64 protein-coding genes and 1 pseudogene (1 of these 65 only partly in view) are annotated in these 55,692 nt (G+C 64.4%); 14 read left to right on the top strand and 51 right to left on the bottom strand.

The window, feature by feature from the left end; all coding sequences use genetic code 11:
• The 4 genes from IIB36_06465 to IIB36_06450 all read right to left on the bottom strand — a co-directional run.
• Window positions 1–55, bottom strand: the beginning of a protein-coding gene (locus tag IIB36_06465; GenBank protein MCH7531396.1) for a peptidase M14 family protein. It extends 2,567 nt beyond the left edge of the window; the window shows 55 of its 2,622 coding nt (coding positions 1–55); it begins with the start codon at window positions 53–55; its stop codon lies beyond the left edge, outside the window.
• A 133-nt stretch (window positions 56–188) separates the two neighbouring features.
• Entirely contained in the window at window positions 189–1,193 is a 1,005-nt protein-coding gene (gene mmuM, locus IIB36_06460; GenBank protein MCH7531395.1) for a homocysteine S-methyltransferase, read from the bottom strand.
• Between the two features lie 100 nt (window positions 1,194–1,293).
• On the bottom strand, window positions 1,294–1,707 hold the full coding sequence (locus IIB36_06455) for an SRPBCC domain-containing protein (protein MCH7531394.1): 414 nt from the start codon (window positions 1,705–1,707) through the stop codon (window positions 1,294–1,296).
• The gene (locus IIB36_06450) at window positions 1,688–2,023 is read right to left on the bottom strand and encodes a helix-turn-helix transcriptional regulator (GenBank protein MCH7531393.1); all 336 of its coding nucleotides are present in this window, start codon (window positions 2,021–2,023) and stop codon (window positions 1,688–1,690) included. Before IIB36_06450 ends, IIB36_06455 begins: the two co-directional genes overlap by 20 nt.
• A 124-nt stretch (window positions 2,024–2,147) precedes the next feature.
• On the opposite strand from IIB36_06450, the gene IIB36_06445 reads away from it, so the two are divergent.
• On the top strand, window positions 2,148–3,083 hold the full coding sequence (locus IIB36_06445; GenBank protein ID MCH7531392.1) for a DUF1684 domain-containing protein: 936 nt from the start codon (window positions 2,148–2,150) through the stop codon (window positions 3,081–3,083).
• A 104-nt stretch (window positions 3,084–3,187) separates the two neighbouring features.
• Here the strand turns inward: IIB36_06445 and IIB36_06440 are convergent, their stop codons facing one another.
• The 8 genes from IIB36_06440 to IIB36_06405 form a co-directional block, all read right to left on the bottom strand.
• Window positions 3,188–3,814 carry a hypothetical protein gene (locus IIB36_06440; protein MCH7531391.1) on the bottom strand — a complete coding sequence of 209 codons (627 nt, stop codon included), beginning with the start codon at window positions 3,812–3,814 and terminating at the stop codon, window positions 3,188–3,190.
• Between the two features lie 116 nt (window positions 3,815–3,930).
• Window positions 3,931–4,137, bottom strand: a complete 207-nt coding sequence (locus tag IIB36_06435) for a hypothetical protein (protein MCH7531390.1) — start codon at window positions 4,135–4,137, stop codon at window positions 3,931–3,933.
• A gap of 63 nt (window positions 4,138–4,200) precedes the next feature.
• Window positions 4,201–4,668: a hypothetical protein gene (locus tag IIB36_06430; protein ID MCH7531389.1), complete on the bottom strand. Its 468-nt coding sequence runs from the start codon at window positions 4,666–4,668 to the stop codon at window positions 4,201–4,203.
• Window positions 4,669–4,767: 99 nt separating this feature from the next.
• Window positions 4,768–5,163, bottom strand: a complete 396-nt coding sequence (locus tag IIB36_06425) for a hypothetical protein (GenBank protein ID MCH7531388.1) — start codon at window positions 5,161–5,163, stop codon at window positions 4,768–4,770.
• Entirely contained in the window at window positions 5,160–5,498 is a 339-nt protein-coding gene (locus tag IIB36_06420) for a hypothetical protein (protein MCH7531387.1), read from the bottom strand. Before IIB36_06420 ends, IIB36_06425 begins: the two co-directional genes overlap by 4 nt.
• 123 nt (window positions 5,499–5,621) lie before the next feature.
• Window positions 5,622–6,263, bottom strand: a complete 642-nt coding sequence (locus IIB36_06415) for a hypothetical protein (GenBank protein ID MCH7531386.1) — start codon at window positions 6,261–6,263, stop codon at window positions 5,622–5,624.
• Window positions 6,260–6,706, bottom strand: a complete 447-nt coding sequence (locus IIB36_06410) for a carboxypeptidase-like regulatory domain-containing protein (GenBank protein MCH7531385.1) — start codon at window positions 6,704–6,706, stop codon at window positions 6,260–6,262. The genes IIB36_06415 and IIB36_06410 overlap by 4 nt, the downstream gene beginning before the upstream one ends.
• A gap of 35 nt (window positions 6,707–6,741) precedes the next feature.
• Entirely contained in the window at window positions 6,742–7,881 is a 1,140-nt protein-coding gene (locus IIB36_06405) for a hypothetical protein (protein ID MCH7531384.1), read from the bottom strand.
• A 177-nt stretch (window positions 7,882–8,058) separates the two neighbouring features.
• On the opposite strand from IIB36_06405, the gene IIB36_06400 reads away from it, so the two are divergent.
• Window positions 8,059–9,087, top strand: a complete 1,029-nt coding sequence (locus tag IIB36_06400; protein MCH7531383.1) for a lytic transglycosylase domain-containing protein — start codon at window positions 8,059–8,061, stop codon at window positions 9,085–9,087.
• A gap of 84 nt (window positions 9,088–9,171) precedes the next feature.
• On the opposite strand, the gene IIB36_06395 is transcribed toward IIB36_06400, so the two are convergent.
• From IIB36_06395 to IIB36_06380, 4 genes are all read right to left on the bottom strand, one after another.
• Complete coding sequence (locus IIB36_06395) at window positions 9,172–10,077, bottom strand: hypothetical protein (GenBank protein MCH7531382.1); 906 nt, start codon at window positions 10,075–10,077, stop codon at window positions 9,172–9,174.
• Window positions 10,078–10,108: 31 nt separating this feature from the next.
• Window positions 10,109–10,408, bottom strand: coding sequence for an isoprenylcysteine carboxylmethyltransferase family protein (locus IIB36_06390; GenBank protein ID MCH7531381.1), 300 nt, complete (start codon window positions 10,406–10,408; stop codon window positions 10,109–10,111).
• A gap of 11 nt (window positions 10,409–10,419) precedes the next feature.
• Window positions 10,420–11,346, bottom strand: a complete 927-nt coding sequence (gene speB, locus IIB36_06385; GenBank protein MCH7531380.1) for an agmatinase — start codon at window positions 11,344–11,346, stop codon at window positions 10,420–10,422.
• Window positions 11,347–11,489: 143 nt separating this feature from the next.
• Window positions 11,490–11,918, bottom strand: coding sequence for a GNAT family acetyltransferase (locus IIB36_06380; protein MCH7531379.1), 429 nt, complete (start codon window positions 11,916–11,918; stop codon window positions 11,490–11,492).
• Window positions 11,919–12,170: 252 nt separating this feature from the next.
• Here IIB36_06380 and IIB36_06375 point away from each other — a divergent pair, with 252 nt between their 5' ends.
• Window positions 12,171–13,001, top strand: a complete 831-nt coding sequence (locus IIB36_06375) for an SDR family oxidoreductase (protein MCH7531378.1) — start codon at window positions 12,171–12,173, stop codon at window positions 12,999–13,001.
• Window positions 13,002–13,037: 36 nt separating this feature from the next.
• Here the strand turns inward: IIB36_06375 and IIB36_06370 are convergent, their stop codons facing one another.
• The 3 genes and pseudogenes from IIB36_06370 to IIB36_06360 form a co-directional block, all read right to left on the bottom strand.
• Complete coding sequence (locus tag IIB36_06370; GenBank protein MCH7531377.1) at window positions 13,038–13,784, bottom strand: haloacid dehalogenase type II; 747 nt, start codon at window positions 13,782–13,784, stop codon at window positions 13,038–13,040.
• Window positions 13,785–13,900: 116 nt separating this feature from the next.
• Entirely contained in the window at window positions 13,901–14,245 is a 345-nt protein-coding gene (locus tag IIB36_06365; GenBank protein MCH7531376.1) for a redoxin domain-containing protein, read from the bottom strand.
• A gap of 335 nt (window positions 14,246–14,580) precedes the next feature.
• Window positions 14,581–15,118, bottom strand: a pseudogene (locus IIB36_06360) (PH domain-containing protein).
• A gap of 207 nt (window positions 15,119–15,325) precedes the next feature.
• Between IIB36_06360 and IIB36_06355 the strand changes: the two are divergent.
• Window positions 15,326–16,150, top strand: a complete 825-nt coding sequence (locus IIB36_06355) for a flap endonuclease (protein MCH7531375.1) — start codon at window positions 15,326–15,328, stop codon at window positions 16,148–16,150.
• 13 nt (window positions 16,151–16,163) lie between these two features.
• On the opposite strand, the gene IIB36_06350 is transcribed toward IIB36_06355, so the two are convergent.
• The 5 genes from IIB36_06350 to IIB36_06330 all read right to left on the bottom strand — a co-directional run bounded on the left by IIB36_06350 (window position 16,164) and on the right by IIB36_06330 (window position 19,158).
• Window positions 16,164–16,595 carry a GNAT family N-acetyltransferase gene (locus IIB36_06350; protein MCH7531374.1) on the bottom strand — a complete coding sequence of 144 codons (432 nt, stop codon included), beginning with the start codon at window positions 16,593–16,595 and terminating at the stop codon, window positions 16,164–16,166.
• 208 nt (window positions 16,596–16,803) lie between these two features.
• Window positions 16,804–17,751 (bottom strand): alpha/beta hydrolase, encoded by a 948-nt coding sequence (locus IIB36_06345; GenBank protein MCH7531373.1) that lies wholly within the window; start codon window positions 17,749–17,751, stop codon window positions 16,804–16,806.
• 45 nt (window positions 17,752–17,796) lie between these two features.
• Complete coding sequence (locus IIB36_06340; protein MCH7531372.1) at window positions 17,797–18,210, bottom strand: VOC family protein; 414 nt, start codon at window positions 18,208–18,210, stop codon at window positions 17,797–17,799.
• 4 nt (window positions 18,211–18,214) lie between these two features.
• Window positions 18,215–18,568: a hypothetical protein gene (locus IIB36_06335; protein MCH7531371.1), complete on the bottom strand. Its 354-nt coding sequence runs from the start codon at window positions 18,566–18,568 to the stop codon at window positions 18,215–18,217.
• 17 nt (window positions 18,569–18,585) lie between these two features.
• Complete coding sequence (locus IIB36_06330; protein MCH7531370.1) at window positions 18,586–19,158, bottom strand: rRNA methyltransferase; 573 nt, start codon at window positions 19,156–19,158, stop codon at window positions 18,586–18,588.
• Between the two features lie 418 nt (window positions 19,159–19,576).
• On the opposite strand from IIB36_06330, the gene IIB36_06325 reads away from it, so the two are divergent.
• A complete protein-coding gene (locus IIB36_06325) occupies window positions 19,577–21,109 on the top strand; it encodes an FAD-dependent oxidoreductase (protein MCH7531369.1) in 1,533 nt (510 codons plus the stop codon).
• Window positions 21,110–21,112: 3 nt separating this feature from the next.
• Here IIB36_06325 and IIB36_06320 read toward each other — a convergent pair whose 3' ends face one another.
• Complete coding sequence (locus IIB36_06320) at window positions 21,113–21,727, bottom strand: GNAT family N-acetyltransferase (protein MCH7531368.1); 615 nt, start codon at window positions 21,725–21,727, stop codon at window positions 21,113–21,115.
• 11 nt (window positions 21,728–21,738) lie between these two features.
• Window positions 21,739–23,985, bottom strand: coding sequence for a glutamine synthetase III (locus IIB36_06315; GenBank protein ID MCH7531367.1), 2,247 nt, complete (start codon window positions 23,983–23,985; stop codon window positions 21,739–21,741).
• 97 nt (window positions 23,986–24,082) lie between these two features.
• Here IIB36_06315 and IIB36_06310 point away from each other — a divergent pair, with 97 nt between their 5' ends.
• Window positions 24,083–25,486, top strand: coding sequence for an ATP-binding protein (locus tag IIB36_06310; GenBank protein ID MCH7531366.1), 1,404 nt, complete (start codon window positions 24,083–24,085; stop codon window positions 25,484–25,486).
• Window positions 25,487–25,805: 319 nt separating this feature from the next.
• On the opposite strand, the gene gyrB is transcribed toward IIB36_06310, so the two are convergent.
• From gyrB to IIB36_06290, 4 genes are all read right to left on the bottom strand, one after another.
• Window positions 25,806–27,737: a DNA topoisomerase (ATP-hydrolyzing) subunit B gene (gene gyrB / locus IIB36_06305; protein MCH7531365.1), complete on the bottom strand. Its 1,932-nt coding sequence runs from the start codon at window positions 27,735–27,737 to the stop codon at window positions 25,806–25,808.
• Between the two features lie 37 nt (window positions 27,738–27,774).
• Window positions 27,775–28,077 (bottom strand): DUF721 domain-containing protein, encoded by a 303-nt coding sequence (locus IIB36_06300; protein MCH7531364.1) that lies wholly within the window; start codon window positions 28,075–28,077, stop codon window positions 27,775–27,777.
• Complete coding sequence (locus tag IIB36_06295) at window positions 28,077–29,237, bottom strand: DNA replication/repair protein RecF (GenBank protein ID MCH7531363.1); 1,161 nt, start codon at window positions 29,235–29,237, stop codon at window positions 28,077–28,079. Before IIB36_06295 ends, IIB36_06300 begins: the two co-directional genes overlap by 1 nt.
• Window positions 29,238–29,376: 139 nt before the next feature.
• The gene (locus tag IIB36_06290; protein MCH7531362.1) at window positions 29,377–30,162 is read right to left on the bottom strand and encodes an enoyl-CoA hydratase/isomerase family protein; all 786 of its coding nucleotides are present in this window, start codon (window positions 30,160–30,162) and stop codon (window positions 29,377–29,379) included.
• A 195-nt stretch (window positions 30,163–30,357) separates the two neighbouring features.
• On the opposite strand from IIB36_06290, the gene IIB36_06285 reads away from it, so the two are divergent.
• Complete coding sequence (locus tag IIB36_06285) at window positions 30,358–30,828, top strand: single-stranded DNA-binding protein (protein MCH7531361.1); 471 nt, start codon at window positions 30,358–30,360, stop codon at window positions 30,826–30,828.
• Window positions 30,829–30,838: 10 nt separating this feature from the next.
• On the opposite strand, the gene IIB36_06280 is transcribed toward IIB36_06285, so the two are convergent.
• The 3 genes from IIB36_06280 to IIB36_06270 all read right to left on the bottom strand — a co-directional run bounded on the left by IIB36_06280 (window position 30,839) and on the right by IIB36_06270 (window position 33,032).
• Window positions 30,839–31,171, bottom strand: a complete 333-nt coding sequence (locus IIB36_06280) for a hypothetical protein (GenBank protein MCH7531360.1) — start codon at window positions 31,169–31,171, stop codon at window positions 30,839–30,841.
• A 111-nt stretch (window positions 31,172–31,282) separates the two neighbouring features.
• Window positions 31,283–31,474: a hypothetical protein gene (locus tag IIB36_06275; protein ID MCH7531359.1), complete on the bottom strand. Its 192-nt coding sequence runs from the start codon at window positions 31,472–31,474 to the stop codon at window positions 31,283–31,285.
• A gap of 670 nt (window positions 31,475–32,144) precedes the next feature.
• Complete coding sequence (locus tag IIB36_06270) at window positions 32,145–33,032, bottom strand: hypothetical protein (GenBank protein MCH7531358.1); 888 nt, start codon at window positions 33,030–33,032, stop codon at window positions 32,145–32,147.
• 298 nt (window positions 33,033–33,330) lie between these two features.
• On the opposite strand from IIB36_06270, the gene IIB36_06265 reads away from it, so the two are divergent.
• Window positions 33,331–34,014 carry a hypothetical protein gene (locus tag IIB36_06265; GenBank protein ID MCH7531357.1) on the top strand — a complete coding sequence of 228 codons (684 nt, stop codon included), beginning with the start codon at window positions 33,331–33,333 and terminating at the stop codon, window positions 34,012–34,014.
• 104 nt (window positions 34,015–34,118) lie between these two features.
• Window positions 34,119–34,319: a 30S ribosomal protein S21 gene (locus IIB36_06260; protein MCH7531356.1), complete on the top strand. Its 201-nt coding sequence runs from the start codon at window positions 34,119–34,121 to the stop codon at window positions 34,317–34,319.
• Window positions 34,320–34,349: 30 nt separating this feature from the next.
• On the opposite strand, the gene IIB36_06255 is transcribed toward IIB36_06260, so the two are convergent.
• The 11 genes from IIB36_06255 to IIB36_06205 all read right to left on the bottom strand — a co-directional run bounded on the left by IIB36_06255 (window position 34,350) and on the right by IIB36_06205 (window position 44,079).
• Entirely contained in the window at window positions 34,350–35,138 is a 789-nt protein-coding gene (locus IIB36_06255; protein MCH7531355.1) for a helix-turn-helix transcriptional regulator, read from the bottom strand.
• 146 nt (window positions 35,139–35,284) lie between these two features.
• Window positions 35,285–36,169: a 3-hydroxybutyryl-CoA dehydrogenase gene (locus IIB36_06250; GenBank protein MCH7531354.1), complete on the bottom strand. Its 885-nt coding sequence runs from the start codon at window positions 36,167–36,169 to the stop codon at window positions 35,285–35,287.
• A gap of 28 nt (window positions 36,170–36,197) precedes the next feature.
• Window positions 36,198–37,055, bottom strand: a complete 858-nt coding sequence (locus tag IIB36_06245; protein MCH7531353.1) for a hypothetical protein — start codon at window positions 37,053–37,055, stop codon at window positions 36,198–36,200.
• Window positions 37,056–37,070: 15 nt separating this feature from the next.
• Window positions 37,071–38,276: an acetyl-CoA C-acetyltransferase gene (locus IIB36_06240; protein MCH7531352.1), complete on the bottom strand. Its 1,206-nt coding sequence runs from the start codon at window positions 38,274–38,276 to the stop codon at window positions 37,071–37,073.
• A gap of 101 nt (window positions 38,277–38,377) precedes the next feature.
• Window positions 38,378–39,442 carry an isocitrate/isopropylmalate dehydrogenase family protein gene (locus IIB36_06235; GenBank protein MCH7531351.1) on the bottom strand — a complete coding sequence of 355 codons (1,065 nt, stop codon included), beginning with the start codon at window positions 39,440–39,442 and terminating at the stop codon, window positions 38,378–38,380.
• A 353-nt stretch (window positions 39,443–39,795) separates the two neighbouring features.
• On the bottom strand, window positions 39,796–40,263 hold the full coding sequence (locus tag IIB36_06230; GenBank protein ID MCH7531350.1) for a hypothetical protein: 468 nt from the start codon (window positions 40,261–40,263) through the stop codon (window positions 39,796–39,798).
• Complete coding sequence (locus IIB36_06225; protein ID MCH7531349.1) at window positions 40,260–40,913, bottom strand: zinc ribbon domain-containing protein; 654 nt, start codon at window positions 40,911–40,913, stop codon at window positions 40,260–40,262. The genes IIB36_06230 and IIB36_06225 overlap by 4 nt, the downstream gene beginning before the upstream one ends.
• Entirely contained in the window at window positions 40,913–42,025 is a 1,113-nt protein-coding gene (locus IIB36_06220) for a tetratricopeptide repeat protein (GenBank protein ID MCH7531348.1), read from the bottom strand. Before IIB36_06220 ends, IIB36_06225 begins: the two co-directional genes overlap by 1 nt.
• Window positions 42,026–42,148: 123 nt before the next feature.
• Window positions 42,149–42,487: a hypothetical protein gene (locus tag IIB36_06215; protein ID MCH7531347.1), complete on the bottom strand. Its 339-nt coding sequence runs from the start codon at window positions 42,485–42,487 to the stop codon at window positions 42,149–42,151.
• Window positions 42,484–43,581 (bottom strand): isoaspartyl peptidase/L-asparaginase, encoded by a 1,098-nt coding sequence (locus IIB36_06210; protein ID MCH7531346.1) that lies wholly within the window; start codon window positions 43,579–43,581, stop codon window positions 42,484–42,486. The genes IIB36_06215 and IIB36_06210 overlap by 4 nt, the downstream gene beginning before the upstream one ends.
• A 237-nt stretch (window positions 43,582–43,818) precedes the next feature.
• Entirely contained in the window at window positions 43,819–44,079 is a 261-nt protein-coding gene (locus IIB36_06205; protein MCH7531345.1) for a hypothetical protein, read from the bottom strand.
• Window positions 44,080–44,208: 129 nt separating this feature from the next.
• On the opposite strand from IIB36_06205, the gene IIB36_06200 reads away from it, so the two are divergent.
• From IIB36_06200 to IIB36_06180, 5 genes are all read left to right on the top strand, one after another.
• Complete coding sequence (locus tag IIB36_06200; protein MCH7531344.1) at window positions 44,209–45,825, top strand: hydantoinase B/oxoprolinase family protein; 1,617 nt, start codon at window positions 44,209–44,211, stop codon at window positions 45,823–45,825.
• Entirely contained in the window at window positions 45,822–46,241 is a 420-nt protein-coding gene (locus tag IIB36_06195; GenBank protein MCH7531343.1) for a hypothetical protein, read from the top strand. Before IIB36_06200 ends, IIB36_06195 begins: the two co-directional genes overlap by 4 nt.
• On the top strand, window positions 46,238–47,017 hold the full coding sequence (locus IIB36_06190; protein ID MCH7531342.1) for a hypothetical protein: 780 nt from the start codon (window positions 46,238–46,240) through the stop codon (window positions 47,015–47,017). Before IIB36_06195 ends, IIB36_06190 begins: the two co-directional genes overlap by 4 nt.
• A 61-nt stretch (window positions 47,018–47,078) precedes the next feature.
• Window positions 47,079–48,089 (top strand): glycosyltransferase family 9 protein, encoded by a 1,011-nt coding sequence (locus IIB36_06185; protein ID MCH7531341.1) that lies wholly within the window; start codon window positions 47,079–47,081, stop codon window positions 48,087–48,089.
• Between the two features lie 33 nt (window positions 48,090–48,122).
• The gene (locus tag IIB36_06180; GenBank protein MCH7531340.1) at window positions 48,123–48,671 is read left to right on the top strand and encodes a hypothetical protein; all 549 of its coding nucleotides are present in this window, start codon (window positions 48,123–48,125) and stop codon (window positions 48,669–48,671) included.
• A gap of 6 nt (window positions 48,672–48,677) precedes the next feature.
• On the opposite strand, the gene IIB36_06175 is transcribed toward IIB36_06180, so the two are convergent.
• From IIB36_06175 to IIB36_06145, 7 genes are all read right to left on the bottom strand, one after another.
• Window positions 48,678–49,214 carry an isoprenylcysteine carboxylmethyltransferase family protein gene (locus IIB36_06175; GenBank protein MCH7531339.1) on the bottom strand — a complete coding sequence of 179 codons (537 nt, stop codon included), beginning with the start codon at window positions 49,212–49,214 and terminating at the stop codon, window positions 48,678–48,680.
• A 70-nt stretch (window positions 49,215–49,284) separates the two neighbouring features.
• Window positions 49,285–50,214: a DUF3108 domain-containing protein gene (locus tag IIB36_06170; protein MCH7531338.1), complete on the bottom strand. Its 930-nt coding sequence runs from the start codon at window positions 50,212–50,214 to the stop codon at window positions 49,285–49,287.
• A complete protein-coding gene (locus tag IIB36_06165) occupies window positions 50,211–50,966 on the bottom strand; it encodes a glycosyltransferase family 2 protein (GenBank protein ID MCH7531337.1) in 756 nt (251 codons plus the stop codon). The genes IIB36_06170 and IIB36_06165 overlap by 4 nt, the downstream gene beginning before the upstream one ends.
• Window positions 50,967–51,090: 124 nt before the next feature.
• Window positions 51,091–52,014: a lysophospholipid acyltransferase family protein gene (locus tag IIB36_06160; protein ID MCH7531336.1), complete on the bottom strand. Its 924-nt coding sequence runs from the start codon at window positions 52,012–52,014 to the stop codon at window positions 51,091–51,093.
• On the bottom strand, window positions 52,011–53,867 hold the full coding sequence (locus tag IIB36_06155) for an ABC transporter ATP-binding protein (protein ID MCH7531335.1): 1,857 nt from the start codon (window positions 53,865–53,867) through the stop codon (window positions 52,011–52,013). Before IIB36_06155 ends, IIB36_06160 begins: the two co-directional genes overlap by 4 nt.
• A complete protein-coding gene (locus IIB36_06150; protein MCH7531334.1) occupies window positions 53,864–55,441 on the bottom strand; it encodes a response regulator in 1,578 nt (525 codons plus the stop codon). The genes IIB36_06155 and IIB36_06150 overlap by 4 nt, the downstream gene beginning before the upstream one ends.
• A 9-nt stretch (window positions 55,442–55,450) precedes the next feature.
• Window positions 55,451–55,692, bottom strand: a 242-nt coding sequence (locus IIB36_06145; GenBank protein MCH7531333.1) for a GNAT family N-acetyltransferase, incomplete at its 5' end; no start/stop codon positions are given.

Here is a 55,692-nt window from a genome sequence, read left to right as displayed (position 1 = left end):
ACGTCAGCGTGAGCAGGACCAGGAAGAGACGACGGAAGGGGAGGTACGCTTTCATGGGATTCTCTCAGGGCACGGCGATGGCCGTGATGACCGGTTTTACAGGTGTCAACGTGGAGGGCGAGACGCCCCCTCCCACTCACACTAGACCGGGGGCTTTGAGCCGGGCAAGGGTTCAGCCAACTATCTCATCATCCGAGCGATACCACTCGGCTGCGCACACCGGAGATGTCCGAGGCGGTCACACGGCAGCAGCCTCCCACGAGGCTGGCGCCTGCTTCGACCCACTCGGCTGCGGCTTCGCCCCAAGCGTCACGGGTCCCACCATCCTTCCCGCCACCGAACTCGGTACCGACGAGCCCCGTGCCGCCTGAGCCGCGGCTCCAACTCTTCGACGACGCGTCGTACGCTTCGCCCGAATTCGGATAGACGGCCACCGGCAGGCCCGTTTCGGCGCGGATCTCGGAGATCAGCTCGGCCATGAAGCGCGGTGGCGTACAGTTCACTCCGACCGCAGCGATTCGGTCTGTTTCCGCACACACCGCCACGACGTCCCGGATCGGGGTCCCGTCGTTGAGGTGCTCTCCGTCTCGGCAGCTGAAGCTGAGCCACGCCCACACGTCGGGGGTCTCATCGAGGAGCTGCAAAATCACCTCGGCCTCGGCAAACGAAGGAATCGTCTCGAAAGCGATCAGGTCCGCCGCGGACGAAGCCATGACGCGAAAACGGTCCCGATGGAAGCGTTCGAGCACGTCGCGCCCCACGCCGTAGCGCCCATCATACTCCGACCCGTCCGCGAGAAACGCCCCGTAGGGTCCGAGGCTCGCTGCGACCAGCGGCCGAAGTCGATCCGCTCGGTTCTCGCCAATTGCCCAAAAGTCGTCAACCGCCCGGGTGGCCAGCGCCACGGAGCCGAGCATGAGCCGCTCCGCCTCGCCACGGCGCACTCCCACGGCCTCGAAGGCCTCGAAGCTCGCCTGGTACGTCGCAGTCGCGATGCAGTCGGCGCCGGCCTCCAAAAAGGAGCGGTGGACTTCCACCAGCGCGCCTGGATCGTCCAGGAGCAGTTGGGCCGACCAGAGCGCGGAGTCGAGCACCGCGCCTCGGCGTTCCAACTCGGTCGCGAAACCACCGTCCAGGACCACCACCCGCTGGTGATCGAGGAACCGCTGAAGGGGGTTCGGAGCGGGAATCACGCTACCTCACCCGCATTCGTTTTCCATCTCGATTCTCCCGGCCCGTAGGCCCGCTCGGAGCACGAGACCCGGAATCCAAGAAGGCCTCGGCACTCGAGTATCAGGACGCGAGCAGCTCCACCAGCTCCCCGAGCTCCTGGTCCCACCCGCCGTCGTTCTCCTGACGGCTCGAATCCGTAAGGAATCCCGACTCACGAAGATACAACGTGGTACCGCCGTCCTCGCGCTCGGTGAGTTCCCACTCCACCCGCGTCGTCTGGGCGTCATCGAACGCGACTCCCCCCTCGCCCACCCAGCTCCACACTATGCGGCGTGGAGCCTCTACCTCCTCGACGCGCATCTCGTATCGCCCATGGCTCTCCCACGTCATCGCTCCGTTCCCACCCACCCTGAGATCGAGCTCGGCTTCGTCGCCGAACCACATGGCCAACTCGGTCGGGTCCTTGATCGCCTTCCACACTCGCTCCCTGGACGCCTGAAAGTGCAGCGTCTTTTCAACTACCCGCTCGGTCATCGACTCCATCTCCGTCTCCGTCGAGGTGGATCCGCAGCCGCTCGAGGCGCTCGTCCCACACCGCTGCATACGGCGCAAGCCAGTCGTCAACCTCGCGTAGAGGTTCAGCCTCGAGCTCATGGAGCCGCTCCCGGCCCTGTACCCGCTTCCGGATGAGACCCGCCCTCTCGAGCACGTCGAGATGCTTGGTCACCGCCTGTCGGCTAATCGGGAGGACGTGGGCCAAGGAGGACACCGAGAGCGCCCCCTCGCCACGCAGACGCCCGAGGATCGAGCGCCGCGTGGGATCGGCTACGGCTGCGAATACGTCTAACATGCCCCCATTATATGCAACCGTATGGTTGCGTGTCAAAGTTGCGACTGACACCCGCTGGTGACCTGGCAGGCGGACGCGGACGCGGCGGATTGCCCGAGACTCGTGGACCTCTCAGATTGCGTGCATGTCCTCACGAGTCGTGACAGCAGCGCTCTCGACGCTGCTTTCGAGTTGTATCGCAGAAGAGTGGCCGGCTCCACCACCCGTAGACGTCGCAGTCTTCGCAGCGGAGCACGCGGAGTGGCGCGAGTACCGTAGGGGGCGGTTGGTAACACCGCCCTCGGGCCCTCTACTCTGGATCGGGCTTTGGGAGCTGGAGCAGGGGGCCAACCCGTTCGGTTCCGATACGAGCTTGGCCCTCGTGCTTCCGCCCGCCGACTCCCCGCCGCTGGCCGGTACTCTGCACCGCTCGGGACAGGAGATCCGGCTCGAGCCAGCTCCGGGCGCCGACATGAACATCCTGGACGGCGATCCGATCACGGATCCCATCCTGCTGGGCAGTGATCGCTCGGACGATCCCACCACGGTGGAGCTCGGGTCGCTGGGCATGCGCATCCACGGCGAGCCGGGGACGGACCGACTCTGGCTCCGGGTCTGGGACACGGACCTCCCGGTGCGAGACACCTTCGCGTTGCCCGAATCGTTCCCGGTCGACACCGCTTGGCGGGTAGCCGCTCGCTTCGAGCCGTACGCGGAGCCGATCACACTCACGGTGGCGGACGTAACCGCCGGAACGATCGAGTATCGCGTTCCCGGGGAACTCGTCTTTCAGCTCGACGGCCGGGAGCACTCACTCATTGCGACCGCAGGCGAGACCAGCACGTCGTTCTTCGTCCTGATGTGGGATTCCACGGCCACGACCGAGACCTATCAGGCTGGACGGTACCTGAGAGTCGACTTCCCGGACGAAGAAGGGTGGACCACCATCGACTTCAACAGGGCCTACAATGCGCCGTGCGTATTCACCCCGTTTTCCGTCTGTGGCCTGCCACCCAGGGAGAACTGGTTGCAGCTGGCGGTGACAGCGGGCGAGAAGAGACCGGCAGTACCGGTCTATTGAGGGGACGGCGAGTTCCCTCGCCTCACTGCCTGCGTGGAGAGGGCCCGACCGGGCCGCAGGCATCCGCCGCCTGCGACCCGATCCCGAGAGTTCTCCCGTGCCTTCTAGTTCGAGACGGCGAGTCCCGCAACGGTAACGCCAGGGATCACATGGTTGATGCGCACGCCGAAGATCCCATCCGTACGTGCCGCCATGCCGGTCCGCGGCTGGGTGAGGACCACGGTGCCGTTCACGAGAAAAGTGAGCTCGTCGGCTCCGACCTGCACTTCGAGCTCGTTGACCGAGGTGCCGTCATCGCCGGGCGTGGTCACCGCGTCGTGCGGGGTGCCGCTTACGATGGTGTGGACCGCGTCGTCGTCCGCGCGATGCTTCAGGATGAACGATCCGTTTTGTGCAACGAGGAAATACAGGTAGTTCTGGCTCGAGTTGTCGAGATCGCCACCACCGAATATCAGACCGTAGTAGTTGACGTGGCTACTCGGCTCGAGAAGCGTGAACGTGCCCTTCAAGTTGTACTCACCGCTGACCGTGTTGCCAGGATCCCAAACCACCGCCGCGGGGCCGGTGCCCACCGTGAACGAGCTTTCCATCTCCGTGATGGAGACGTCGGGCACATCGTCCGGATCGTTCGCTTCGGTGCTTCCCTGAGAACGTACTTGGAGCTGGGCGCTCAGGCCGAGCGGCACAGCGAGCATGAGCGCAAAAAGCGCAACAGAGATTCGGCGGGACATGGGAACTCCTATCCATTGAGGGTCGGTGATCGGTAGCAAGACTCGCCTGCCCAGGGATAAGCGATTCGTACGGGTGACGCCAGCCCACCCCGTACCGAGCGGCGCCGGTTTCCGCCCTATCCGGCCGCCGTGTCCCCCGCCGTGTCCCCGGCCACGATCCGCCGCACGATCAGGCCCTGGAGCGTGCCCACCAGCGCGGTCGCGGCCGAGTACAGTCCGAAGCCAGCGGAGAACATAAGCGCCATGGCTCCGGCGCTGATCACCGGCACCGCGAGTATCCAACTGGGTTGGGTTTGCAAGAGCCCCGCATCCATCGGTTTCACGAGCAGCATCTAACGTGGTTTGGGGGGGCAGCTGCGCGTGACTTCGGGCCCGAGCGGGCGGTCCTAGCGTTGCCTGTCGTAAATCGCGTGCGTGACCCGCGTGATCTTCCCGTTCTCGTCGAGGCGCACATACTCGTTGCTGATGCTATTGCCGTCTTCAGAGAGCGTATTGATGATCACCTGATAGACGCGGCCGTCCCGGCGATTGGAGATTCGGGTGGTCAGGTCGTCGACGATCTCGACCGCCGTCTCCGAGTTCTCCTGACCCGCGACCGGCAGAAACGTGCCGTCGAACATCGTGGTGTAGCCCCACTCGTTGCTCTGACCGCGAGAGTTCGTGGACGCAACAGTGATGCGCATGCCGCCGTCCATGTACGGCTCGTAGGTCATGATGTTGACCTGCGGCGGCGGGGCGTCGGACCTGAGCTTCCACACGCCGAAACGTGGGTTGTCCTGAGCGGATGCGTCGGCAGAAGCGACCAGTACGGCCGCGAACGCCGCGAGACTCAGCGTGAGGGTCCGTTTGAGCATCGTTGAGACTCCTGTCAGTGATGTGCCGGCGCGCAAGGCGCCCGGGAGCACGAATCCAGGTCGACCATCATGCGCGTCCGAGGCCGCGTACGCGAGCCCCTATAGCCCGGAGGCAGGGTCATCCATCAGAAGTCCCAGCTCCTCGCCAGGCTTCAGTTGAGCCCGCCGGGCGATCGCGATCGAGCCGGGAGCGAATGTCCCGCCGAGAAATCCCGTCACGAACATCGCCTGAATGATTTCCACAACCGGAGTCCCTGAGGGAAGTAGACCCAGCGTTCCCATGAGAGCCGGAACCGCGGCGGAGCCCAGGAGGCCCCAGAGCGCGACGCGCCCAAGCGAGAGCTCGAACAGCCGTTTCCGTCCCTCCTTCAGCGAGAGCAGCGTGCCGAACCCGACGCCGGAAACGAATCCGTACACACCCATCCCGAACGCCCACTCGAGAATCGGGTTAGTCCAACGCCACGCAGCAGCTTTCCCATGCCCACCCCATGTCATGGCGCGGGATCCACGAATCTCGATCCGCACGCACTCATCCACCCCCTCTCGCACGCCATCGCGTACAGAGCTGCCGGGTCTTGCTCCCGGACCGGTCCCTTGCTACCCCGCAACACGATCGGCAGATCGCTCGGCGTCAGGGCAGCGCTTGCGAATGTCGTCGAACCCGCCTCCATCCGTGCCGCGTTGTCGCACGCAGCCGAGAAACCCAATGAGCAGCCGTAGCTCCACACGCTCAGGGCTTCCTGCTCATCCTGCATCTGTACGACCAGCAGAATCCCCAGTTCGTTGCACGACCAGCCGGAACCCCGCTCACACAGATTCTGCTGCTGCACCGCGAGGTAGTTACACGCTCGCTCCGACCCCTCGGCGTATGTCGTCTGCCAGAACGGGACCCACTGCCCCCGGTGATCGTCGCCGACACCGTCGGCGGCGGCGATGGCCGCGAAAATCAGGATTCATATTCCGACGGTCGCCACCCTCCGTTGGGTTCCACTGAGCGCCGTGGCCACCTTGGACAGACTCAGCACCCTGAACGGCCCCGTGGTAACCGATCGATCGATGATCTGAATCAGCATGTTCAGGATCGGGACGGGCAACAGCTTGTCGTAGAACGTCGGGGCGTCGATGAGCCTCAGGATACCGAACAGACCGATCGTGCCCATCCCGTACAGCACCCCGAAGAAGACGCGTCCCGACTCCGTCCTCGGCGAGGTCGACGGGTCGGTGAACAGCAGCGTCATCCCTACAAAAACCGCGATGGGGATGTAGGAGTCGAAGAAGAGGTACGTGCCCGTCACCCCAAAATAGACCAGACCGAACAGGTACGTCGTCACGGCCGCGGAAAGCGTCATCGTCGTAACGCCGAAGAGCAGCATCGCCGGCAGCGCCACGAGGAAGATCAACAAATGCATGTGCGGCGGATTGAACAGCGTCGTCGCGATTTCGATGCCGAGCGTCGTGTCCGTCGTGCCGGTAAGGATCAGCACGAGTGAGAAGACGGCGAGCGGGAACGAGGACGGGTTGAAGATGTGCGACGAACGTCCGCCCTTGTCCCAGCGGATGAGCTCCTTGGCGAGGTAGCCGAGCGCGATGATCACGAACTGCCAGTGGAACCACTCCGGCCGGAACAGCAGGAACAGGTTGATGCTGAGAATGATGGGTGATCGAGAACCCTGACCTCGCGAGCGGACGCGGTTCGCCTCTGTTCGAACTGGCTCGCGACGCTGACCTCGAGGCCCTGCAGTTCGATCGGCTTCGGCTGTATCGAGATCGTCGTGAACTCGATGGGCGCGGTGGAAGGCAGCACCGCTTGAGAGTCCTCGTAGCCGAGTTGCTCCACCCGGAGCACGTACACACCGATGGTTTCCACTTCGAGAGAAAAGCGCCCCTCGTTGTCGGCGACGGCCGTGGCCGATGAAGACAGGTGCCGGATCACGGCTCCGGGAACAGGGGTGAGCGCGACCGCGTCGATCACGCGGCCTTCGATCGAGACGGTCGGAGTGGCTTGGGCACTCGCGCTCGCTCCATGCGCCTCAGGCACGCAAGTGGCGCCCGTTCGTGAGATACCGACTCAGATCAGCCGCCCGAGACAGTGAACTTCTGCACACGCCGACCCGTGGACGCCTCACCCACGTAGATGTTGCCTTGCGAATCCACGCTCATGCCATGCGGACGCAGGAACTGGCCGACCTGGCGACCACCTCGTCCGAAGTCGCCGACGACTTCCAGGTCGGAGCGGCGCAGGATCCAAACCTTGTGGTTCGTTCCGTCCGCGAGGTAGAGCCACTCTTGCTCGGCATCGGGCGACAGGCCAACGACGAACGCGGAGCCCGATGCCCGGGTCTCAGGAGCAATGATCTTCTCCGTGACGAACTCTCCGCTTTGCCGAAACACCTGGATGCGGTTGCCGCGACGATCGGCCACGTAGATGAGTCCATCGTTCGAGCCCATGAGACCGTGAACGGTAGAGAACTGACGCGGGGGTGGGCCGGCCGGATCGCGATCGCCGTACTCGTACGCGTCGTCAGGCCGGTCCCCGTACGCACCCCAGTGACGTAGGTAGGCCCCCGTTTCGCCGTCGAACACGATCACGCGGCGATTCCTGTACCCGTCCGCGATGAAGACCTCGTTCGTCGAAGGATCGACCCAGATCCCCGCCGGCCCCCCGAGAAGGCTCTCGTCGTTGCTGCCCGCGTTCACCTCGTATTCCCCGATCTGCATCACCAGCTCTCCGCTACGCGTGAACTTCATCACGCGGTGATGCCGAAACGTACCGATCCACACGAAGTCATTGTGGTCGATGAACAGCCCGTGCGCGTTCCTCGGGAACTCGGAGATATCCTGCGTAGCGGGGTCACCCCATCCCTGGATCACGTTGCCCTGCGCGTCGAACTCGATCACGATGGGAGCGGGCACGCAGCACGTTCCGAGCGGCGGATCCTGTACGACCGAGATCTCCTCGGGCGTGAGCGTCTCGGGGAGGTGGGTGACCCAGACGTGATCCTGCGCGTCCACGAAGACTGCGGTCACGGCGCCCATGATCCACCTGTTGGGCATCTCGAGCGGCCACGACGGATCGACGGTGAACGTCGGTACGCCACCGCCGGTACCGGTGGCACCAGGGGTGCCACCCTCGTCAGATCCCAAGCGCCATCTCAGGCCGAGCCCTAGGATCACTAGCAGGATGACCGCCCCCACTCTAATCGATCTCTGCATTCTTCACTTCTCCGTCAGCGACTTCGTGGATCGAGAAGGAGGAAAGTGCCGCCGAGCTCAGCGCCTCGCAATCGCGGCCCGGACGGCTCTGGCAGGGCAACCCATCGCAACCCGAACGCGGTAAGGGGCATCCAACTGGAGAGACCAAGCGCACGACTACACGCGTGGGGCGAATCGATGGATCACAGGCAGGCAACGGACGAGGCGTGGAACGGAAGGGGCAGTCCCGGCCTTACGCTCCTGCTGTTCGCATCCATCGTGTGTGCCGTCACGGTCGGGCTCTACGGCGCTCACCCGGACGAGGTCACCGCGGTTGCCGCGGCGGAGCCGATCGTGGCGCCACCTCAGAGTTCCATCGTGGCGGCGAGCCTCACGGAAATGGCGGACGAGCTACTCGCTTCGCCGATGTTCCGGGACCCCGAGTTCCTGGCCGAAGTCGGGCGGTGGGTGCGCTTCTGGGAGACCACGCACTCCAAGTGGCTCCCGACCTATCTGGAACGGATGACGTGGTTCGAAGACAACGTCGATGCGGTGCTCGCTGCGCACGAGCTCCCTTGGTCCCTCCGATTCCTGCCGATCCTGGAAAGCGGGTATAACCCCTCCGCAGTCAGCACAGCGAGCGCAGTGGGGCTCTGGCAATTCATGGAACCGACCGCCCGCGACTTCGACATGGAGGTCAGCCGGCTCGTCGACGAGCGCCGCGATCCATTCAAGTCCACCGAAGCCGCCGCCAGTTTCCTCGGTCGGCTGCGCACCGACTTCGGATCATGGTTCCTCGCGCTAGCGGCGTACAACGCGGGGCCGGACCGTATTCGTGGCATCCTCGAGCGGCGAGCGCCCGGGGCGGTTCTCTCGGACAGCCTCTACTGGGCCATCCGCCATCATCTGCCAGCCGAGACCCGCGACTTCGTGCCGAAGTTTCTCGGAGCCGTGGTCGTCGCGGCCGACCCAGAGGCGCACGGATACGAGAAGCCCCAGCCCGATCCGTTTGTGTTCGATCGCGTGCTCGTTGCGGCCAGCACCTCCTTGGCAGCGGTTGCACGCGCTGCGGGCACGAGCCAGGAGGAGATCACGCGCCTGAACCCCGAGTTCATCAGCGGCGTGACCCCACCGAGCCGAAACACGTACGTGCGGGTGCCGGTCGGCAGCGCTCAGGTGGTGCGGGAGAACGCCTTGAGGCGGCTGGGAGACGGACCGGGAAGCTAGCGCTAGCAGCCTCTCGCCGGAGCACGGCGCTATCGCTGAGGCTTCGTGATTCCGTACACGTGCAGACGGCCTGCCACTGAGTCCTCATGTCTTCAGAAAGCGGACCGCGCCGCACCTGAGAGTAGCGACTGCGGGCAAGATGCCTACAGGCTCCCCGTCGAGGTGAAACGGCACCTCTCCCTCCGATCTCAGAGTGACTCGGGTAGCCGTCCGATGTCGGACGCCCTCCGCCCCGGCGAGGCTCGACGTAAGCATCCGCGCAACGAGGCGAACCAGGCCGGGGACGCCTGCCTGCGGAATCCCCACGACATCGAACTGTCCGTCGAACGGGTCCGCGTCCTGTGCGAGAACGCCTCCGAAGGCGATCTCCTTGACGTTGGTAACGACGACACTGGACCAAATACCAAAGGACGATCCCTCCACCTCCGCGTCGATTCGCGGCGCACCGTACCCCGCCAGTGCGGACACAACCCTGGGCGCCTTGCCCAACAGGCCGGACATGCCCATGAGGCCCGTACGCGTCTCGTTGAGGGCTCGAATCACCACGGCATCGTAGCCTGCTCCGAACCACAAGAGGAAGGCCCGCTCGCCACCGGCGTGGCTTACGACGCCCACGTCGACCGGCCGAGACACCGCCCGCGCGAGCGACCTCCCGACGACGGCCGGATCGGATGCCAGCCCGAAGGCTCGGGCGGCCGCGTTCGCCGTACCGGAAGGCAGGAAGCCGAGCTCGGGTAGATCATGCGCCTCGCGCCCCGTACGCATCAGCCCGCAGAGAACCTCGTTCAGCGTCCCGTCACCACCAACGGCGATCAAGCGATCCACCTCGTGGGCGTGCTTGGCAGCGAGCTCCGTGGCGGCGCCGCGGTGAGTGGTCTCGACGACCTCGACACGGCCCGCATCGGGCAGGGCGGACCGCAGCGCCTCTGCCCGGCGCCGGCCCTGGCCCCGACCGGACGAGGGGTTCGCGATTAGTAGATAGCTCGGCATGACGTCCTTCTGCGACTGCGGCGGGGCTGCCCTAGATCCAGCGCCGCACTCGCTTCTTGTACTCCTCGTACTCCGCTCCGAACGCCTCACTCATGGCGGCCTCCTCCACAGAGATGAATCGCCTCGAGAGGACCAGGACGAACGGCGGAAGAATGAGGAACGGTGACATGGTGCCCCAAGCGATCGCCGCCCCGAGCAAGATGAGAACCATGCACAGGTACATGGGATTCCGGCTCGCCGAGAATGGTCCAGTGGCGACCAACGCCGACGGCTTCTCGAAGGGATTGATGCCGGTCTGAGCGGTCCTGAACTGCCGGCTCGCGACCACCATGACGACGAGGCCTATTCCCTCCGGCCACTCATCGCCTCGGTGATCAGACAGAGCAACTCATACAAGACGGTAGCGGCGATCAGGGAGGTCCCGCCCGTCGGATCGAAGGGCGGTGCCACCTCGACCACGTCGGCCCCCATCAGCTGGACACCGCGCAGGGTCCGAAGAAGAGTGAGGGCTTCGACCGACGTGAGGCCACCGATCTCCGGCGTCCCCGTCCCAGGCGCAAACGCTGGATCGATACTATCGATGTCGAACGACAGGTAGGTGGGCCCCGTCCCCACGATACGAAGAGCCTCCCGGCCCACTGCTTCCACGCCCATGCGGGTTACTTCATCCATGGAGACCACCCGCATCCCGGTCGCCGCCGAGTAGTCCCATCCCTCCGTCGAGTCCTGCGCTCCGCGGATGCCGATCTGAATCGTTCGGCCAGGGTCGACGAGTCCCTCCTCAACCGCCCGACGGAACGGCGCGCCGTGCGAGTAGCGAGACCCCATGAACTCGTCCCAGGTGTCGGTGTGCGCGTCGATGTGAATCAGGCCCACCGGTCCGTCAGAGACCAATGCTCTGAGCACCGGCAGAGTGACCGAATGGTCACCCCCAACGACCAGGGTGAGGACTCCGTCGCTCTTGAAGCCGGAGATGAAGCGCTCGATGTCCTCATGAGCCGCCTCGGGCTCGAACACTCGCGTGAACGGTACGTCGCCACCGTCGCCGACCCTGCACAGTTCGTAGGGGTTCACTCGAGTGGTGGGGTGAATGGCGCGCATCATGCTCGAGGCGTTGCGTACTTCTCGAGGCCCGTGCCGCGCACCGGGACGGTTGGTCACGGCTCCATCATACGGCACACCAACGAGCGCGATATCGAACTCGGACGCGTCCGCGATCAGCGGGGTCCGCATGAACGTCGCGATATGCATATACCGTGGCCCCGACATCGGGCCACGGCGACGGCCGACCTGGGCGTCACTCACTCGATCACCTCCGGGTCCTGGGCTTGGCTGACGCTCGACCACCACTGCGTTCGTTCTCGCCGCCAAGATGGTCATCCTAGCTGCCCAGTGGCAATCACGAGTGGCGATCACCTAGCGTCGGTCGGCTCGGTCCCCAGCACTTTCCCCATGCTCACCCGCCGCTCCGCGCTATAGCCCAGGGCGCGATAGAACGCGACGACACCGTCGTCCTCAGCGCGCACCTGCAGATTGACCTTCGGACATCCGAGCCGCTGCAGCCCATCTTCCGCCGCTCTTAGGAGTGCAGTGGCGATACCCTTCAGGCGGTATCGGGGAGCGACCGCCAGATGATGAATCCATCCTCTCGTCCCATCGAACCCCGCCATCACAGCACCAACCAACCGGTTGTCGACGTCGGCGACCATGAGCAGGTCGCTTTGGACTCGGAGCTTGTTGTCGATCATCGATTCCGGCGCGTTCCGAGGCGGATCCTCGGGAAAGACCTCGGACCAAAGCTCGACCAGCGCCGCACGATCTGCGGATCGGAACGACCGTATGGTGGGTGAGCTCACGGACCGCACCCCTCGAGCGCCTCATTCAGCTGCTGGATCCGCTCAGACATGACTCTCCCTCAGGTGGCGATGTGGGCCAATGTACCCAAGGGGACCATTCCGGGGACAGCCGAGCGATCACAGGGAGGAAGCCCATCCAAACATTGGCCAGTCCCCTTCCCATCCAGAAGAAAGCGCCCCAGGCTTACCTTCTAAGCCGTTGCTAGCCGTTGAGGCGCGGCACATGTGGGGAAGAGAATGAGCGAACAACCGAAGACCGTCGTCATCACCGGAGCCTCCACCGGAATCGGCCGCGCAACGGCCGAGCGCTTCGCCAGCGAAGGCTGGAGGGTCGCTGCTACCATGCGCCGCCCAGAGGATCATGAGGAGCTTGGGAGCGTCGAGGGCGTCAACTTGTACCCTCTCGACGTCACCGATCGAGATGAGGTCGCCGCCGCCTCAAAGTCGATCGTGGCTGATCTCGGTGTCCCGCACGCTGTGATCAACAACGCCGGCTACGGCGCCGCCGGACCACTCGAGACCTCCCCGCAGGAGAAGATCGATCGGCAGATCGCGACCAACCTGACGGGCCTCATCGATGTGACCCGGGCCTTTCTCCCGGGCATGCGTGAGGCAGGGCGTGGCGTGTTCGTCAACATCACATCCGTCGGGGGTTTTACGACCTTCCCGTTCTTCTCGCTCTACCACGCGACCAAGTGGGCCGTGGAAGGCCTGACCGAGTCGCTCCGGTACGAGCTCGGCTTCTTCGGCCTGCAGGCCAAAATCGTCGAACCGGGTGGCGTGCATACGGACTTCGGCGGTAGGTCTCTGGATGCGTCCGACGACGGCTCGACCGACGCGTACACGGCGAAGGTGCTGAAGATGATGGAAGGCGCACGATCGCGTACGCAGGGCTATTCCACTCCCGAGCAAATCGCCGACGTCATCTTTGGCGCGGCAACGGATGGCACCCCGCGACTTCGCTACGTCGCGGGCCAGGACGCTGAAGTCATGCGGGCCGCGCGCAGTGCTGTGCCGTTCGAGGAATACGCCGAAGGTCTGTTAACGCAGCTCGGTCTCGCAGACTGAGGAGAGCAGTCCCAGAACCGATCGAAGCACCCGCTGCTAAAGCTGCTCGGCCAGGTCCAGGAAATCGGTCGCCGAAATATCGAACTCGGGATCGGGCGTAGTATCAATGGTCCGACCTGGACCATACTCGAGCGGCCGCGGCACCCAAGCCGCCTTGAATCCGACGGCCTGAGCGGCCCGCAGGTCGCCCTTATGCGCAGCCACCATCATGATCCGGTGGGGCGGAAGATCCAGAAGATCCGCCGCCTTTTCGTACACTTCCGCGTCAGGCTTGTAGTGTCCGGATAGCTCGGCGGACAGCACACAGTCCCACGGCAGGCCGGCGTTCTTCGCCATGTTGGTCAACAGCGACACGTTGCCGTTGGACAGAGTGGCCAGCACGAACTTCGACTTCAGACGGCCGAGGCCCAGCACCGTATCGGGCCAAGGTATGAGGCGATGCCATACCCGGTTCAGATCGTCGATCTCGCCTTCGGAGAGATCTGATAGCTTGAACTCGATCACGAGGTCATCGAGGATTCTGCGATGGAGCTGATCGATCTTCATCCACGGCAACTCGCCGGTACGGACCTGGTTCATGGCCGGGCCGTAACCAGCTCGCCACCGATCGGCGAACCTCTCCCAGTCCACTTCGAGTCCCTTCGCCTGCGACAACATCCTCCCCTCACGGATGATCGACGTCCGCCAGTCGACCACTGTCCCGAATACGTCGAAGGTGAGGGCCACGACGTCGGACACCTCCTGAGGGCGGACCGCCCGAGGTGGATGCTCCTCAGGTAGCATCCCGCTCCCGCCCCCGAAGGCGGTCGCCGCGATGGCCACCGCGCCGGCCGAAAAGAACTCTCGGCGCTGCAAAGTGCTGAGGTCCGCGGTGCTAGAGATCATGAGTCTCCCTCGATCTAAGGGATTGCAGCCAGAATATCGGCCGGCTCGGCTCTCACCGTATAGTCCGGATCGGCAGATGCGAAGACGATGGTCCCACCTTGGTCGACGACGAACGTAGCCGGGATGGGAAGCTGCCACGACTCGTCCCCATTGAAGCGGACGAGATCGAGCCCGAAGCTCTCGATGTAGAGGCGTCGCAGGTCGTCGGGAACCCGAAACGTGAGCCCGTAGTCACGGCCGATGCCTAGGCCCAAGTCGAGCAACACGTCGAACTCGATCCCGTCCTCGTCGGCCCAGGGTCGTGCGAAGTCCTGAAGCTGAGGCTGAAGCGTCACCAGCGTCGCGCCCTTCGCGGCGATTTCAGGTAGAGCGGACTGGAGAGCAACCTGCTCAAGTCGGCAATAGGGTCACCACCTGCCGCGGAAGAAACTGACGACCACCGGTCCGCGCTTGAGCAAGGTGCGAAGTCGTACCGTCGTCCCCTCGATATTCGGACGAGCGAAGAGCGGGGCGGTGTCGCCTACTGAGCTCACACGATCCAAGATCCCAGACGCGCGTAGATCGTCCGTAGCCCGGTTCATGAGAGCCGTCGCGGCGGGGTCTCTTGCTGCTTCTTTCTCCGCCCGAAGAGCTGCCAGGCGATGGTTCAACGATTCCATGTCAGTCGCTCGCTAGGCGGAGGTCCGTCTCCACATCAACCCTTGGGCAGACGTTCTTCGATACGCAACAGCGCGTCGCGAATCTCGACCAGGATCTGCCCATCGTTCGTCGAGGCCGACACGACCGCCTCGGGGAGGGCTTGCTGGGACCCCGCCACCACGACGTCCCGTTGGTGTAGCACCTTGTCCCGAAACTCTCGCGCCCCGTCGATTCCCACGAGTTGGATGAGGGCGCCCGCCGCCGACCCGGCCGTCTCTACCGAAATGGTCTGCAGGCCGAAGTACCGCATGATGGGACCCTCGATGAGCCCCATGTCCGTGATCTTGCTCCAGGGGCACCGTTTTCTCCTGACGCACGAGGATGCCCCGACTCACCTTCAGCGTCCGGTCTGTCAGGACGCAGCTCATGTGTTGCAGGTATCGCTCGGTGAAAAAGTGCCCGAACAGAAGCCACACTGGAAGGAGAATGATCCCGACAACGGTGACCACACAGAGGATGGAGCCGTAGAGGAGCCAATAACTACGAACCCTTCGGTTGAAGGTGGCTTCTGCGAGGACGGTTTCGGTGGGCATCGGACCTCCAGTGCTAGAGCTAGAGCTAGATGCGAGGGAAGGTGTGAGAGAAGGCCACATAGTCGAACTACGTGAGCGATAGGCCGATCAACGGTAGCTGCTCGGCGAGCGTCTGGTCCAGCCGAGGACAACACGTCGGGAAACGGTTCGAGTATTCACTGGCGCACCATCCGTGGGTCTGGGATTCGATAGCCCCTATACTGCAACATGATCGTTCACCTGATAGATGGCACGTACGAGCTGTTTCGCCAGTTCTATGGCATTCGCCGCTTCTCCAAGCGTGAGGAGGGGCCCTTCGCGGCGGTCAACGGTGTGCTGCACTCCGTTTTGCAGATGATCGAGACGGGAGCGACCCATATCGGTGTGGCGACCGACCACGTCATCGAGTCGTTCCGCAACAATCTCTGGGCCGACTACAAGACCGGAGAGGGCATCGATCCGGCAATCCTGGCCCAGTTCCATCCGCTGGAAGAAGCGCTCGCTGCCATGGGCGTAGCCGTGTGGCCCATGATCGAGCTAGAGGCCGACGATGCACTAGCGTCAGCCGCCCATCTCGCCTCAGCGGACGAAAGCGTGGAGAAGGTCTCCATCTGGACCCCCGACAAGGACCTGGCGCAGTGCGTCCGAGGCGACCGCGTCGTGCAGGTGGACCGCAGAGCGAACCAGGTCCGCAACGCTGCCGCAGTGCGTGAAAAGTTCGGGGTCGAGCCGACCTTGATACCCGACTTCCTCGCCCTCGTTGGCGACGCTGCCGACGGCTTCCCGGGCATTCCCCGCATCGGTCGAGTCACAGCTTCACGGCTTCTGAACCAGCACGGCCCCATCGAGAGCTTTCCGGACTCGGTGCTCGGGGATCGCCGTGACCTGGCGCTGCTCTTCAAGGATCTCGCAACACTCAGAACGGATGCGCCCCTATTCAGTGAGGTCGACGAGCTCCGCTGGCTGGGTCCGACTCCCGAGTTCGCGCGTTACGCAGAGCGTCTCGGCGACAGCCGTCTCGTGGAGCGCTCCCAGACCGCTCTGGCAGTCTAGGCGCGAGGCAAAGTCAGAGATCGCGCCTCCAGCAAATGTGCCGCTCAACTTCCTCGAACCCGGCTGCCCGGTGGAACGCTTCGCTCACGTGGTTTTCGATGTCGCAATCCGAGGCGAACTCGGTCAGTCCCAGTGAGCGGGCCCAAGCTTCACCCCCTCGAACAAGCTCGGAGGCGACGCCGCTTCGGCGCGAGTCCGTATCAATCCAGATGCCATCGAGGTAGGCGACGGGCGAGGTGCCGCACCCGTCCGCGTATTTGCGGAGCCCGATTTCGGCGAATCCTCTCAGTCCGCCCTCGTCGCGCTCCCCAACGAGGACGATGCCCTCGGAGGTAGGCATGTGAAGAACGGCATCGATCTCGTCCAGGTCGGAATCCGGCCACAGCGCCGTCCGCATCCGGAGCAACTCCTCGCGGTCTGAAGCTCGACTGGGGCGAATCGTCATGGTTTGGCCGGGTCGGTTGTTGAGCGCAAGAAACAGTCACCGGGTCAGGTATTTGGCGATCTCTTCAGTTGTCGACCCACCTTCGGCTCGGTCCCGCAATTGGGCTCAGCACCATCCGCTCGGTCCTGCAGCTCCGACGCTCGCTGGAAAATGAGCGCGAACTCCTCGTCGGAGTATCGACGATCAGGCATATCGATACGTCCCTCCCCTAGCTCGAGCCCGAGTCAAATGCCCTACGGAGGGCCTCACCGCACTCCTCGAGCGCCTCCGTCGTCGCGTCTACCATCCCCCCCATCGTGATGAACCCGTGAATCATCCCCTCGTACTCCACGAACCCAGTCTCGACTCCAGCCTCACGCAACTTGTCGGCATAGGCACGTCCCTCGTCCTTCAACGGGTCGTATCCCGCTGTGAGGATGAAGGCCGGGGGAAGGTGCGCGAAGTCATCGGCGAAGAGGGGCGAAGCGATGAGCTGGCGCCGATTCCCGCCCTGGCCGAAATAATGGTTCATGAACCAGTCGAGCAGCTCGGTGGTCAGACGGTAGCCCTGGGCTAATGTCTTGTGTGACGGCATGCTGCCCGTGAGGTCCGTGCTTGGATAGATGAGGAGCTGGTACGCCAGCTGCGGGGCGCCATCCCGCTTCGCCATGTGACAGACGATCGCCGCCAGATTCCCGCCCGCGCTGTCCCCGCCAACCGCTACGCGAGCGGGGTCTCCCCCGAGCTCGGCCGCATGATCCACCACCCAACGGGTCGCCGCCCAGGCATCATCGACCGGCGCCGGGAACGGGTGCTCGGGGGCGAGCCGATAGTCGACAGACACCACGAGGCACGCCGCGCCCAGAGACAGCCGACGGCAGGGGATATCGTGTGTATCCCGATCGCCGATCACGTAGCCGCCACCGTGGAAAAAGATGAGGATCGGGAGCGGACCTTCGGCATCCTGCGGGCGATAGAGCCGCGTCGGAAGCTCGCCACCGGGGCCGGGGATCGTACTGTCCTGCGTCACCACTCCGTTCGGAGGATCTTCCGAGACTGAGGCGACCATCTCAGCGTATTGAATCCGTGCCGCTGGTGGATCGAGGCTCTCGAGCAGGGGGCGCGTGCTCCTCTCCGCGAGATCGAGTATGAACTGGACCTGTGGATCTAGCGTCACTCATGCGCTCCTAAAAAGAGGACTGCTGACACGCCGAGCCCCAGCTCAGAAGACTTCCCAAACACCCGGTGTTGCAAGCTCCACAGAGTACCCGTCAGGGTCACGGAAGTACATGCTCTTTCCGCCTCGTTCCCAGCTCACCTCACTCTCGATATCGACCCCCTCCGCCGCGAGGTGCCGACGCCACGAGTCGAGGTCCCCCGAGTCGATGGCGAAGGCGAAGTGCGCCGGGCCTCCACCGTCGTGGGAAGGAATCCATCCGCCTCTGAACGACGCTCCTGAAGTGGTGGCTCCACGAAGAAAGAGCAGGAGCACTGTGCCCTCCCCTGCGTCCAGGGCGGCCAGGCGATCTCCTCGCGACATGGCGTTCAGTCCGATCACGCGCTCATAGAAGCGGACCGCCCGATCAAGATCCTCGACGTAGAGGGCGGTCTCCAAGATTCGCCGAACCCGGGGCATCGTCTCAGTTCCTGACCCACTTCCAAACGGTTCGGTCGCCGACGGACGCTCCCCAGATGTTGCCCTGGTCGTTGACCGAAACGCCTTCGGGGTGGCTCGTGGCTCCGTGCGTGCAGGGGTCCGGAATAAAGCCGGTCAATACGCCGTCGGTCACGCTGCCAATCCGGATACCCCGATGCCAACCCGGGTTGCAGCCGTACTGCCCTTCGGCCGCCCTCGATTCGGAGTCGAGCACGACACGTCCAGGCAGTCGGACGCCACAGGTCTTGTTCTCGGTCATCACGTCCATCATCTGTGCGAGCTGGTCCTCGAGCTTCGCTGCATTGCCAATTTGGCCCGCGGAGGCCCTCAGGGCCACGAGGAAGCCGGCACAGGTTATGCGCCATCGGCCCGCCGTTGCCGCCTCACTTCGTACAGAATAGCCGTTGCGGCGGAGGCAACGTTCAGGGAGGAAGCCGACCCGCTCATCGGGATGGTCACGCTGGTGTCACAGAGCTCGGCGACCTTGTGACTGAGGCCGGCGGTCTCGTTACCGAGCATGAGCACGGTCGGATTCGAAAAGGACACTTCGTCGGGCCACACTCCCCCACGCGCCGTTGTCGCGACTAGTTGGAGATTCTGCGTCTGACTCCGCACCCCCTCGAGCCAACCCTTCAGGCCACCCCAGGTCGTGACCCGCACCACGGGCTGAGCAAACAGAGAGCCCGCAGCACCACGGACGGTGCGTGGATCATAGAGGTCCGCCGCGCGGCCGAAGATGACGACGCCATCTACTCCGAGTCCATCACAAGAGCGGATGACCGTACCGAGATTGCCAGGCAACGACGGCTGATCGAGCAGGACGTAGAGTGGCTGCGGCCCTGCCGGGAGGCGCGCAGGATCATCGCTCGGAATCTTGACGACCGCCAACAATTCCGAGACGTCATCCTTGTCACTGAGCTCCTCCATCAGGGGAAGACTCAGCTCGAGGTGCAGGCGAGCGCGGGATGAGCGCAATGTGTCTTGAGCCCAAGCCGATAGTGGGCGTGAGGGCGCATAAAGGAACGCCTCGATCCTCCACTCCGGATTGGCCATGAGCTGATTCAGCGATCGAACACCTTCGACCACAAATTCGCCGTAGCGATGGCGCTTTTTTCGACTTCGGCCGAGCGCTTCCACTCGCTGAAACCACTGGTTCTTCGACTCGACAGGAAGTATCCGCGGCACTTGTCCCAACGGCTGAGTCCCAGATCTAGGGTGCGGCTGATCCGTGCCCCCTTCAAGTAGGGCGGTGTCCCAAACGTAGTCCAAAGTAGAGGTGGTGGGCGGCGGCCCGTGCGCTACATTCCCGCTTGCCCGAGGAAGGGACCATCCATAGGAGGGACGAATGGACGCCAGCAAGATGACCAGGCGCCAGCTTCTCAAGAGGTTCGGAGCCGTCGGCGGCTCATCGCTCGTGATGGGTGCGATGGGGGCATGGGACCTGATGGGTCAGCCGTCAGGCCCGCGCCCCGTCTTGAAGGGGACGCGGCCGGACACGAAGGTCATCGTGCTCGGTGCGGGACTGTCGGGGCTGACTGTCGGCTACGAGCTGGGGAAGCTGGAGTACGACTACAGCGTCCTGGAGGCACGCGACTCCGTGGGCGGTCTCTGCTGGACCGTCCGGCGCGGAACGCAGCACACGGAGATCGGCGGCGAGACTCAGGTGTGCGATTTTGACGAAGGGCAGTACTTCAACGCGGGGGCGTGGCGGATTCCGCACCGCGACCAGGGGGTCCTGGGCTACTGCAAGGAGCTGGGCGTCCCTCTCCAACTTTTCGTGAACCTAAGCGACGCGAACTACTTCTACGAAGAGGACCCCGAGTTGGGCCCCCTCTCCGGCAAGCGAGTCCGATTGCGCGAGGTCAAGGCCGACCTGTGGGGTTCCACGACCGAGCTGCTGGCCAAGGCGATGGACCAGGGCCAGATCGACGCACCGCTCACCGAAGAGGACAAAGTCCTCCTGATGGAGTTCCTGGTGCGAGCCGGGTACCTGGATTCAGAGGACCACTTGTACGGCCCACCGGAACTGCGCGGGTCGGAGGATCGGTACGATTTCAGCGCCCTACTCCGTTCCGACTTCGGAAGCCGGGTACGCTCCCTCTACGCCGGCACCGGGGGACCGGACCCCGTCTTTCAGCCGATCGGGGGCATGATCCAGATCCCGCTCGCCTTCGAGCGAGCGATCGGTGACCACATCAGGTTCGGGGCCGACGTGGGGTCGATTCACCAGACCGAAGACGGCGTGCGAGTTGTGTACAGGGACACCCGGTCCGGACAGGAGCGGGAGGAGACCGCGGACTTCTGTGTGTGCTGCCTACCGATGTCCGTGCTGAAGGGAATCGACGTCAATTTGTCGCCCGAGATGGCGGACGCCGTGAGCAAAACCGAGCACAGCTCGAGCGCAAAAATGGGACTGCAGATGAAGCGCCGCTTCTGGGAGGAGGACGACGGGATCTTCGGTGGGCACCTCTGGAGCTCGAGCCTGCAACTGGGAGAGTTCTCCTATCCCTCGAACGACTACTTCACGGACAAAGGTGTGCTGTTGGGCTACTACGGCCGTGGTGGGCAAGCCGGGCTATCGGACATGCCGGTTCGAGACCGGGTCGAGCATGTGCTCACTCAGGCCAGCAAGGTCCACCCGCAGATGAGGGAAGAGTTCGAGAACGCGTACTGTGTGTGGTGGGAGAAGGTCCCATACAGTCTTGGCGCATACGGGAGGACCCCCGACGCTGAGCTTCTCGAACAGCTCAGCAAGGCGGATGGTCGCGTCTATCTGGGGTCAGCGGGCGCAAGCGGGCGCCCAGCGTGGCTCGAGGGCGCCATCCAGTCGGCTTGGCGGACCGTAGAGGCTCTTCATGAGCGGGTGATGCAGGGGTAGACCTCAGCCGGCGTCCGGTCTGAAGAAGCCCCAAGTCTTCAGTCCCCATCCGACGGTCGCGTGGCCCACGATCTCGTAGCCGAAGTGCTGATAGAGTGGGACATTGGCCTCGTCTTCAGTCGTGAGCGTCACACCTTCAGAACCGGAGTCCTCACGGGACATGAGGTGGACATGCTCGATCAGCCTGCGGCCGAGCCCCTTGCCCTTCGCTGCGCGGCGCACGCCGATCATGTTGAGGTGGATGTGTGGAGTTTCCACCTCGAACGGCGCACAAGCGGCAGAAAAAGAGTCGTATCTGGCTCGCGCCGAGGAGCCCAACTCAGCCCATACCCGCTCGCGAAGATCGCTCAACTCCGGCGGGCTCGGCGGCCCGCTAGGACGCGACACCAGTGCAGCCCCATCGAAACTTCGTCTGTGCCCGATCCCGAGCAGGACCTCTCCGCGTAGGACTCGCGCCTCCACGAAGAAGTGGACAAGGATCTTGAGTCGCTGCTCGTAGTCCACGGCGTCGGCATCGAGTACGAAGCGCATCACCGGGTAGTCGAAGAAGGCCTCACACAGGACGTCGACTACCTCCGCTACATCATTCCCGCTGAGCCTGAAGACAGTCTCGAGCACGCGCGACGCAGCTACTTCACGAAGAGCATCTCGCGGTACGTCGGCACCGGCCACAGATCATCCGGAACGAGCCGCTCGAGTCGGTCCACCACGTCCCGCACCTCGGTCATCGCCGGAATGATGTTGTCGCGCATGTGCGCCGCCTTCGACACCAGGTCGTCACCACCGAGCTCCTGGTTCCGCGTCGCGAGCACGCTCAGCTTCTGGCTCAGAGCGTCGACGAGCTCGTTCATCTGCCCAGCGATCGCGAGCACGCCGTCGCTCTTCATGCCGAGGTTGTCGGCACTCTGGGCTGTGGCGAGAAGGTCGCTCAAGTAGCGGACCGCGGCCGGCAGGATCATCGTCTGCGCGATCTGCTGCGCGCTCTCACCCTCGATGTTGACCGTCATGAAGTACTGCTCGACGAAGATCTCGTAGCGGGACTCGAGCTCGCGGTGCGAGAGCACGCCGTATTTCTCGAAGAGCGATGTGTTCTTCTCCTCGACCAGCTTCGGCAACGCATCCATCGTGCTGCGTAGGTTGAGCAATCCGCGACTCTCCGCTTCGACGGCCCACTCGTCTGAATAGTTGTCGCCGTTGAAGATCACGTGCTTGAACTCGTGGATCTCGGAGGCGAGCAGCGAGCGCAGAGCGTCGTCGAACGACGTGCCCTTCTCCAGGGCTCCCTCGAGCTGGCCACACAGTTCGTCGATCGACTCGGCCACGATCGTATTGAGGACCGTCACCGGGAACGAGACGCTCTGCGCCGAGCCGAGCGAGCGGAACTCGAACTTGTTGCCCGTAAACGCGAACGGTGACGTCCGGTTCCGATCCCCCGCGTGCCTGGGCAGGCGCGGCAGAACCTTCACGCCGAGGCCCAGTAAACCGTGCGACTTGCTCGACTTGGCCTCACCGGCCTCCTCGATCTGCTCGAAGATATCCTGCAGCTGATCGCCAATGAAAGCGGAGATGATCGCCGGCGGAGCCTCGTTCGCCCCGAGGCGGTGGTCGTTGCCTGCGTAGGCCACAGACGCTCGCAGCAGATCCTGGTGTCTCGCGACCGCTCTGAGAACAGCGGAGCAAAAAAACAGAAACTGCATGTTATCGTGCGGCGTCTCGCCCGGCTCGAGCAGGTTCTGATCTTTGGTTCCGAACGAGAAGTTCAGGTGCTTGCCGCTACCGTTCACGCCTTGGTACGGCTTCTCGTGCAATAGGCACACGAGGCCGTGCTTCCGGGCGACCCGACGGAGGGTGGACATCATGAGCTGCTGATGATCTGCGGCCTGGTTCGCATCCTCGAAGATCGGCGCCATCTCGTACTGGCCCGGCGCCACCTCGTTGTGGCGCGTCTCGAGCGGCACGCCAAGCTTGTACAGTTCGAGCTCCACCTCGTTCATGTACTCGAGCACCCGCTCGGGGATCGACCCGAAGTAGTGGTCGTCCATCTCCTGACCCTTTGGCGGCTTCGTGCCGAAGAGCGTGCGCCCGGTCGTCTGAAGGTCGGGGCGGCGGTAAAAGAACTCCTCGTCGACGAGGAAGAACTCCTGCTCGAAGCCGCACGTCGCGCGCACGGGCTGCGGTGGTGAACCGAAGAGGACCAGAGCGCGTCTGGCCTGCTCGTCGAGCGCATGCATGGAGCGCAGCAGCGGCGTCTTGGTGTCGAGCGCGTCACCAGCCCACGAAGCGAACGCAGTGGGAATGCACAGGTAAGCGCCACCGGCCCCCTCCATGAGGAACGCCGGCGAGGTCGGGTCCCACGCGGTATATCCGCGGGCCTCGAAGGTCGCGCGCAACCCGCCAGAGGGAAAGGAGGACGCATCCGGCTCACCCCGCACGAGCTCGCTGCCGTTGAACTCCGTGATCGCCCGCCCGTCGCCGGTCGGCTTCAGGAATGAATCGTGCTTCTCCGCGGTGTGGCCCGTGAGCGGCTGGAACCAGTGCGTGAAGTGGGTGGCGCCCTTCTCTATCGCCCAGTCTTTCATGGCAATCGCCACCGTGTCCGCCACCGACGGATCGAGCTCGGTACCGTTCTGGATCGTCGACAGCAGTGCCTCATACTGTGGCTTGGGGAGGCGCGACTTCATCTGGTGTAGTCCGAACACGTTCTGCCCGAACACCTCCTCGAGATCGATGCGCTCCTGGTCCTCACGGCCGTTGGCCGGAGCCGGCGTGTACTTGGCCGCAGCCAAAGAATCGAAGCGGGGAATCACGCGAGTCACGGGCAGCAATCTCCTGGTCGAGCCGACGGGGTTTTCGTCACGGGAGTTGAAAGTCGCCATCGCGGACATCCTCTTCAAGAGCGAAGGCGCGTCGAATTGCCTAAGTTTTAATACGCTAAAGTAAATAGAGTTATTTCGATCATTATATGCTCGAGCCATGACATTCTACGGAAGAAGCCGGGAGCTGGGTCTGCTACGCGCGGCCTTCGACCGCCCAGAGGCGTCCGTTGTGACCGTCTCCGGCATGCGCGGAGTCGGCAAAACGGCCCTTGTGATCAGGGCCCTCGATGGCTTCGAGGCGTTGCGTTTGCGATGCCCGCCACTGCCGGACCAAGCACAGCGGGAGACGCTCGCTCGGGCGCTGCAAAGGGGGACCGACCCAGATTCCGGAGCGGAGTCGGCGCTTCCCTACCCGGCCGCTTGGGCGGAGCTGTTCGGGGTAGCGCTCGGGCGCGCAAAACCCAGTGCCGCACCGTACGTGTTGGTGCTCGACGACGCACACCGCCTCCGGCATGCGAGATCACGGTTTCAGGCACCGCTTCGTGCGACACTCGAGAAGGCACGCGCGGAGGGCCGCGCGCTGCATGTCGTGCTCATGAGTCACTCACTCACGAGCGCAGCGACCGAGGCGTTCACCGACGTGCTCGGCATGCACCTCGACCTGGGCCCCCTTCCCTTCCGCTCGGCGGTGCCGCTGCTGCCGAGAGGGCAGCCGCGCGACCTGGTCCGCGCGTACACTGTCTTCGGCGGCATCCCTCGGGTTCTACGCATGCTCGATCCATCGACCACGCTCGGCACCAACCTCCGAAACCTCGTGTTCGACACCAGCGGCCCACTCGCGGAAGCCGGACGGGATTGGCTCGAAGCGGACCTGCAAACCCCCGCGCGCTACTACGCCGTGCTCTCCACCCTCTCGAGCGGCGAAGCGAGCTGGAAGACGGTACATGCAGGGGTGCCTGATTTGACGACGAGCGGCCAGATCGCACCCTATCTGCAGCGCCTGCTCGAACTCGGGTTGTTGGAGATCAGGCAGTCCATGGACGCAAAGCCGCGGAACCGCTCGCGACGCTACCGAATCCGGGACCCATTCCTCGCCTTCTGGTTTCGGTTCGTGCTTCCCCGCCTCCACAATCCTACCGGTCTAGATTCGGCGGCGTACGTGAGCGAGGTCATTCGAAGCGAGCTCGACAGACACGTCGTCGGTGTCTTTCCTGCGATATGCAGGGATTTCATGCAATTCGATGCGATCGAGGCGTTCGGGGCCAACGCCCGGGAAGGTGGCTCGCTCTGGGGTACGGGCTATCAGATCGGCATCGCAGGCATCCTGTCGTCCGGCGCCGCCTACTATGGCGACAGCTACTGGGTACGGCTCGCGTCGGAGGACCGCCCGCTCGAGCAACTCGATGCCGCCATACGCGAGACGAGCTACGGATTCGGGCGCGAGCAACGCATACGCCTCATCTTCACGGGCCAGCCGCTACCGCGCGGTCTCAAACGGGAGGTCGCGCGCAGGCTCGACGCGAGGGTGGTCGATGCCCAGGCCTTGGCTGGTCTGGACTAGAAGGCTGTTGAAGAAGTACAGCGGGCCGCGTTGGGGATGCCACGGCCCCAGATCCTAGGCGGAGCGACGACGCCATAGCCGTCGCTACGGCTAGGAGCCCCAACGACGGAGATGGGGCCGTGCCACCCCAACCCACACACTCGTATGTTCATTTCATCATGGTGCTGGGCACATGGCGGTTGCGCGGTTGATCCATCGTCTCTCCTCGTCGCCGTAGCCCTGCTACGACTCCTCGTCGTTCCTTGCCTGAACGCGCGCAAGCGCCATGTGCGCGGCCCACTGTACTTCTTCAACAGCCTTCTAGCAGCGACACCTCATCTCATACGTCGAGGTTCTTCACATACCTCGCGTTCTTCTCGATGAACTGACGTCGTGGCTCCACGTCGTCACCCATGAGCCGGTCGAACAAGTTGGAAGCGATCGCAGCGTCCTCGATCTGGACCTGCAGGATAGTTCGCGCCTCAGGGTCCATGGTGGTCTTCCAGAGCTGGTCCGGGTTCATCTCACCGAGACCCTTGTAGCGCTGGATGGTCACGCCCTTCGCTTCCCCGTTCTTGCCCCCGAGCCGCTTGAGGTACATGTCCCGCTCTTGGTCGGAGTATGCATAGAAGTCGGACTTACCCTTGTGCACGCGGTATAGAGGCGGCTGCGCGATGTAAACGTACCCTGCCTCGATGAGCTCCCGCATCTGACGGAAGAAGAACGTGAGAAGCAGTGTGCGGATATGCGCACCGTCAACATCGGCGTCCGTCATGATCACGACCTTGTGATAACGTACCGACTCGAGATCGAACTCCTCGCGGATTCCCGCGCCGATCGCGGTGATCATCGCGCGGATTTCCTCGTTGGAGAGGATCTTGTCGATACGCGCGCGCTCCACGTTGAGGATCTTCCCCTTGAGCGGGAGGATCGCTTGGAACGCACGGTCACGACCCTGTTTCGCGCTACCGCCTGCAGAGTCCCCCTCGACGAGATAGAGCTCGCAGAGCGAGGGATCAGAAATCGAGCAGTCTGCGAGCTTCCCCGGGAGCACGCCACCTTCGAGCCCACTCTTCTTGCGCGCGAGATCCCGCGCCTTACGCGCAGCATCCCGCGCCCGCGCCGCCTGCAACGACTTCTCGATGATAGCCTTCGCCGCCTTGGGATTCTCATCGAGGAAGATCGACAGATGCTCGTTGACCGACGCCTCCACGGCACCGCGCACCTCGCTGTTGCCCAGCTTGGTCTTGGTCTGACCCTCGAACTGAGGTTCCATGACCCGGATGCTGAGAACGCAGGTAAGACCCTCGCGGACGTCGTCGCCCGAGAGGCTCTCGTCCTTCTTGAAGATCTTGTTGCGGCGGGCGTAGTCGTTGATCGTGCGCGTCAGCGCCGCCTTCAGCCCCGTCAGATGCATGCCACCTTCGTGCGTATTGATGTTGTTCACGAAGGTGTGGGTATTCTCGCTGAAGCCCTGGTCGTACTGGAGCGCCAACTCGATCTCGGCCTCGGGCCTGGACGTCTCGAAGTAGCAGACTTTTTCGTGCAGCGCCGTGCGGCTGCCGCGCAAGAACTCCACGTACTCGGCGATTCCACCCTCGTATCGATAGTCCTCCGACGTGCGTCCATTGCGCTCGTCGGTGAGCGTGATCTTCAGGCCCTTGTTGAGGAAGGCCATCTCACGCAGGCGGTTCGAGAGCACCTCGATCGAATACTCGAGCTCGGTGAAGATCTCGTCGTCCGGCTTGAACCAGACTTTGGTGCCGGTGCCCTTCGCCTTCCCGATCTCCTCCAGCTCCTTGACCTTCACCCCCCGCTCGTAGCGCTGGTGGTACGTCTTGCCACCACGGCGGATCTCGACCTCGAGGAAAGCCGAGAGTGCGTTCACCACGCTCACGCCGACGCCGTGCAGGCCGCCTGAGACTTTGTAGGTGTCTTTGTCGAACTTACCGCCGGCGTGCAGCACCGTCATGGCGAGCTCGACACCGGGCACTTTCTCGGTGGGGTGGATGTCCACCGGGATGCCTCGCCCGTCGTCCACGACCGAGACCGAGTTGTCCTCGTGGATCGTGACCGTCACCTCCGAACAGTAACCGGCCATCGCCTCGTCGATCGAGTTGTCGACGACCTCGTATACGAGGTGATGCAGTCCGCGCGCCGACGTCGAGCCGACGTACATGCCCGGCCGCTTCCGCACCGCCTCCAGACCCTTGAGGACCTGGATTTGTCCGGCGGTATACTCCGCATCTTTCGGTTTCTTGCTCTTTGCCATGTCCGCTCCGTGAGCGCTGATATCGGTGTTCGCGCTGCTAGATCGTCTCCGCCAGCACGAAAACTATACGTTCCAATGGGACATCCCCGAGGCGCTCGTTCACCTTCGCAAGGAACTCCCCCTTCATGATGTTCAGCTCCATCAGCCACGCACTGGTGCGTACCTCGACGAACAGCGTCGCCTCGGACACACCCTTCGCCCTGGTCACGTGTGCGACGTGCTCGCCAACGAGCTCGGGCCAGAGGTCGAGCACCCTCATGCGCTCGACCTGTTCCTTCACCCCGTGCTTCTCGAGAACGGCAGCAAGCACCGAGTCGATGCGAACCGGTCTGCCGGCCATCACGCGGTGATCCTGCCTGCTTCGATGTGCCAACGGGCGAGCGAATCCTTCCGGATCTTCACGTCGGCCTCCTTCGGCGACGTCAGCACGACCTGCCCCATCTCTTCCTTCTCCATCAGCGCAAGCACCCGTTCGCCCCGCCCGCTGTCCAACTCCGCGAAGACGTCGTCCAGGAGGATCAAAGGCCTTCGCTGGCGAGTCTCCCGGATCGTCCTAGCCTCGACGAGCCGGAGCGCGAGCGCAGCCGTGCGGCGCTGCCCGCCCGAGCCGTACGTGCGCAGGTCGAGGCCGTTCGCATGGTCTTCCAGCCGCAGGAGGAGATCGTCCCGGTGCGGGCCGACGACCGTTGTTCCCATTCTCCGCTCGCGCTCGCTCGCCTCGGCGAGGGCGTCGCGGAAGGCAGCCGCGATCTCTTCTTCGGACACGGCGGCATCAAGCGTCACGCTCGGCCGGTACGTCATTTGCGCAACGACACCGTCCGAGACCTCCCGGTAATAGTCCCCGAACGCCCCGCACCGCTGTTCGATCCAGTCCCGCCTGGCTCGCATCACCCCCGCGCCGCTCCTGACGAGCCCCCTGTCCCACGCCACGACGACCGAAGCGGGCTGCCCGTCCTTGAGCGAAGCGTTGCGGCGCACCAGGATCTTTCGGTAGTCCTGGAGCGCCGTGAGGTACCCGGGCTCGCTGAGGGACAGCACGATGTCGAGAAAGCGCCGGCGCTCCGAGGGGCCTCCGCTCACGAGCTCCACGTCGGCAGGGGAAAAGATCACTGCTGCGAGGCGCCCCAGCGCGTCGCCCATGCGCTCGGGCTCCGCGCCGTCGACCGAGACCTTCTTCCGCTTTCCTTTCTTCTCGAAGGCCGCCGCGACCTCCGATGACCCGCCCGCGTCTGTCTCCTCCAAGGTGCCGGCGACCCTAAAGACCCCCTGGTGGAACGCTACGAGTTGTTCGTCGCGAGCACCTCGGAAGGACCGGAACGTCTCGAGGTAGTAGATCGCCTCGAGGAAATTGGACTTGCCCTGCGCGTTGTCACCGATCAACGCGACACCCTCGGACGGGAGTTCCAGATCCTGACTTCCGAGGTTTCGGAAGTGGCGAATCGCGAGCCCGCTCAGACGCACGGACCAGCGGTTGGGAGAGTCCCGGAGCGCATAGGACAATTTAATGGATTTTCGAGCGCAGGACTACCCCGAGTGGAAGTGCCCGAAACGCTTGTGGCAGAACGCTTTTCGGCGCTCCATCCCGCCACCGTCATGTGTATGGCTTTCCCCCAGAATCAAGCCCCGAAGGTCACCCCGATCAGCGTCCTTTGAAGTCCGCTTTCCGCTTCTCCATGAACGCCGCCATGCCCTCCTTCATGTCCTCCGTCGAGGCGAGAAGACCGAAGAGGGAGGACTCGAAGGCGAGAGCATCCGGCGTCGCGGTGTCGAGCGCTCTGTAGATCGACTCCAGCGCCATGCGCACCGCGATGGGTCCGTTCTTGGTGATCCTACGCATGAACTTCTTGGCGTCGCTGAGCAACGACTCGCGGGGCACGACGGCAGACACGAGCCCAATCTGCTCGGCGCGTTCCGCGCCAACCATCTCCCCGGTGAGCGTGAGTTCAATCGCCCTACCGAGACCCACGAGGCGGGAGAGTCGGATCGTTCCTCCGTAGCCGGGGATGATGCCGAGACCAACTTCGGGTTGACCGAAGCGGGCGTTCTCGCTCGCGATGCGGAGGTGGCATGCCAGGGCGAGCTCGCAGCCTCCCCCCAGCGCAAATCCCCCGACCGCTGCGAGCACGGGCTTCGGGAAACGCTCAATCGCCATGAAGACATCCTGGCCGTCCCGGCTCACTCGAACCCCCGAGATCGAGTCCATCTTCGCGAGTTCACCGATATCCGCTCCTGCGACGAACGCCTTCTCACCCGCCCCCGTCACGATCACACCCCGTACGCTGTCGTCCTCCCTCAGGCTCTCGAAAACCTGCCCTAACTCGGCGACCACCTCGGCGTTGAGCGCGTTGAGTTTGTCCTGCCGATCGATGAAAATAACTGCGATCTCGGCGTCTTGTTCGACTCGGATGTACGTCAGATCGGCCATGTTCGGGCGGTCCTTCCCAGAGCGTGTGCAGCTGTCGGAACCGAGCAAGATAACGGCTCGACCAGCGATGGAAAAATGCCCTCCCAGCCCTTACCTTTGCGCGCTGAGCCGCGCGATTCGGTGCGCACACGTCCGCACCCGCGCCCGCCATTTTCCCTGTCCGAATCGGGCGAGAGGCCCGAAGTAGGAGCGTACATGAGCCGGTCCCTGAACAAGGTGATGCTGATCGGAAACGTCGGTAACGACCCGGAGATCCGGGCGACTTCATCAGGCGCGCGCGTGGCCAAGCTTTCCGTGGCGACGAACCGGTCCTGGTCCGACCGCTCCGGCCAGCAGCAGGAGAAGACCGAGTGGCACCGGCTGACTTTCTTCGGGCGCCTGGTCGACATCGTCGAGCAATGGGTGAAGAAGGGTGACCGGCTCTACGTGGAAGGCCGCATCGAGTACTCCCAGACCGAGGGCGAGGGCGGGACCAAGTACTGGACCGACATCGTTGTCAACGAGATGGTGATGCTCGGCTCGACGACCGGCGGCGGCGGCGCAAGCTTCGATCGCGGGAGCGGGGCCGGCGGCGAGTTCAGTGGCGGCGGTAGTGAACGTGGGGGTGGAGGTGGCGAAGGCAGTCAGGCCAGTGCCACCGAGCCGGACGACGACCTGCCCTTCTAGGCTCGGCTATTTAGCTGTCTACAGGCACCTCGGCCTCGGACTCCCAGAGGCCCAGGAAGTACTCTTCATACCTCTCGGGGTGAGCCCGGTAATCGTCTAGCCACATCTGGAAGGGCGGTAGCGAGATCTTGCGGGACAGCCAGTCGGTAGCGATGCGAACCATCTCGACGTACGTCAGTTCCTCGTCTCCGCCGTCTTCGCTGTAGGCCCGTTGGGCGAGCAGGTAGATCTCGTCCGGGCTCAGATAGAGGAGGAGATCCGCGACCTGCGCCGAGCAGTAGTCGACATACTTGGCGCGCAGGACCTCTGGCGGCTCTTCGGAGCCCTGTTGACCCGCGTCCACGGTGACGCTCCCGCTGGACGTGAAGAAGCCCCCGGCTACGCCGGGCGCGATCGGTTACGTCGGGTTCGATCGCGCCAAAGGTATGGACCGGAAGGCTTTGAAGCGCAAGCTCTAGGAAACGGCCTGGGGCGCCTCTTGGACCTCTTGGGGCGGCTCGGTCTTGCTCTGCTCGCGTAGGTGCCGGTAAATGAAGCGCCGGGTCAGACCGTACAAGACCACGCGGCTCAGAAACTCGGGATCCGTCTTCTGGACCTCTTCAGCCTGAGCGGCGATGTCGCGCGGCAAGCGCACTGTGAGTTGCACGGAACACATCTCCCACATAGACACACCTCGCCCTCGACTGCAGGATGAAAAAACACGGTTTTCCGAGTCCCGCTCATCGCGGGAGGATGTCGACGATGGTTCGGCTGAGCGGCGGCGCCATCATCGATGTTGTTCACCACAGTAAGTCACTCGTCAGGTGTACGCAACCCCTTTGTTGGCCGGGCCACAAGAAAATGTGTGATCGGTAAAGTGTTGTCCTGTAACGACTTACGATTTCCCTATTTTCCCTAAACCAACTGTTCCCAAACTTCATCGCATCTTATACTCCACAGCGTGCGTGTCGCGGAAGTGCAAGTGGCTCACAGAGTTTGGAGATCCGAACTTCTCGCTCACACACAGTCGACCGTCAAGAACTTTTTACAAATAAAGTGCCACGGGAGGGTAGAGCAGAGAAACGCTATTAGGGGTGCTTTCTCAGAGCCGATGAAGCGCTCCGGTGGTGCCGCAGGATCGGTCGCACTGACGATCATCGCGGTTCGGTAGGCCCGCCCCGAGTCCCCATTCTGGAATGCGACACACCCTCGCCGCGCCGGACCCCCGCGTAACGACTTCAAGTGCCGTGAACTCGCGTAACGGGCCGTGCGCACGTCCACCGTCGCCACGGGGCCTCGGCCGCCGTTGCCCCCGGCGACCACGGGCTGCTAGTAAGCTAGTGCACCACGAGCGAGCCCGTCGCCGACCGTGCCAACGTCACCGCCTCGACCATCGACTCCTGAACACGGAGACTATCGAGCGTCTCACGTTCACCAAAGGTGTCCAGCATGTGCTCGACCGACCTGAAGCGGTCCGGCTCGAAGCGAGCCATCATCGAGACGAGTCCTCGGCGCATCGCCGCGAGACTCGTGCGGGCCTCTCGGAAGGTGGTCGGCAGAGGAAGCCGCACGCGGTACTCGATCGAGTCAGCGTCCCAGACTGGCTCGAAGCGACATACCTCGGCGCTCGGAAACGCTTCCGAGAGCGCATGCTCGAGCGGACCGTCGGGCTCGCTGAACGCCGTCTTGAACACGAGTGCACAAGCATCGTAGTCGAGGTGTACTCGGGTGAGTCGCCCTGGTCCGAGCACAAACCGGATCGACGTGCCCTCGTGCAGGTCCAGGTCGCGGCAAATATCCCGGTAGCCGATCCGCAGGAAGGTCGGGCGTGTGAGCGGACCGAAACCCACGCGCTCCAGAATCCGAAGCCCGAGCTTGAACGAGTACTGACGGAGTGGGCTTTCGTCGCGGGTAGCCGCGGTCGCGGTAATCAGGCTCGCGACGTGGTCCAGGGTCGGCTCGTAGACCCAGTCCAGCACCACGAGCTCGGTACTGAGATCGAGGACTTTCACGCGACCGCTCCCGAGGTCTATGACTTCGGCGGAAGCAGCGTAGCGGCCCTCGACCACGAGCGCGAGCCCGATGTCCTCGATGCGACCCCCGGGAGCGTCCATCTCATGAACGTCCCTGTATTGCACAATCGCGCGAGTGAGCGGAAGCTCACAGATCCCGGGAACATCCCCCATCGCCTCGGGGCGGGCGTAGGTCTGCGTGCTCGGATCCATTGCCTGGTCTCGTTCGCGCCGACCCCACGGGGCACGGACGCGCCTTTTTGTGGAAAAGAAACCCGGCCGGGGGCCGGGTTCGACTGAGTCGGGTCGGGGCAACACCCCAACACACACAACGCTTTCGTAGGATCTGGCACTCACGATCCGTACCAACGTTAACGACCTGTTTACGGCCACCGCAAGGAAAACGTCTGGCCGGTGATGGTCAGGTCGTGGATCGCGCCTTGCTCAGTCCAGGCACCCCGATCATCTTGGGACGACCCCAGCCGAACCGCAACGGACCCGCCCATCCTTCATGACGATGCTCAACGAACGTAGACGCTCGGTCGCGTTCATCGAGAACGATGGCCAACCGTGGGCGTGTTTCCTCGTCACGTTCGTGGAAGAAGAGGGGCTGTGGCACGGCTACTTCTCGTTCCGACCAGGACATGGAGAAGCCGAAGAGGACGAGGTTCGGACCGCCGACATCTTCATCGAAGACTCGGAAGCCGAGATCCACGACAAGGCTCGCGGGCTGGGCCGCCCTCTCCTGACCGGATTGCTGGATTCCGCCCTGCACACGAGCCGACGAAACGGGAACGGCAACCCTCGGCTCAGGGGGCGGTTCCGGAGACTTCTCAGGGAGAACGCCCACGAAATCGCCGGTGATTGGGCGACCGCCGACGTGTCTCTTCCGAAGCGTGAAGAGCTCGAGGAACTCAGGTCGCTCTACACTTCCTACCGCCTGGACCAGGTCTCGCACTTCATCTGCCTGGTCGAGCTGGCGGACTTCGAGCATGCGGTCGACCAAATCCTCGATGGCGAGAGCATCGACTTCCGCAGCAAGGACCGGGTTCAGTTCGCGATGATGGTCGTCGACCATATCGAAAGGTTGCTGCCGCTTCCCGACTTCGAGACCTGGGCCCAGGACTTTCTGGCGCACCCCGAAGCGTACCGCCTATACACACACACGCTCCATCGGGAGGGACGACTCCCGTAGCGGCCCACGGTAGAGGCGTGGGGGGGTGAAGCCCGTTGTGCGACCCGAGCCCCACATTTAGTTTTCTGGGCTTTATTGTTCAGATCCAATGCCTAAGGAGCGTGATCGTCTTGGAAGTAGTCGTCCAGGATAACGAGAGCCTCGACCGCGCACTGCGGCGCTTCAAGCGCAAGGTGCAGCGTTCTGGTCTTTACTCCGAACTGCGCAAGCGTCGGTACTATGAGAAACCGAGCGCCCAGCGTAAGCGGAAGCGTGAAGCGGCGATTCGTCGCGAGCGCAGGCGTCAGCGTCGAAATAGGCGCTAGCCACAGCCTGAGCCGGGCCGCATGGCACTCCTACGCGGCGCGCTGCTCGAAGAGCTCGCCCAACCCCGCCCACGCGTGGAGCGACGAGGGGGTCAGGTAGGTCCACACGAACGCGATAAGCAGACGGTTCCACCCCCGGACGGTCCGCACCTCGGTCGGCGTGAGTCCGGTCAGTGAGACCATCGCGCGGCACAGGTTGCCATCCGATGTGAAGCCGAGCCTGTACGCCGCCTGCGCGACGGTGACCTCGCGATCGGACAACAGGTACGCTACGGCCATCATTCTGAACCATCGCAGGTACGTGTACGGCGACTCCAAGCCACGCCTGCGGAATCTCGCCTTCAACGCCCCCCTGCTCAGGTGGCATGCCCGAGCCATCGCGTGCAGGTCGTGATAATGCGTCGGGAACTCTAGAACGCGGCGTGCAAATGCACGGAGCGGACCCGGCAGGGGGGTCCCCGCCGCTTTGCTCAGGTCGGCCAGCGTTCTGTCCACCCAGGACACGCCGTACTCTTGCCTGCCGATGACGTCGCGCAGACGCGCGGTGAGGTACTCGAGGCGTGGAGCCGGCACGTCCCGGCCCAGGCGGTCCACCTCCCAGCTCCTCATCAAGGCTCGGTCTAGCAAGAGAACCGGGAGATCCGGACGAATGCCGCTGAACGGCTGCGTCCTCGCGCCCGAGCGGATCAAGAGGCGTGGGAAGCCCCGTTCGAGCGCAGACGTCGCAAGGACCGGATCGAACACCACATCCTCGTCCGGACGTGCGGCATGCCCCACAACCGTCCTGAGATACGGATCTGAGAGTAATGCGACGATCATCGGCAGTCCCCCCTCCGACGTTCTGATGCCGGTGCCCATGAGTCGGGCCCGTCTTCTATAGTGCTACCGATATAGTGCTACCGAACCTCCTCATCGCGCCAGCTATTCTCGCCCAGGGTGCGAATTCGCCCAGCGTACGAGCCTCGCTACAACGGAAGAGGAACGGGCTTGTCTCCCGACCAGTCATAGAAGCCCATTCCAGTCTTACGACCGAATCGCCCCATCGCTACAATCCGCTTGAGAAGTGGAGGGGGAGCATACCGCGCCTCACGGTACTCCTCGTACATGATCTCGCCGATCATGTTCAGTGTGTCGAGGCCCACGAAGTCACAGAGGACGAACGGGCCCATGGGGTATCCACACCCGAGCGCCATCGCCGTATCAATGTCCTCTACGCCGGCGACGCCCCGCTCCAGCTGCCGGATCGCGTCGAGCATGTACGGCACGAGCAGCAGGTTCACGATGAAACCCGAGTTGTCCTTCGCCGCGACAGGCGTCTTGCCGAGCGCCTTTGAAAACGCGAAGGCACGGTCGAACGTCTCGTCGCTGGTCGCGATCGTTCGGACCACCTCCACGAGCTTCATGACCGGTACCGGATTGAAGAAGTGCATGCCCACGAAGCGGTCGGCGCGCGATGTCGCCGCGGCCATATCGGTGATGGTGAGCGAGCTCGTGTTCGACGCGAAGATGGTGCCTCCACCGCACAGGCTATCGAGTTCGCCGAACAGAGCGTTCTTCGCCGCCAGCTCCTCGACGATCGCCTCGATCACGATGTCGCAGCCCTGAAGGTCAGGTACCTCCGTCGTGAAGCTGAGGCGCCCCAGCGCCGCGTCGCGGTCCTCGGCGGTGAGCTTTTCTTTCTGGACGGCCCGCTCCATCGACTTGCGAATGCGCGCCTCTCCCTTCTCGAGCAGCTCGTCTGTCACCTCTCGAACGATTACGTCGAAGCCACTCTTCGCGGCGACCTCCGCGATGCCGCCGCCCATGAGGCCACAGCCGACTACGCCGACCTTGCTGATGTCCAATTCTATCTCCGTGTCGATTTGTTGGGACGCCCGTTCAGGCATCGTTTGCATCGTCCGACCTCATCACGTCGCGGGCTACCCCGTGGAAATGGCGCTTGACCCAGCGCCGCCAGGCTGCCGGGGGCGGCTCGAGCGAACGCCCGAGTTCCAGAGTGTCGAGTATGCCTTCGAGTTCGGTCTTTGCCTCCAGCAACTTCTTCTTGGCCGACGCGCCAGTCAGGTACGCGATGCCACCCGTGACGCCACCGCCCAGGAGAACCCCGGCAGCTACCGCCAAAGCGACCGGCGTGAGAGTGGAGAGCGCCCATCCCCCAAGCGTCCCAGACGCCGCGCCGCCGAGTCCGCCGAACACGACCGCACTTCCCACGCTGTTCCCACGCGTACCAGGATCGACCACGATCTCGACACGCGACCTGCCCTCCTCGAGCCGTTGCAGGTGTACTTCCACCGACTTCGCGGACGCGATGTAGTACTTCCGCGACTGAGAGCTCGCAGCGCGGGCGATCCGTGACACCCAGTCGACGGCGGGACGATACAGCAGGACTTCGCTTCCCCTGCGCACCGCCTGCAGCAGCTGCGTGCCCACCAGGAAGTCGTCCAAGCGCTTGGACAGCTCCGACGGGTTCCCGGGAACCACGCGAGCAGCTCGGATGAACTGGGGCCCGAACCATCGGTCCAGGGGCCCGCCGAAGGCTGAGTCCGACCGCACCTCGTCCAGCGCCTGCCGGACGTGCATACTGCTGAGGCCGACCTCCCCGGCGATGCGGAAGAGCTCGGCCTCGGAAAGCTCTCCGTCACCGCTGCCCCCATCCGACGACGACAGCTCGGCGGCGCGACCGATGACCGCCTCGAACTCGCGTCGGGTGAGGCCCTTACCGGTCTGGTCGCTCATACTCCCCCGGAACCCTTAAAGAGCCTCGACGACGACCGCGCCGCCCTGACCTCCGCCGATGCACGCCGAGCCAAGCCCGAACTTGCCGCCGCGACGACGTAGCTCGTGGAGCAGGTGGATCGTGATCCGCGCACCGGAAGCCGCCAGTGGATGCGTGATCGCGATCGCGCCGCCGTTCACGTTCGTCTTCTCCGGATCGAGGCCGAGCTCCTTCTCGACCGACTTGTACTGCGCGGCGAACGCCTCGTTCACCTCGACGAGGTCCATGTCCTCCAACGACATTCCGGCCTTCTCCAGCGCAAGACGGGACGCGGGCGCGGGTCCGATGCCCATCACTTGCGGCTCGACACCGACGAAGCCCCACGACACGATCCGGCCAAGGGGCTGCACGCCGTTCGCCTCCGCCCACTCGGCGCTCGCGAGAACAGCGCTCGCCGCGCCGTCACCAATGCCGCTCGCGTTCCCAGCGGTGACCAAGCCGTCCTCCTTGAAATACGGGCGCAGCGCGCCGAGCGCCTCCAGCGCCGTCTCGGGACGCATGTGCTCGTCTGCCGCATACGTGACCTCACCCTTTCGAGTCTTGATCGTGACTGGGGTGATCTCCGCGTCGAAGTAGCCGGCGTCCCAGGCGGCTTTGGCGCGCTGCTGAGAGCCCACGGCGACGCGGTCGACCTCCTCCCGTGACACCTCGTAGCGGTCCGCCAACTCCTCGGCGGTCTGCGCCATGGTCAGGTCGCAATACGTGTCGAGCAAGGACTCCCAGAGAAGGTCCTCGAACTGCCTGCCGGCAGCCCCGAGTCGGAGGTTGCCGAAGCGGGCGCCGCGCACCACGTGCGGGGCTTGGCTCATCGACTCGGTACCGCCGGTGAGGCAGACGTCAGCCTCGCCGAGGATGATCTCCTTGGCGCCCTGAACGATCGCCTCGAAGCCAGAGCCACACAGGCGATTCACGGTAAGCGCACCCTTCTCCTGCCCAACGCCGGCGCGCAGCGCTACGTGACGCGCCAGGTAGATCGCGTCGGCGGAGGTCTGCAGAGCGTTGCCGAAGAAAGTGTGATCGACCTGGTCCGCCGAGATGCCTGCCGCCTCGATCGCGGCGGTACTGGCGATCACACCGAGATCGGTGGCCGTGAAGTCCTTGAGCGATCCGCCGAAAGTGCCAAACCCGGTTCGCTTGCCGGAGAGAACAACGACGTCGCGAGGGTGGCCTTGGGTTGGCATTGGGCCTCAGCTCGAGCGGGAATCAGATGCAAGAATCGTGGACCACAAACTACCCCCCGAGGGCGCCGCCGGTTCACCCCGTCAGATGTCTCGGTCCGCTTCTAGTTGCTCGCGGCACGGAGGCCCGCGACATGCGCGGTGATCCACTGGCCGACATCTTCCGTCGAGTGCTTCCCCCCCAGGTCGGGGGTAGTCCTCCCCGCTGCTACCGAGGCGGCAACCGCAGCCTCCACACGCTCCGCAAGGTCAGAACGACCAAAGTGGTCGAGCATGAGCGAAACGCAACGAATCGCCCCAATGGGGTTCGCGGTTCCCGTGCCCGCGATGTCCGGGGCAGATCCGTGCACGGGCTCGAACAGCGCGTTCCGTCCTGGATGGATATTGGCCGAAGGAGCGAGACCCAGCCCGCCCGTCACTTCTGCGGCGAGATCGCTCAGGATATCACCGAAGAGATTCGACGTTACGATGACTTCGTAGCGCTCCGGTCGCCGGACCAGATCCATGACCATGGCATCGACATACATCGCGTCCTGGTCTATGTCCGGATAGCCGGCGCCCACTTCCGCGAAGACGCGACGCCAAAGACCGCCCGCATGCCTCTGGACGTTGGCCTTGTCCACCAAGGTCACGCGACCACGCCCACGGGAGTCCGCGAACTCGAAGGCCGCCCGGATGATCCGCTCCACCCCCTTTCGCGTGTTGACGTCTTCCTCGATCGCGACCTCGTCCGGTGTTCCCGTCTTGAAGCTACCCCCCATACCCGTATAGGCACCCTCAGTGTTCTCGCGGAAGAGCTCCAAACGCAGCGGGCCCGCTAGATCTCTGAGCGGCGAGAGCTCCGGCGAAAGCAGCACGCACGGCCGGAAGTTCACGTACAGGTCGAGCTTGAACCTCATGCCGAGCAGAATGTCCTTCGTGTGCTCGTTGCCGGGCACGCGTGGGTCACCCAGGGCCCCCAAGAGCACGGCATCGTACTCGGCGAGCGCAGCAAACTCCTCGTCCGTGATCGTGACACCCTCGCGCAGGTACCGCTCCGCACCGAGGTCCCAGTCGTCCAGCTGCAAGCCGAGACCCTCGGGCGCGTTCAACGCCTCCAGCAGGCGGCGAGCCTCGCGCACGACCTCGACGCCGATACCGTCTCCGGGAATGAGCGCGACTCTGGGCATTAGAAGGCTGTTGAAGAAGTACAGCGGGCCGCCACCCGTGCTAACGCACGGGTCCCCGGGATGCCACGGCCCCAGAGGGCACACGCGCAACGCGCGGGTCGCGGAGCAACGACGCCATAGCCGTCGCTACGGCTAGGAGCTCCAACGACGGAGATGGGGCCGTGCCACCCCAACCCACAGACTCGTATGTTCCTATCAGCCACGGTGTTGGGCACATGGTGGTTGCGCGGTTGATCCATCGTCTCTCCTCGTCGGACCACCGCCTTCGGCGGCGGTGCCCGCCCTGCTACGACTCCTCGTCGTTCCTTGCCTGAACGCGCGCAAGCACCATGTGCGCGACCCACTGTACTTCTTCAACAGCCTTCTGAGGGTTTCACTTTGACCACTACCACCCCGTGCCCCGCGGCGCCACTGCCCTCCAGGACGAACGGATACCGGCCGGGAGGGCCACCCTCGAAGTCCACCACGTACCTGCTGTCCAACCGCAGTAGCGGAGGCGACGCGACCTGGTCCGTTCTCTCCAAGAACGCCCGAGCTTCCGGAAGCAAGGAGTCGAGTTCGAAGATGATCTCATGCACGAACCAGTCACCCGTCACGAACTCCAGGTAGGCTCCGGGCTGAATAGTGGTGGCCTGCGGCTCGGCCAGCTCGACGTCCCCTCCCGTGATTACCACACGGTGAACCTCGTCACGATCGGTCAATCCGAGTTCCGAGCGCAGCACTTCATCCGGCTGCAACTCGGAGTCCACCTGACACGACGTGCCGGCGGCGGCGATCAGGAGCGCACAGAGAAAGGGCCTCTGACGGAGCGCTCCTCTCAAGCTTGGACCTCGGCGCCGCAGGCCGCGCAGAAACGCCACTCCGGCGCCAACTCCTCGCCGCACCCCAGACAGGGCACGACGTGCACGTCCATGCCGCAGAACGGGCAGAAGTTCAGCGTGCCCCTCTGCGGGAGATCGGCCCGGCACCAGCGGCAGGCGGTCAGCGGTTCGCCGTCGGACTCGGATTCCGACGCCTCCTCAGCCGACTCGTCCCCGGCGGCGCTGACAAGGCCCGCGTCGACATCGCCCTCCGGCTCGTCCGAGCTCGGATCGTCCACGGGGACCTCCTGGGAAGCGACCTCCTGTCCACCGAGCCGGTCGGAATTGAGGCGCACGTCCACAGCAGCATACTCGCGGTACAGGCCGGTGTTGGGGTTCGAGGACTCGAGCTCTTCGCGCAGGTTCCGGAGCGCCGCCTCGGACTCGAGGATCAGGTAGCCGCCCTCCCCCGCGAGCAGACGCAGCAGAGCGTCTTCGTAGTCACCGTTCATCTCCACACCGATGCGGTCGCGGTGCGAACCGTACGGAACGAGGTTCTGGTAGATCTCCGCGACCGTGAACGGCCCCGTGAGATCGTCGGGCCGTTGCGCACGAATCTCGTCGACGAGTACGCCGTAGAACCTCGAGAGTACTTGTTCGGTCTCGCCCATCACTCCTCCGATTCGACCTCCAGCCGCACCAACCCCGCCTCGACGGCGGCTCTCAGGAACGACTCGGGGTCGGCGAACGGGATCTCCACACCACTCTGCTCATGCCAGCGCTCCGCGAGTCGACGCATGTAGTGTGCAATCGTCTCATGCGAAAAGCCTGCCTGGTCTCTCATCTGTCGAACAATTTCATGCCAGGTCCCACGCACCTGGTGTCCGTCCGTGAGCCGCACGACGTGTCGGCCCTCCGACTCTCCCGACTGGCTCCGCTCGAAGAGTTCGAGCTGGCTGGGATCGAAGTAGGCACCGGGCTCCGCGCCTCGCATCTGCGACTCGACCTCGGCCAAGAGCCGATCGATCGGGTCGTCGAGATCTTCGAGTTCCCGCAGACGCCGCTCCCACGGCGACAACCGTGAGTCACCGGCGTCCAGATGCCAAAGCGCGCGCTTCAGCTCCATGAGCCTCCACACGGCAAGCGCATCCCAGTGCTCCTGCGGGGGCACACGCTCGAGCTCGCGCAGCGCGCCTTCCCAGTCGCCCCGGTCGTACAAGAGGTGACCGAGATAGACGCGCGCCTCGTGCAGGTCGGGATCGAGGCGTAGCGCCCTGCGAATCTGGCGACCCGCGCCGACATCGTCTCCGAGTCGATGCAGCGCATAGCCGAGCGAGGCAGCGGCATCTGCGCTATCGGGTCGGGCGGCGGCGGCCTTCGCGAAGACGTCTCGGCACTGGGAATAGAGCGCCTCGCGGTACAGCGCGCGCCCCATCGTGAGCATGAGCTCGATGTCGTCATCGTACCCCATGGCCGCGACTTCATCGAAGAGCTTCAGCGCGCGCTCTTGCTCACCGAAACGGAGCAAGGTCTCGCCGAGGCCGACCAAGGCATCTTCGTGGGCGCCATCTAGGACGGCCGCCTGCTCGAAAGCCTTCCGAGCCCAGGCATACTCCTCTCTCGCCAATCGCGCATATCCCAGGCCGACGTAGAGCTCAACGTCGTTGGGATATAATGAGAGGCCCTCTTTTAGCATCTCGAGGGCCCCGTCATAGTCGCCATCATTGTAGAGCTTGTGCGCCTGCTCGTCGTATTCCTCTGAACTGAGGAATCGGTCGGGCATGTAGGAAGCTCCTTGCCGACCGCCGCAGGTCGACGCGAATGAGAGATTTCTAGAGCAATCTAATGCGCGGATTTAGCTCGTACCACCCTGGAAATGAGACGGTTCGATGCCTTCCGCGGACCGCTATGCGCGGGCATACGCCACTCCGCAGGAGTTGCAGACGAAGTTCTTCCCTGCCCGGACGAGGCGCGTGCCAGGGCCATGGCGCGGACAGTCGGGATCGTCGCCCGCATCCAGTACGTCCTTGACCTTCCTGCGCTCGGTTTTCGTGGCCTTGGGGATCACGATCCGGTAGCGGAGCGACGAGACGCTGCACTCCAGCAAGCACACTGCGGTGCCGCCCTCGCCAGGTCGGATTCCGAGTACCATGAGGAAGCCCCCGTTCGGGGAGTCCATCTGGACACCGCCATAGTACTGCTTCAGCACTCGCTTTTCGTCGTCTATCTGCAGCACATCCGTCATTGCGCGCGCTCGAAGAGATAGGCGGAGTCCTCATGCCTCGAGTCTCCGTCCACGCTCACGGCGAACCGCGCGCCCGAATAGATCGCGGCGCCGCCGTACTCACCGTTCTTGTTCACGGCATAGTAGTTCACGCCGAAGTTGGGAAGGCCGTCCTCCCGAATGAGACGGGACTCCACGGTCACGTGCACGATTCGGCGAAGCGCTTCCAGGCACGCGTCCTTCGGATGCATGCCGTTGCGCATGAACTCGACGACCGTGTAGCTGCCACACGTCTTGATGACCGCCTCGCCGCGTCCCGTCGATCCGGCGGCCCCCACGTCGTTGTCGCAGTACTGGCCCGCGCCGATGATGGCGGAGTCGCCCACGCGACCGGGGATCTTATACGCGAGACCCGAGGTCGTGGTGACCGAGGACAGGTCGCCGTTCGCGTCGACAATGTCGCAGTTGATGGTACCCTGAGGGCGAAAGCCGTCGTGAGAGTCGAGCAGGCTGTCGCCGAACTCTTCAGGCTCGCGGAACCGCGTCACACGCTCGCTGGACTCCGCCGGCATCAGGTAGTCGTCCTGATCGCTCAGGCGCGCCCTCCATTCGATCCAACGTCGACGGGTTTCCTCGGTCAGCAGATCCTCGATCTTGTGCCCCATCGACCTCGCGAAGCGCTGCGCACCCTCACCTACGAGCAAGTGGTGATCGGTGTAGCGCATCACGTCGAGCGCGACGAGCGAAGGTCGCTTGACACCCTCGATCGCGGCGACCGCACCGGCACCGCGCGTGGGTCCGTGCATGAGGGAGGAATCGAGCTGGACGACCCCGTCCTGGTTGGGCCGTCCCCCGTACCCGACCGACGTGTCGTTCGGGTCTTCTTCCACGAGGTTCACGCCACGCACGATCGCGTCGATCGTTTCCGCTCCGTTCGCGAGCTCTTCGATCGCCCGGCTGACCGCACGGAGTCCGTTCGCGGACGCGACGCACGTCGGCGTCACCCGGCGAATCACCACGGCCGGCGCGCCTTGCAGGCTCTTGGGAAACACGCCGAGAGCCGCGACCGCACCCACTCCCGCCGACGTCTTGATGAAATTACGCCTACTGCCCATGGAGTCCTCCTCGGTAAATCCAGCGACGAGCGGCCGGAAGTATATGCGGGAAGCCAACTCCTCGCCACCCAAAAAGCCGACACAAAAAGCCGAGGATTTGGGAGGATTCGCCGCCGCTGGGCGAGCACGAACGTCTTGAAAGTCAGAAGCTAAAAAAAGGGGGCACGGGAGGCCCCATAGGCTCCCCGCGGCTCCCCGCGGCTCCCCGCGCCCCTGCGTGAAGTTCGCGAACCGGCGTTACGCCACGGTTGCGTCGTCCAGCTTCTTCGAGGCACTGCCGGCGCCATGCGGGATGGCCGGCTGGCAGAATCGGATTCCGATCTCGCGGAGACCCGTCAAATCGCCATCGGTCAGATCGGGGTAACGCTCGCCGATATAGTCGATGGTCTCATCCATCCAATGCTTTTTGTCGTCATCTTCGGCCTGCAGGACGCCGCAACGGTTGATGTGGCTAAACAGCTCGTCGCGTGCCCGCTCCATGAGTTTCTCTTTGCCCAAACCAGTCTCCGCTTATCGTTTCATGAGCGCGCATTCCGCGCGCCGTTTGTGGTCTTCATTAGCTAGGTTTCTTCATTAGCCTGATAACGTAACCGCGATCACCTTATCGGCCAAACCCAAGCCATACACGTGTCCATACCCTCGGCGTCCGACGCAGTCGCGCTCGAAGTCTTCCGCCATCTCTTCACTGCCTTGGCGGAAGAAATGGGCGCCGCCCTGAAGCGCGCCTCGTTCTCGCCGAACATCAAAGAGCGCCAGGATTACTCGTGCGCGCTCTTCAATCCGGCCAGGTCCGCGGTCTCGGTGGGCGACCACATGCCGGTGCACCTCGGTGCGATGCCGATGAGCGTGGAGGCGGCCCTCGAGGAGCTCGGGAGCCTGGACCCGGGCGACGTGGTATGCGTCAACGATCCGTTCCGGGGCGGGACGCACCTGCCGGACATCACGCTCATCTCAGCGGTCCACGGCCCCGAGACCCGCCTGCTCGGTTACGTGGCCTCGCGCGCGCACCACAGTGACGTCGGTGGCTCCACACCGGGCTCGATGCCACTCGCGAGGGAGATCTTCGAGGAGGGCATTCGCATCCCTCCGGTGAGACTGTACCGCGCGGGCGTCTTGAACGACGACCTGTGGAAGACGCTGCTCGCCAATGTACGCACGCCCGTGGAGCGCGCTGGGGACCTCGACGCTCAGCTCGGGGCGCTGCACGCGGGTTCGACCCGGCTGCTCGAGATTACCCAACGGCGCGGGGTCGACGACACCCTCGCTGCCATGGACGCGCTCATCGAGTATGCCGATCGCCTGGTCGAGGCCGGGCTCGAGATGATTCCCGATGGGCGGTACGAGGCCGAGGACTTCATGGAAGATGACGGCTTCGGCTCGGGACCGGTCCCGATCAGGGTCTCGCTGACCGTGCAAGGCCCGAGGCTCGTCATCGACTTCACCGGGACGTCACCCCAGGTGCCCGGCGGCATCAACGCGGTCGCCGCGATCACGTCTTCGGCCGTCCGCTATGTCGTCCGGTGCGTCGTGGAGGCGTTGCTCGGTGAGCCGCTCCCAGCGGGAGGCGGCTCGATGTCCGCGGTCACGATGGAGCTGCCCGACGGGTCCCTCGTAAACGCGGCGCTACCGGCATCGGTCGCGGCTGGAAACGTCGAGACGAGTCAGCGCATCACCGACGTGCTCATGCGGGCCTTCGGGGTCGCGCTTCCCGAGCTTATGCCGGCGCTGTCTCAAGGCACGATGAACAACATCACGGTGGGTGGCGTCGACCCCCGCAACGGCAAGGCCTTCGCATACTACGAAACGGTGGGAGGGGGGATGGGCGCGGGCCCGACGGGACCCGGCCTCTCCGGTGTGCACTGCCACATGTCCAACTCGCTCAACACGCCGATCGAGGCACTCGAGCACGCGTATCCCTACCGCGTGACCCACTACGGCATCCGGAGGGGCTCGGGCGGTGCGGGGCTCCACCGAGGTGGGGACGGCCTGAGGCGCGACCTCATGCTGCTGGCCCCGGCCCGCGTGACGCTCCTGTGCGAACGACGGACCGTCGGTCCGGCCGGCGCTCAGGGGGGTGAAGACGGCGCGCCAGGCGAGAACGTCCTCATCCGTGACGGAGTGGAGGAGCGCCTTCCCGGGAAAACGACATTCTCAGTCAGCGCCGGCGACGTGATCAGCATCCGGTCGCCTGGCGGCGGCGGGTGGGGCGTCGCTCCCGAAGAGCCTTCTCAAAGCGAATCATGAGCGCTCAAATCCGTTTCTCCGCGATCTGCGACGACGCGCGTCCGACCCCTGAGGGGAAGATCGACCTGCACGGCGTCTACAGCGACCTGTCCGCGCCAGGCTTTCCGGCTCAGCAGGACCAGTTGGTCCTCGTGCTCGTGCTCGAATGGGACGCGAGCGACGAGGGCCGCTATCTCTTCAAGGCAGACCTGGAGGACGATGAGGGCAACATCTCTCTCACGGTCGAGGGCGAGACCCAGGTGCGTGCGCAAGCGCCTGGGCACCCGCCGTCGCGAAGTCAGCTCATCATGCCCATGGAAGGCGTCGTCTTCCCGCACGCCGGACAGTACACCTTTCGCGTCAAAGTGAAGGGACAGACGCTCCAGGGCCCCGGGATCTTCCTCATCGAGGATTCCGACGAGGCCGCGGAGGCGTGATCCTCCGTGGCGCGGAGGGATACGAGGTGCGCTCCGACATCGACTCGGAGGGCTTCGTGTGGTCCGCCGGCGCGGACTGGCTCGCCGCGACCCTCGCAGGGGGGAACACTCTGCACGGGTGGGCAGCCGGACATGACCACGTAGTGTCCTTCACCGGCCGCGGCACGGTCCACGCGGTTCCGGCCCCCACGCTCGGCCCCGACCGCCGGGACCACTGGGCGGTGCGTCACTACCGTAGGGGCGGCGCGGTGGCACGGTACCTGGACGACCGATATCTAGCCGCGGGGGGGGACAGCCGTCCGGTCCGCGAGCTGAAAGCGAGCGTGGAAGCCCGGAAACGGGGAGTTCCGACCCCGGCGGTCGTGGCCGGGGCCACGTACTCCGCCGGCATGTTCTATCGAGCCGACCTCGCGACCGAACTCATCCCGGACGCGGAAAGTCTCGCAGACCTCCTCTTCGGGAACAGCGATAGCCAGGTCGATGTCGAGAAGGCCCTCCACGTCGCGGGGAAGGTCGTCCGCAAGCTGGAGGACGCGCGTGTCCTGCATCCGGACGTCAACGCCGGCAACATCCTCCTTCGCATTCACCTCGGAGAGATTGAGGCGCACGTGATCGACCTGGATCGCTGCAACATCCTGCCACAGGCGGCTCCCGGCCCCCACCACTTCATGCGTGGGCGGCTCGAGCGCTCCCTGCGAAGGCTCGCTGATCGGCACGCCGTCGAGCTATCGGACGGGTGTTGGCGAGCGCTTCGTGACGGCTTCGGGGAGAGCTAGTGTCCGGGACGGGGCACTAATGACTTCTGCCTGGTCGGGACCGCCGCCTCGCGAGGTGTGCATGGTGATGCTCTCTGCGCTCGGCGACGCGGTACACGTGCTGCCGGTAGCGAACGCCCTCAAGCGAGCGTGGCCCGAGTGCCGCATCACGTGGGTGATCCAGCCTGTTCCGCACCAGCTCGTCGACGGCCATCCGGCGATCGATGACTTCGTGATCTTCCATCGCCGGCGCGGGCTCGGGGGGTTGAAGGCATTCCTGGACGTGCGGCGCGCCATGGCCGGGCGCCACTTCGATCTGCTCATCGGCTTGCAGGTCTACTTCAAGGCAGGCGTGATCACGGCAATGACCAGCGCGGACGTGAAGCTCGGCTTCGACCGCGCCCGCGCGCGGGACGCGCAGTGGCTCTTCACGAACCGGCGCATTCCCGCCAGAGGTCAACGTCACGTCCAGGATCAGTACTTGGAGTTCCTGGAGTACCTGGGCGTCGACCCCGAGCCGTTGGCGTGGGACATTCGTCTTTCCGAGGAGGAGCGCGCGGCGCAGACCGCTTTTTTCACCGAGCTCGACCGGCCGGCCTGCGCGGTGGTGCTGGGCACGAGCAAGCTCGAGAAGAACTGGAACGCCGAGGGTTATGCTCGCGTGCTGGAGCAGATCGAGAGCGAGCACGGTCTGCGGCCGGTCATCATCGGCGGGCCCTCACCCGTCGAGCGGCGCATCGCCGACGAGGTGATCGCATCGACCGGTGCGAGCGTCGTCGACGCACTCGGTGACGATGTCAGAAAGCTCGTGTGGATCCTCGAGGGGAGCGCGCTGCTCATCAGCCCAGATACCGGCCCGCTGCACATAAGTCGCGCACTCGAAACGCCAGTCGTGGGGCTGTACGGCTACACGAACCCGAAGCGGCTGGGACCGTATCGCGCCTTCGAGGATCTCATCGTGGACGGGTACGCCGAGTACCCTGGTGAGCAATACCCCGTCACGTCGACGTATCGCGAGGGCATGCAACGCATCACTGTGGATGCCGTGTTGGAGAAAGTGTCGCTCGCGATGGAGCGATACGTACGCGTGTAGTAGCTCTCGTGTAGCCCCTTTGGAGGACCTCGAATGTCGGCATCCGACGCCTGGACCCGCCTCGGGGCGGTCGCACCAGCCGATCTCACGAACGCGACGCTCGAGCTCCACTGGGCTGCCCAGTTCATCGCCGCGGCCGGCCAGAGCTTCGCGGAACCCCGCGAGGACGACAGCCACCGTGCCATGACGTGGGACGCGTCTCGACGAGAGTTCATGGGAGAGCCGTTCGCGGGTGCATACCCCTTCCGCGTGGGGCTACGGCCTGCGGACCTGACCCTCCTGTTGCTCGACCAAACCGACGAGCCGCTCGGCTCGCTTCCGCTCGCCGGGAAGACGCGAGAGGAGGGACATGAGTGGCTGCTGGCCCCACCACTTCGATATCGCGACGCTCGTCACGGTCGAACGGGGAGAGGACTCACATGCGTCGAAAACCATCGGCATCGGGATGGCGCCGATGGGCGGTGGCTACGAGAGCTGGTACTGGTACGTGACGCCGTGGCCGCATCCGAAGTTGGACACGTTGCCGACGCTGGACGGTCCGGGAGCGTGGCACACCGAGGGGTGGGTCGGTGCAGAGCGTAGAGCTACTCAGCCGAGCCACATCCGCTTCGTAGCGAGAAACGCGAACGCGGCGCCCGCCCCGAGCAGCGCTTCCCACTCATTGTTGCGCTTGTACTGGGCCAGGCGGAAGCCGCCGGCCACGTCGGACTGTTCCGGTCGATACGGCGTCAGCCTAGGTAGCAGCGCCGGCACGTTCTGCGCGTAGGATAAGAAGCGATCACCGAAGAGTTGGGTGAGCAGTTCGGTCTCTTGGGACATCGTGCGCCCGTACACGCCGACATAGAAAGCGAAGAAGAGCGCGGGCCAGATCCAGTGCCCACCCGCGAGCGTGACGCCGAGCCCGATGAGAAAGCTGCCGACGTACAGCGGATTCCGCATGTACGCGTACGGGCCCGAGGTCGTGAGGTCCTCGTCTTTGCGGATGGTTCCCGCGGCCCAGCCGCGGATGAACAAGCCACCGGCGGCGAGCGCAGCGCCGAGAATGAGCAGTCCGCGCGTGGGCTGCGCAAACCAGAGAAACGGGAGGACGAGCAGCCAGACCATCTTGGTCCGGACCCGTCTCATCCCCATCGGATCGCCATTGGCGTCGACGAGCTACCGCGGAGAAAGAGCGAGTCTCGAGCTAGCCCGCCCGTCACCGACCGACGGCTGCGTCTGCCTCGGCGCGGGCTTCCCTAGCCTCCGCAGCCTCCACCCTCGAGTCGGGGTGCAGGGGCACGCCCGGCCGATACTCCTTCAGGTACAGCTCCAGCGCGCCCGGGAAACCCTGGATATTGCTCTTCATGTAGACCATCAGCCGACGGTCGTCGTCGCTGAGCCAGATCTCTGCTTCGCCACCCTCGGAGAACATGCCGCTCGTCTGGATGATCGGCTGCACGACGATGCAGTCGAACTCGCCAGCGTCGACTTTTTTCCGTTCCTTGCGCAGGACCTTGATCACGAGCGGGTTACCGTCCTTCTTGAAGTAGCGCGACAGCGTGTAGGTCTTTCCTACCTCGAGCGGCATCTGGCGCAGGAAGTAGATAAGGGAGATGTCGTCGAGCGGGAGGGACGACCCGAGCGGACCGAACCTGTCCTTGTGCCCCTCTTCCTTGTCCTCGTTCTCCCAAATGCCCTCTTCGGGATAGAACTCGTAGTGACGGGTTGCGTGGTACGTCACCTGGTTCATCTCGCGCAGGAACCGCCAGCTCTGCAGCGTGCTCACGTCGAAGAACGTCGTGTAGATATCGTGCACTCTGAGGCCCAGTATGCCGGCGTCGATCTCCATCGTCGCGCGGTAGGTGCTGTTGCCGCGCACGCTGTCGAGCGCCTCGACCGTCATGTGGCCTTCGCCAACGTCGAACCAACCGATCTCGACCCGGTAGCGCATCTGCTCCCCGGGCCCGAACGGAACCGCGGCCGCGAGCTCGTTCGTCGGGTATAGGGCGGCGAGGCTGTCGAGAGTCGCCACGGGGTCCCGCGCATCCTCGTTGTCTTGTGAGAGCAACGACGGCGGAAGAACGAGCGCGGACAGCGCGAGGCCGCCGAGCACAGCCCACCTGCCGCGCAGCACGACGGCACTCATACCGTTTCCGTGCCGAGCGAAGACCACAGAGTCGCCCCGCGCAGGCGGGCCAGATCCATGAAGGTCTTCCAAGGCCTGAAGCGCGACTCGCGTAGCCGTAGGTCATAGCGGAGTCCGAGCGGCGACTCGGCGATGCGGCGTGCGTGGGGCGCGAGCCTGCCGAGCAGCTCGACGTTCGAGGCCCACCCCTCCGACTCCAAGAGCGGCTCCTCCACCGGGCGATCGCGCAGCGCCTTCTTGAGCACGATCACCCGGTAGGCGCGCAAGCCGCTCAGGGGGTCCGACACGGGCGCCCGCGCGACCACGCCACGCAGAAGCGCGCGCGCAAGCGCGCGAACCAGGCGGACCGCGCGCGGCAGAGGGCGATCACCCTCCTCGATCGCTCCCGCGACGATGTCGGCCCCGCCCTCGAGCACCCTTACGAGCCCCACGACGTCCTCGGGATCTTCCGTGAAGTCCCCCTGCAGCACGACAGCGCAATCACGTTTTGGGTAGGGCGCCTCCTTCACGACGTGACGGAGCAGCTTCTCCACCGAGGCGCTGTAGCCGATCTGCTCGTCGGACTTGAGGACCGTGAGCGGTACCGCCCGCCTGTAGCGTTCGAGCACCGCCTGGGTATCGTCCGTGGACGCATCGTCGTGCACGACGATCCGGTAGTCCCGATCGAACTCGCCGAGAACGCGACGCACCTTCCACAGAAGGACGCCGATGGTCGAGGCTTCGTTGTGCGCTGGGATGCAGACGTAGATCACGGGGCCGTCATCGCCGTGAGGGATCAACCTAGCCGTCGCCGGTGCACGGAGTCCCGAGTCACCGATCGACGGCTTATACCGGGAGGCACAAGCGCGGTTCCTGCGTTCCGAAGTTCCATCGCTCCTACAGCGGCTCCCCCTCCTTCAGCGGCTCCCCCTCAGGGCGCTTTTTCCAGCGCTTGTGCTGCCAAAAGTACTGCTCCGGAGCCTCCCCTATGGCCTGCTCCAGCGCCGCCGTGTGTACCGCGGTCAGCGCCTGCACGTCCGCATCGAGGCTGCCGGACGGCTGGAAGTCGATGCGGCGCAGCTCGACCGTGTACTCCTGCTTCCAACCCGGATCGCGAAGCGGGATGCCCAGAAACATAGGAGCACCGGTGCGGAGCGCGAAGACAGCCGGACCCCGCGCCGTCGACGCGAGCTTCCCGAAGAACGGCACGAAAATCCCGCCGCGATGGGCGTTCTGATCGGCCAGCATCGCCACGACGCGCCCCGCGCGCAGACTTCGCAGCACCCCTCGCGGCGCCTCGTCCACGTCGATGACGCCCATCCCGATCCGCTCGCGCGCCTCGATCAACGCGGCGCCGAACTCCGAATTGGCCATGCTCTTCGCGACCGCGTCCAGGGGAATACCCCTCGCGGTGAAGCCCGCCGCACAGAACTCCCAGTTCCCGAGGTGTCCGGTCATGAGCACCACGCCCTTCCCCTCCTCGACCGCCGCCTTGAACGCGTCGAAGCCGACCATGTTCGTGCGAGAGAGAATCTTGTCCCGATCCAGTCGCGTGAGCCGGAACGTGGCCATCCACTCGCGCGCGAGATGCACGTAGCTGGCGCGCGCCACGCGATTCCTCCAGCCGCGAGGTCGATCGGGGAACGCAAGCACGAGGTGCTCGTCGACCACCGTTCGCCGAATCCGCAGCACGCTGCCCGCCAGCCATCCCAAGAAGGTCGCAAGCGCAACGGCACCCCTTTCGGGCATCACGAAGAAGAGCGCGGTGACCAAACTGAAGGCTCCGTACTCCAAGCGATGCCGGACGGGTTTCGCGGTCACGTGCTGCCGGCCAGGGCCCCCGCGTCGAACTGGAGGTCGTACAGGCGGCGGTACAGCCCGGCCCGGGCGAGGAGAGTCGCGTGGTCTCCCCGCTCGACAATGCGTCCGCCGTCCATCACCAGAATCTGGTCCGCGCGCTGCACCGTCGAGAGCCTGTGCGCGATCACGAAAACCGTGCGGCCTTCCATGAGCCGCTCGATCGCGTCCTGAATGAGGCGTTCCGACTCGGTATCCAACGAGCTGGTCGCCTCGTCGAAGACGAGGATCGGTGGGTCGCGCAGCAGGGCCCGGGCGATCGCTATGCGCTGTCGCTGGCCGCCCGAGACCTCCACGCCGCGTTCGCCCACGAGGGTATCGTATGCGTCCGGCATCTCGGCGATGAACTCGTGCGCGTGGGCCGCGATCGCCGCGGCCTCGATTTCCGCTTGTGACGCCTCCGGGCGCCCGTAGGCGATGTTCGCCCGCACGGAGTCGTGGAAGAGAACCGTTTCCTGGGACACCACGCCCATGAGCGCTCGCAGGTCCGCCAAGCGCACGTCGCGGACGTCGACCCCGTCGATCGTGATACGACCCGAGCCGACCTCGAAGAAGCGGCCGAGCAAGTCGACGAGCGTCGTCTTGCCGGCTCCACTGGGTCCGACGAGCGCGACTACATCGCCGCGCTCGACGCTCAAGGACACATCGCGGAGAACGGGCTCACCTTCACGGTAGGAGAACGAAACGTCCTCGAACGCGATCACGGATTCGAACGTTTCCAGCCTCTGGGCACCGGGCGCGTCCTTGATCTCGACCGGTGCGTCGAGGAACTCGAACACCCGCTCCGCCGCCACGAGACCCGGCTGGGCGGTCGCCGGGAACTTGGCCACGTTCTTCACGGGCGAATACAGTTTCATCGAAAGTCCGAGAAATCCGACGAACATCGCCCCCGTGAGCTCCCCCGCCACGACGAGCCGAGCACCGAACCAGAGCAGGATCACCGTGCCGGACGCGGCCAGCATTTCTGTCATCGGCGCGGCGAGCGCACGCGCGAATTCGGCTCGCAGAAAGTGCCTGAAGTAGTCCCCGGTCAGACCCCGGAAGCGCTCCTTCTCGCGCTGCTCGGCGGACGAAGACTTCACGAGCCGAATGCCGGTGAGCGTCTCCTGCACATGCGCGGCGATCTCCCCGCCCAGATGCAATACGCGCCGATCCCGCCGCCTCAGCACGTTCACCAACGGACCCCAGATGATCATCGCCCCGGGAATCACGACGAACGCCGCGAGCGTAAGTCGCCACGAGATCAAGACCATCAAGACGACCGCCACCGCAAACTCGAAGACCGCCGATAGGAGCTTGGAAAATTCGGCGGTCACGAGCGTTCGCATCTGCTCGACCTCGGTCGTGAGGCGGCTCACGATCTGACCCATGCGCACGCGACTGAAGAAGGTCAGGTCGAGCTCGACGAGATGGTCGTACACCTCGTTGCGCAGATCTCGGTTGACCCCCTGCTCCGCGCGCGCGACCAGATAGGTGCGCGTGAAGTGGAAGAAGTTCTTCACCGCGAAGACGAGCAGGATCAGAATGATGATGCGTCCGATCGCCGCGAGCGGATCTCCCGAGAGGTCGACCCACCGGTAGACGGTGCCGTCGAGCAACCTCTCCATTGCCGACTCGCTCGCGGAGCGCGGACCGCCTCCGCTCACGAAGAGCGCTTCGATGAAGGGGATGAGCAGGACGTAGACCGATGCGTCGAGTACCGCGAAGACGGCGGTCGCGACGATCGCCATGAATAGGACGCCCGAGTGCGGTCTCAGATACGAGAGAACGCGACGGTACGGGGAAGCCGCAAGCGACGCGCGCGCTTCGGCGTTCATTGCCTCGGAGTGAGACTCACGACCGGGACGATCATTTCCTCCGGGCTGATGCCGCCGTGGAGAAACGAGTTTCGGTAGCGCGCCTGGTACTCCCGAAGCTTCGTCGGATAGACGAAGAAGTAGTCCTCGAGAGCGATGAGGTAGGTCATGCCGAGGCGGCCCGCCGGCAGTCGCAGATGTTTCTCGTTCCTGGTCGCGTACGCGGTCGTCGACACCTCGGCACGCAGATCCTGTCCGAACTTGTAGCGGAGATTCTTCGTCGCATCGCGCCTCGCGAAAACCGTGCTCGGGTGCTGGCAGAGAATCGAGCCATGATCAGTCGTCATGATCACGTTGTGGCCCTGAAGCGCGGCCTCCTTGAGCACCGTAAACGCCGTGGAACGCTCGAACCACGCTCGAGTCAGGTCCCTCAACGCCGCCTCGTCGCGGGCGACCTCCATGAGGATCGGGGACTCCGACCGACCGTGGGTCATGAGGTCCACGAAGTTGAAGACGAGCGCGATGACGATGCCCGGTGTCTTGAGCGCCGAATTGACCCGAGCGCGGACCTGATCACCCTGCCGGTCCGAGAAGATCTTCTCGTAGTGAACCGGTACGTCCCGCCCCGTGAGCCGCTTGAGCTGCTCGACAAGTAGCTGGTCCTCGAATGCGTTCAAGCTGCCCTCGTCATCCGAGGCGTCCCACCATTCCGGACGCTTCTTGGCGATTTCGTCCGGATACTGTCCGCTGAAGATCGCGTTTCGAGCGTAGGGAGTCGCAGTCGGCAGAATCGAATAGTGGTACGTCTCGTCCATGTCGAAATACTGCGCGAGCAGCGGCGAGATCACCCTCCACTGATCGAGCCGCATGCAGTCGAGCACCACGAAGTACACGGGGTCCGAACCGAGCCGCGGGACCAGAAACTCCCGAACCAGGTCGACCGACAGACGCGGCCGGTCCTCCGCGTCCTCCATCCATCGCGCGTAGTTGCGGATGACCCACACGCCGAAGTCGCGCCTCAGGTCGTCCATGATCGAACGGACCGTATCGAGCAGCCCGGTCTCGCCCGCCCGCTCCAACCGGATGTGCCAGTCCACCAACTCGGTAAAGACCTTCACGAAGTCCTCGGGCGTCTCGGCTTCCTGCTGGAGCAAAGCGAGGCGGCCGAAGCGAGCCGCGAAGTCCTGAGCTGCCTGCTGCTGCCGGATCGACGAGCCTTCGAGAATGCGCGTCACCACCGCCAGCACCTGTCGCGGGCTCGTCGGCTTCACGAGGTAGTCGTCCACACGCCTCCCGATCGCCTCGGTCATCGTGTGGTCCTCTTCGGACTTCGTGACCATCACGACGCGCTGGTGGGGATTGTGACGCCTCATGATCTCCAGCACTTCGAGCCCCCGACGGCCGGGCATCTGCTCGTCGAGCAGAACCAGGTCATAGGAGTTGTCACGCAGTAGCTCGAGCGCGTCGTCCCCGTTTGCGATGGCGTCGACGTGGTAGCCACGCGCCTGCAGGAAGAGCAGGTGCGGCTTGAGAAGGTCGATCTCGTCGTCGACCCAAAGGATGCGTTTCCCGGGCCGTGGGTTCTGGCTGATCATGGGGAGAAGCTACACTTCCCCCGGGGCGAATACGACGCCGAGCCGCCGCCTCAGCTCCTCGCGCACCACGCGGAACGCCTGGAGCTTCACCCCCTCTGCGCCCACCGCGTCCGCGGGGTCCGGCAATCCCCAATGCGCTCGCCACGCGTCCTCGAGCCAGAGGGGGCACACTTCCTCGGCACACAGCGTGATGACCGCGTCCACCGGCCGCTCCACATGCTCGAGGCCGCCCGAGGTGTCGTGTGACATGT

This window comes from Gemmatimonadota bacterium, assembly GCA_022560615.1.
GTDB lineage: Bacteria > Gemmatimonadota > Gemmatimonadetes > Longimicrobiales > Gaopeijiaceae > UBA1138.
This window is presented reverse-complemented; position numbering and strand designations above follow the sequence as displayed.

Bases quoted from the DNA above. Each gene is read 5' to 3' on its own strand.
- IIB36_06395 (MCH7531382.1), bottom strand. From the start codon at position 10,077: ATGCCGAGCTATCTACTAATCGCGAACCCCTCGTCCGGTCGGGGCCAG.
- IIB36_06390 (MCH7531381.1), bottom strand. From the start codon at position 10,408: ATGGTGGTCGCGAGCCGGCAGTTCAGGACCGCTCAGACCGGCATCAAT.
- IIB36_06290 (MCH7531362.1), bottom strand. From the start codon at position 30,162: ATGGCCGATCTGACGTACATCCGAGTCGAACAAGACGCCGAGATCGCA.
- IIB36_06330 (MCH7531370.1), bottom strand. From the start codon at position 19,158: ATGGAGGAGCTCAGTGACAAGGATGACGTCTCGGAATTGTTGGCGGTC.
- IIB36_06285 (MCH7531361.1), top strand. From the start codon at position 30,358: ATGAGCCGGTCCCTGAACAAGGTGATGCTGATCGGAAACGTCGGTAAC.
- IIB36_06210 (MCH7531346.1), bottom strand. From the start codon at position 43,581: ATGGGCAGTAGGCGTAATTTCATCAAGACGTCGGCGGGAGTGGGTGCG.
- IIB36_06300 (MCH7531364.1), bottom strand. From the start codon at position 28,077: ATGGCCGGCAGACCGGTTCGCATCGACTCGGTGCTTGCTGCCGTTCTC.
- IIB36_06270 (MCH7531358.1), bottom strand. From the start codon at position 33,032: ATGGATCCGAGCACGCAGACCTACGCCCGCCCCGAGGCGATGGGGGAT.
- IIB36_06370 (MCH7531377.1), bottom strand. From the start codon at position 13,784: ATGCTACCTGAGGAGCATCCACCTCGGGCGGTCCGCCCTCAGGAGGTG.
- IIB36_06265 (MCH7531357.1), top strand. From the start codon at position 33,331: ATGACGATGCTCAACGAACGTAGACGCTCGGTCGCGTTCATCGAGAAC.
- IIB36_06175 (MCH7531339.1), bottom strand. From the start codon at position 49,214: ATGAGACGGGTCCGGACCAAGATGGTCTGGCTGCTCGTCCTCCCGTTT.
- IIB36_06255 (MCH7531355.1), bottom strand. From the start codon at position 35,138: ATGATCGTCGCATTACTCTCAGATCCGTATCTCAGGACGGTTGTGGGG.
- IIB36_06170 (MCH7531338.1), bottom strand. From the start codon at position 50,214: ATGAGTGCCGTCGTGCTGCGCGGCAGGTGGGCTGTGCTCGGCGGCCTC.
- IIB36_06440 (MCH7531391.1), bottom strand. From the start codon at position 3,814: ATGTCCCGCCGAATCTCTGTTGCGCTTTTTGCGCTCATGCTCGCTGTG.
- IIB36_06315 (MCH7531367.1), bottom strand. From the start codon at position 23,985: ATGGCGACTTTCAACTCCCGTGACGAAAACCCCGTCGGCTCGACCAGG.
- IIB36_06445 (MCH7531392.1), top strand. From the start codon at position 2,148: ATGTCCTCACGAGTCGTGACAGCAGCGCTCTCGACGCTGCTTTCGAGT.
- IIB36_06155 (MCH7531335.1), bottom strand. From the start codon at position 53,867: ATGAACGCCGAAGCGCGCGCGTCGCTTGCGGCTTCCCCGTACCGTCGC.
- IIB36_06425 (MCH7531388.1), bottom strand. From the start codon at position 5,163: ATGACATGGGGTGGGCATGGGAAAGCTGCTGCGTGGCGTTGGACTAAC.
- IIB36_06455 (MCH7531394.1), bottom strand. From the start codon at position 1,707: ATGACCGAGCGGGTAGTTGAAAAGACGCTGCACTTTCAGGCGTCCAGG.
- IIB36_06180 (MCH7531340.1), top strand. From the start codon at position 48,123: ATGTCGGCATCCGACGCCTGGACCCGCCTCGGGGCGGTCGCACCAGCC.
- IIB36_06355 (MCH7531375.1), top strand. From the start codon at position 15,326: ATGATCGTTCACCTGATAGATGGCACGTACGAGCTGTTTCGCCAGTTC.
- IIB36_06340 (MCH7531372.1), bottom strand. From the start codon at position 18,210: ATGCCCCGGGTTCGGCGAATCTTGGAGACCGCCCTCTACGTCGAGGAT.
- gyrB (MCH7531365.1), bottom strand. From the start codon at position 27,737: ATGGCAAAGAGCAAGAAACCGAAAGATGCGGAGTATACCGCCGGACAA.
- IIB36_06430 (MCH7531389.1), bottom strand. From the start codon at position 4,668: ATGCTCAAACGGACCCTCACGCTGAGTCTCGCGGCGTTCGCGGCCGTA.
- IIB36_06150 (MCH7531334.1), bottom strand. From the start codon at position 55,441: ATGATCAGCCAGAACCCACGGCCCGGGAAACGCATCCTTTGGGTCGAC.
- IIB36_06215 (MCH7531347.1), bottom strand. From the start codon at position 42,487: ATGACGGATGTGCTGCAGATAGACGACGAAAAGCGAGTGCTGAAGCAG.
- IIB36_06225 (MCH7531349.1), bottom strand. From the start codon at position 40,913: ATGGGCGAGACCGAACAAGTACTCTCGAGGTTCTACGGCGTACTCGTC.
- IIB36_06450 (MCH7531393.1), bottom strand. From the start codon at position 2,023: ATGTTAGACGTATTCGCAGCCGTAGCCGATCCCACGCGGCGCTCGATC.
- IIB36_06405 (MCH7531384.1), bottom strand. From the start codon at position 7,881: ATGCAGAGATCGATTAGAGTGGGGGCGGTCATCCTGCTAGTGATCCTA.
- IIB36_06195 (MCH7531343.1), top strand. From the start codon at position 45,822: ATGAGCGCTCAAATCCGTTTCTCCGCGATCTGCGACGACGCGCGTCCG.
- speB (MCH7531380.1), bottom strand. From the start codon at position 11,346: ATGTCGGGGCCACGGTATATGCATATCGCGACGTTCATGCGGACCCCG.
- IIB36_06400 (MCH7531383.1), top strand. From the start codon at position 8,059: ATGGATCACAGGCAGGCAACGGACGAGGCGTGGAACGGAAGGGGCAGT.
- IIB36_06185 (MCH7531341.1), top strand. From the start codon at position 47,079: ATGGTGATGCTCTCTGCGCTCGGCGACGCGGTACACGTGCTGCCGGTA.
- IIB36_06240 (MCH7531352.1), bottom strand. From the start codon at position 38,276: ATGCCAACCCAAGGCCACCCTCGCGACGTCGTTGTTCTCTCCGGCAAG.
- IIB36_06325 (MCH7531369.1), top strand. From the start codon at position 19,577: ATGGACGCCAGCAAGATGACCAGGCGCCAGCTTCTCAAGAGGTTCGGA.
- IIB36_06350 (MCH7531374.1), bottom strand. From the start codon at position 16,595: ATGACGATTCGCCCCAGTCGAGCTTCAGACCGCGAGGAGTTGCTCCGG.
- IIB36_06235 (MCH7531351.1), bottom strand. From the start codon at position 39,442: ATGCCCAGAGTCGCGCTCATTCCCGGAGACGGTATCGGCGTCGAGGTC.
- IIB36_06375 (MCH7531378.1), top strand. From the start codon at position 12,171: ATGAGCGAACAACCGAAGACCGTCGTCATCACCGGAGCCTCCACCGGA.
- IIB36_06310 (MCH7531366.1), top strand. From the start codon at position 24,083: ATGACATTCTACGGAAGAAGCCGGGAGCTGGGTCTGCTACGCGCGGCC.
- IIB36_06220 (MCH7531348.1), bottom strand. From the start codon at position 42,025: ATGCCCGACCGATTCCTCAGTTCAGAGGAATACGACGAGCAGGCGCAC.
- IIB36_06245 (MCH7531353.1), bottom strand. From the start codon at position 37,055: ATGAGCGACCAGACCGGTAAGGGCCTCACCCGACGCGAGTTCGAGGCG.